The organism is Robertmurraya dakarensis (genome assembly GCF_900156875.1).
Taxonomy (GTDB): Bacteria; Bacillota; Bacilli; order Bacillales; family Cytobacillaceae; genus Robertmurraya; species Robertmurraya dakarensis.
Genome location: NZ_LT707409.1, coordinates 1875628 through 1933298 on the forward strand (window position 1 = coordinate 1875628; position 57671 = coordinate 1933298).

The 57671-nt window shown below is 37.8% G+C and carries 63 protein-coding genes and 2 riboswitches (1 of these 65 running past the window's edge); of the genes, 13 read left to right on the top strand and 50 right to left on the bottom strand.

Annotated elements, in window-relative coordinates:
* From CZ487_RS17750 to ku, 9 genes are all read right to left on the bottom strand, one after another.
* A protein-coding gene (locus CZ487_RS17750) for a bifunctional 5,10-methylenetetrahydrofolate dehydrogenase/5,10-methenyltetrahydrofolate cyclohydrolase (protein WP_077213619.1) crosses the window boundary here: on the bottom strand, positions 1 to 508 show its 5' portion. The gene continues 329 nt to the left of window position 1, outside the view; only the first 508 of its 837 coding nucleotides appear in the window; the start codon lies at positions 506 to 508; its stop codon lies beyond the left edge, outside the window.
* 46 nt (positions 509 to 554) lie between these two features.
* Positions 555 to 638: riboswitch (ZMP/ZTP riboswitch) on the bottom strand.
* A 521-nt stretch (positions 639 to 1159) separates the two neighbouring features.
* Positions 1160 to 2839 (bottom strand): glycerol-3-phosphate dehydrogenase/oxidase, encoded by a 1680-nt coding sequence (locus tag CZ487_RS17755; RefSeq protein WP_077213621.1) that lies wholly within the window; start codon positions 2837 to 2839, stop codon positions 1160 to 1162.
* Positions 2840 to 3010: 171 nt separating this feature from the next.
* Positions 3011 to 4501 (bottom strand): glycerol kinase GlpK, encoded by a 1491-nt coding sequence (gene glpK / locus CZ487_RS17760; protein ID WP_077213622.1) that lies wholly within the window; start codon positions 4499 to 4501, stop codon positions 3011 to 3013.
* A gap of 31 nt (positions 4502 to 4532) precedes the next feature.
* Positions 4533 to 5357 (bottom strand): MIP/aquaporin family protein, encoded by an 825-nt coding sequence (locus tag CZ487_RS17765; RefSeq protein ID WP_077213623.1) that lies wholly within the window; start codon positions 5355 to 5357, stop codon positions 4533 to 4535.
* Positions 5358 to 5531: 174 nt separating this feature from the next.
* Complete coding sequence (locus tag CZ487_RS17770; protein WP_077213624.1) at positions 5532 to 6074, bottom strand: glycerol-3-phosphate responsive antiterminator; 543 nt, start codon at positions 6072 to 6074, stop codon at positions 5532 to 5534.
* A gap of 10 nt (positions 6075 to 6084) precedes the next feature.
* Positions 6085 to 7017: a 2-dehydropantoate 2-reductase gene (panE, locus tag CZ487_RS17775; RefSeq protein WP_077213625.1), complete on the bottom strand. Its 933-nt coding sequence runs from the start codon at positions 7015 to 7017 to the stop codon at positions 6085 to 6087.
* Between the two features lie 92 nt (positions 7018 to 7109).
* Positions 7110 to 7838: a LytR/AlgR family response regulator transcription factor gene (locus CZ487_RS17780; protein WP_077213626.1), complete on the bottom strand. Its 729-nt coding sequence runs from the start codon at positions 7836 to 7838 to the stop codon at positions 7110 to 7112.
* Complete coding sequence (locus tag CZ487_RS17785) at positions 7839 to 9602, bottom strand: sensor histidine kinase (protein WP_077213627.1); 1764 nt, start codon at positions 9600 to 9602, stop codon at positions 7839 to 7841.
* Between the two features lie 115 nt (positions 9603 to 9717).
* Positions 9718 to 10572, bottom strand: coding sequence for a non-homologous end joining protein Ku (gene ku, locus CZ487_RS17790; protein ID WP_077215371.1), 855 nt, complete (start codon positions 10570 to 10572; stop codon positions 9718 to 9720).
* 141 nt (positions 10573 to 10713) lie between these two features.
* Here ku and CZ487_RS17795 point away from each other — a divergent pair, with 141 nt between their 5' ends.
* On the top strand, positions 10714 to 12546 hold the full coding sequence (locus CZ487_RS17795; RefSeq protein ID WP_077213628.1) for a DNA ligase D: 1833 nt from the start codon (positions 10714 to 10716) through the stop codon (positions 12544 to 12546).
* A 45-nt stretch (positions 12547 to 12591) separates the two neighbouring features.
* On the opposite strand, the gene dapF is transcribed toward CZ487_RS17795, so the two are convergent.
* From dapF to ribD, 5 genes are all read right to left on the bottom strand, one after another.
* Positions 12592 to 13575 (bottom strand): diaminopimelate epimerase, encoded by a 984-nt coding sequence (gene dapF, locus CZ487_RS17800; RefSeq protein ID WP_077215372.1) that lies wholly within the window; start codon positions 13573 to 13575, stop codon positions 12592 to 12594.
* A gap of 161 nt (positions 13576 to 13736) precedes the next feature.
* Positions 13737 to 14210 carry a 6,7-dimethyl-8-ribityllumazine synthase gene (gene ribH, locus CZ487_RS17805; RefSeq protein ID WP_077213629.1) on the bottom strand — a complete coding sequence of 158 codons (474 nt, stop codon included), beginning with the start codon at positions 14208 to 14210 and terminating at the stop codon, positions 13737 to 13739.
* 15 nt (positions 14211 to 14225) lie between these two features.
* Positions 14226 to 15419, bottom strand: coding sequence for a bifunctional 3,4-dihydroxy-2-butanone-4-phosphate synthase/GTP cyclohydrolase II (locus CZ487_RS17810; RefSeq protein WP_077213630.1), 1194 nt, complete (start codon positions 15417 to 15419; stop codon positions 14226 to 14228).
* Positions 15420 to 15434: 15 nt separating this feature from the next.
* Positions 15435 to 16088, bottom strand: coding sequence for a riboflavin synthase (ribE, locus tag CZ487_RS17815; RefSeq protein ID WP_077213631.1), 654 nt, complete (start codon positions 16086 to 16088; stop codon positions 15435 to 15437).
* A complete protein-coding gene (ribD, locus tag CZ487_RS17820) occupies positions 16073 to 17182 on the bottom strand; it encodes a bifunctional diaminohydroxyphosphoribosylaminopyrimidine deaminase/5-amino-6-(5-phosphoribosylamino)uracil reductase RibD (RefSeq protein ID WP_077213632.1) in 1110 nt (369 codons plus the stop codon). Before ribD ends, ribE begins: the two co-directional genes overlap by 16 nt.
* A 129-nt stretch (positions 17183 to 17311) precedes the next feature.
* Positions 17312 to 17459, bottom strand: a riboswitch (FMN riboswitch).
* Positions 17460 to 17582: 123 nt separating this feature from the next.
* Here ribD and CZ487_RS17825 point away from each other — a divergent pair.
* Positions 17583 to 18422, top strand: coding sequence for an EcsC family protein (locus tag CZ487_RS17825; RefSeq protein ID WP_077213634.1), 840 nt, complete (start codon positions 17583 to 17585; stop codon positions 18420 to 18422).
* A 35-nt stretch (positions 18423 to 18457) separates the two neighbouring features.
* On the opposite strand, the gene CZ487_RS17830 is transcribed toward CZ487_RS17825, so the two are convergent.
* From CZ487_RS17830 to CZ487_RS17845, 3 genes are all read right to left on the bottom strand, one after another.
* Positions 18458 to 19030, bottom strand: a complete 573-nt coding sequence (locus tag CZ487_RS17830) for a peroxiredoxin family protein (RefSeq protein WP_077213635.1) — start codon at positions 19028 to 19030, stop codon at positions 18458 to 18460.
* Between the two features lie 77 nt (positions 19031 to 19107).
* Entirely contained in the window at positions 19108 to 19893 is a 786-nt protein-coding gene (locus CZ487_RS17835; protein WP_077213636.1) for a hypothetical protein, read from the bottom strand.
* A gap of 382 nt (positions 19894 to 20275) precedes the next feature.
* Positions 20276 to 20602, bottom strand: coding sequence for a DUF4870 domain-containing protein (locus tag CZ487_RS17845; protein WP_077213638.1), 327 nt, complete (start codon positions 20600 to 20602; stop codon positions 20276 to 20278).
* Positions 20603 to 20831: 229 nt separating this feature from the next.
* Between CZ487_RS17845 and CZ487_RS17850 the strand changes: the two genes are divergently transcribed.
* The 4 genes from CZ487_RS17850 (at position 20832) to CZ487_RS17865 (ending at position 24598) form a co-directional block, all read left to right on the top strand.
* Complete coding sequence (locus CZ487_RS17850) at positions 20832 to 21611, top strand: undecaprenyl-diphosphate phosphatase (RefSeq protein WP_077215373.1); 780 nt, start codon at positions 20832 to 20834, stop codon at positions 21609 to 21611.
* 19 nt (positions 21612 to 21630) lie between these two features.
* On the top strand, positions 21631 to 22218 hold the full coding sequence (gene uptA, locus CZ487_RS17855) for an undecaprenyl phosphate transporter UptA (protein WP_077213640.1): 588 nt from the start codon (positions 21631 to 21633) through the stop codon (positions 22216 to 22218).
* 296 nt (positions 22219 to 22514) lie between these two features.
* Positions 22515 to 23075, top strand: a complete 561-nt coding sequence (locus CZ487_RS17860; protein WP_077213641.1) for a GNAT family N-acetyltransferase — start codon at positions 22515 to 22517, stop codon at positions 23073 to 23075.
* A 158-nt stretch (positions 23076 to 23233) separates the two neighbouring features.
* The gene (locus tag CZ487_RS17865) at positions 23234 to 24598 is read left to right on the top strand and encodes an MATE family efflux transporter (RefSeq protein ID WP_077213643.1); all 1365 of its coding nucleotides are present in this window, start codon (positions 23234 to 23236) and stop codon (positions 24596 to 24598) included.
* Between the two features lie 60 nt (positions 24599 to 24658).
* On the opposite strand, the gene CZ487_RS17870 is transcribed toward CZ487_RS17865, so the two are convergent.
* Positions 24659 to 25429 (bottom strand): SDR family oxidoreductase, encoded by a 771-nt coding sequence (locus CZ487_RS17870; protein WP_077215374.1) that lies wholly within the window; start codon positions 25427 to 25429, stop codon positions 24659 to 24661.
* Positions 25430 to 25635: 206 nt separating this feature from the next.
* Here CZ487_RS17870 and CZ487_RS17875 point away from each other — a divergent pair, with 206 nt between their 5' ends.
* Positions 25636 to 26118 carry an Hsp20/alpha crystallin family protein gene (locus CZ487_RS17875; RefSeq protein WP_077213645.1) on the top strand — a complete coding sequence of 161 codons (483 nt, stop codon included), beginning with the start codon at positions 25636 to 25638 and terminating at the stop codon, positions 26116 to 26118.
* 15 nt (positions 26119 to 26133) lie between these two features.
* Positions 26134 to 26574 carry an Hsp20/alpha crystallin family protein gene (locus tag CZ487_RS17880; RefSeq protein WP_077213646.1) on the top strand — a complete coding sequence of 147 codons (441 nt, stop codon included), beginning with the start codon at positions 26134 to 26136 and terminating at the stop codon, positions 26572 to 26574.
* Between the two features lie 53 nt (positions 26575 to 26627).
* Here CZ487_RS17880 and CZ487_RS17885 read toward each other — a convergent pair whose 3' ends face one another.
* The 6 genes from CZ487_RS17885 to CZ487_RS17910 all read right to left on the bottom strand — a co-directional run bounded on the left by CZ487_RS17885 (position 26628) and on the right by CZ487_RS17910 (position 31672).
* On the bottom strand, positions 26628 to 27335 hold the full coding sequence (locus CZ487_RS17885) for a CAP domain-containing protein (RefSeq protein WP_337189751.1): 708 nt from the start codon (positions 27333 to 27335) through the stop codon (positions 26628 to 26630).
* A gap of 382 nt (positions 27336 to 27717) precedes the next feature.
* Positions 27718 to 28173 (bottom strand): FixH family protein, encoded by a 456-nt coding sequence (locus CZ487_RS17890; protein WP_077213647.1) that lies wholly within the window; start codon positions 28171 to 28173, stop codon positions 27718 to 27720.
* A gap of 51 nt (positions 28174 to 28224) precedes the next feature.
* Entirely contained in the window at positions 28225 to 29631 is a 1407-nt protein-coding gene (locus CZ487_RS17895) for a sensor histidine kinase (RefSeq protein WP_077213648.1), read from the bottom strand.
* The gene (locus CZ487_RS17900; RefSeq protein ID WP_077215376.1) at positions 29628 to 30308 is read right to left on the bottom strand and encodes a response regulator transcription factor; all 681 of its coding nucleotides are present in this window, start codon (positions 30306 to 30308) and stop codon (positions 29628 to 29630) included. Before CZ487_RS17900 ends, CZ487_RS17895 begins: the two co-directional genes overlap by 4 nt.
* Positions 30309 to 30311: 3 nt before the next feature.
* A complete protein-coding gene (locus CZ487_RS17905) occupies positions 30312 to 31283 on the bottom strand; it encodes a YncE family protein (protein ID WP_077213649.1) in 972 nt (323 codons plus the stop codon).
* A 122-nt stretch (positions 31284 to 31405) separates the two neighbouring features.
* Complete coding sequence (locus CZ487_RS17910) at positions 31406 to 31672, bottom strand: hypothetical protein (protein ID WP_077213650.1); 267 nt, start codon at positions 31670 to 31672, stop codon at positions 31406 to 31408.
* Between the two features lie 120 nt (positions 31673 to 31792).
* Here CZ487_RS17910 and CZ487_RS17915 point away from each other — a divergent pair, with 120 nt between their 5' ends.
* On the top strand, positions 31793 to 32032 hold the full coding sequence (locus CZ487_RS17915) for a DNA alkylation repair protein (protein ID WP_077213651.1): 240 nt from the start codon (positions 31793 to 31795) through the stop codon (positions 32030 to 32032).
* 17 nt (positions 32033 to 32049) lie between these two features.
* On the opposite strand, the gene CZ487_RS17920 is transcribed toward CZ487_RS17915, so the two are convergent.
* From CZ487_RS17920 to deoD, 6 genes are all read right to left on the bottom strand, one after another.
* Complete coding sequence (locus tag CZ487_RS17920) at positions 32050 to 32931, bottom strand: hypothetical protein (protein ID WP_077213652.1); 882 nt, start codon at positions 32929 to 32931, stop codon at positions 32050 to 32052.
* A 101-nt stretch (positions 32932 to 33032) separates the two neighbouring features.
* The gene (locus CZ487_RS17925; RefSeq protein WP_077213653.1) at positions 33033 to 33953 is read right to left on the bottom strand and encodes a CobW family GTP-binding protein; all 921 of its coding nucleotides are present in this window, start codon (positions 33951 to 33953) and stop codon (positions 33033 to 33035) included.
* A complete protein-coding gene (locus tag CZ487_RS17930) occupies positions 33946 to 34359 on the bottom strand; it encodes a hypothetical protein (RefSeq protein WP_077213654.1) in 414 nt (137 codons plus the stop codon). Before CZ487_RS17930 ends, CZ487_RS17925 begins: the two co-directional genes overlap by 8 nt.
* Before the next feature lie 147 nt (positions 34360 to 34506).
* Positions 34507 to 35970 carry a lmo1851 family serine protease gene (locus CZ487_RS17935; protein ID WP_237562915.1) on the bottom strand — a complete coding sequence of 488 codons (1464 nt, stop codon included), beginning with the start codon at positions 35968 to 35970 and terminating at the stop codon, positions 34507 to 34509.
* A gap of 293 nt (positions 35971 to 36263) precedes the next feature.
* On the bottom strand, positions 36264 to 37103 hold the full coding sequence (locus tag CZ487_RS17940; RefSeq protein WP_077213656.1) for a M15 family metallopeptidase: 840 nt from the start codon (positions 37101 to 37103) through the stop codon (positions 36264 to 36266).
* A gap of 231 nt (positions 37104 to 37334) precedes the next feature.
* On the bottom strand, positions 37335 to 38036 hold the full coding sequence (gene deoD, locus CZ487_RS17945) for a purine-nucleoside phosphorylase (RefSeq protein WP_077213657.1): 702 nt from the start codon (positions 38034 to 38036) through the stop codon (positions 37335 to 37337).
* Positions 38037 to 38203: 167 nt separating this feature from the next.
* Here deoD and CZ487_RS27755 point away from each other — a divergent pair, with 167 nt between their 5' ends.
* Together CZ487_RS27755 and CZ487_RS27760 are read left to right on the top strand one after the other, a co-directional pair.
* Entirely contained in the window at positions 38204 to 38332 is a 129-nt protein-coding gene (locus tag CZ487_RS27755; protein WP_272914209.1) for a hypothetical protein, read from the top strand.
* A gap of 12 nt (positions 38333 to 38344) precedes the next feature.
* Entirely contained in the window at positions 38345 to 38476 is a 132-nt protein-coding gene (locus tag CZ487_RS27760; RefSeq protein WP_272914210.1) for a hypothetical protein, read from the top strand.
* 50 nt (positions 38477 to 38526) lie between these two features.
* On the opposite strand, the gene CZ487_RS17950 is transcribed toward CZ487_RS27760, so the two are convergent.
* Entirely contained in the window at positions 38527 to 38835 is a 309-nt protein-coding gene (locus CZ487_RS17950; protein WP_077215377.1) for a YodL domain-containing protein, read from the bottom strand.
* 249 nt (positions 38836 to 39084) lie between these two features.
* Between CZ487_RS17950 and CZ487_RS17955 the strand changes: the two genes are divergently transcribed.
* Entirely contained in the window at positions 39085 to 39333 is a 249-nt protein-coding gene (locus tag CZ487_RS17955; RefSeq protein ID WP_077213659.1) for a PI-PLC domain-containing protein, read from the top strand.
* A 67-nt stretch (positions 39334 to 39400) separates the two neighbouring features.
* On the opposite strand, the gene CZ487_RS17960 is transcribed toward CZ487_RS17955, so the two are convergent.
* The 3 genes from CZ487_RS17960 to CZ487_RS17970 all read right to left on the bottom strand — a co-directional run bounded on the left by CZ487_RS17960 (position 39401) and on the right by CZ487_RS17970 (position 41489).
* Positions 39401 to 40171: a sporulation protein gene (locus CZ487_RS17960; RefSeq protein ID WP_077213660.1), complete on the bottom strand. Its 771-nt coding sequence runs from the start codon at positions 40169 to 40171 to the stop codon at positions 39401 to 39403.
* Between the two features lies 1 nt (position 40172).
* Positions 40173 to 40976, bottom strand: coding sequence for a serine/threonine protein kinase (locus tag CZ487_RS17965; protein WP_077213661.1), 804 nt, complete (start codon positions 40974 to 40976; stop codon positions 40173 to 40175).
* A 336-nt stretch (positions 40977 to 41312) separates the two neighbouring features.
* Positions 41313 to 41489, bottom strand: coding sequence for a YozD family protein (locus CZ487_RS17970; protein ID WP_077213662.1), 177 nt, complete (start codon positions 41487 to 41489; stop codon positions 41313 to 41315).
* Positions 41490 to 41666: 177 nt separating this feature from the next.
* On the opposite strand from CZ487_RS17970, the gene CZ487_RS26770 reads away from it, so the two are divergent.
* Positions 41667 to 41831, top strand: coding sequence for a hypothetical protein (locus CZ487_RS26770; protein ID WP_154676052.1), 165 nt, complete (start codon positions 41667 to 41669; stop codon positions 41829 to 41831).
* Between the two features lie 5 nt (positions 41832 to 41836).
* Here CZ487_RS26770 and CZ487_RS17975 read toward each other — a convergent pair whose 3' ends face one another.
* The 16 genes from CZ487_RS17975 to CZ487_RS27765 all read right to left on the bottom strand — a co-directional run bounded on the left by CZ487_RS17975 (position 41837) and on the right by CZ487_RS27765 (position 57519).
* Positions 41837 to 42544: a hypothetical protein gene (locus CZ487_RS17975; RefSeq protein ID WP_077213663.1), complete on the bottom strand. Its 708-nt coding sequence runs from the start codon at positions 42542 to 42544 to the stop codon at positions 41837 to 41839.
* Between the two features lie 200 nt (positions 42545 to 42744).
* Positions 42745 to 42978, bottom strand: a complete 234-nt coding sequence (locus tag CZ487_RS17980) for a YozE family protein (RefSeq protein ID WP_077213664.1) — start codon at positions 42976 to 42978, stop codon at positions 42745 to 42747.
* Between the two features lie 122 nt (positions 42979 to 43100).
* Positions 43101 to 43289 carry a hypothetical protein gene (locus CZ487_RS27275; protein WP_077213666.1) on the bottom strand — a complete coding sequence of 63 codons (189 nt, stop codon included), beginning with the start codon at positions 43287 to 43289 and terminating at the stop codon, positions 43101 to 43103.
* A gap of 127 nt (positions 43290 to 43416) precedes the next feature.
* Positions 43417 to 45552, bottom strand: a complete 2136-nt coding sequence (locus CZ487_RS17990; protein WP_084783330.1) for a heavy metal translocating P-type ATPase — start codon at positions 45550 to 45552, stop codon at positions 43417 to 43419.
* Positions 45545 to 45913 carry an ArsR/SmtB family transcription factor gene (locus CZ487_RS17995; protein WP_077213667.1) on the bottom strand — a complete coding sequence of 123 codons (369 nt, stop codon included), beginning with the start codon at positions 45911 to 45913 and terminating at the stop codon, positions 45545 to 45547. Before CZ487_RS17995 ends, CZ487_RS17990 begins: the two co-directional genes overlap by 8 nt.
* Before the next feature lie 199 nt (positions 45914 to 46112).
* Positions 46113 to 46388 carry a YokU family protein gene (locus tag CZ487_RS18000; RefSeq protein WP_077213668.1) on the bottom strand — a complete coding sequence of 92 codons (276 nt, stop codon included), beginning with the start codon at positions 46386 to 46388 and terminating at the stop codon, positions 46113 to 46115.
* 2 nt (positions 46389 to 46390) lie between these two features.
* Entirely contained in the window at positions 46391 to 47803 is a 1413-nt protein-coding gene (gene kamA, locus CZ487_RS18005) for a lysine 2,3-aminomutase (RefSeq protein ID WP_077213670.1), read from the bottom strand.
* Between the two features lie 110 nt (positions 47804 to 47913).
* Positions 47914 to 49329 carry a sigma-54 interaction domain-containing protein gene (locus tag CZ487_RS18010; protein WP_077213671.1) on the bottom strand — a complete coding sequence of 472 codons (1416 nt, stop codon included), beginning with the start codon at positions 49327 to 49329 and terminating at the stop codon, positions 47914 to 47916.
* 82 nt (positions 49330 to 49411) lie between these two features.
* Complete coding sequence (ablB, locus tag CZ487_RS18015) at positions 49412 to 50266, bottom strand: putative beta-lysine N-acetyltransferase (RefSeq protein WP_077213673.1); 855 nt, start codon at positions 50264 to 50266, stop codon at positions 49412 to 49414.
* Between the two features lie 71 nt (positions 50267 to 50337).
* Positions 50338 to 51606 carry a peptidase gene (locus CZ487_RS18020; protein WP_202617855.1) on the bottom strand — a complete coding sequence of 423 codons (1269 nt, stop codon included), beginning with the start codon at positions 51604 to 51606 and terminating at the stop codon, positions 50338 to 50340.
* Positions 51607 to 51618: 12 nt separating this feature from the next.
* On the bottom strand, positions 51619 to 52281 hold the full coding sequence (locus tag CZ487_RS18025; RefSeq protein WP_077213674.1) for a 3-oxoacid CoA-transferase subunit B: 663 nt from the start codon (positions 52279 to 52281) through the stop codon (positions 51619 to 51621).
* On the bottom strand, positions 52266 to 52958 hold the full coding sequence (locus tag CZ487_RS18030; protein WP_077213675.1) for a CoA transferase subunit A: 693 nt from the start codon (positions 52956 to 52958) through the stop codon (positions 52266 to 52268). Before CZ487_RS18030 ends, CZ487_RS18025 begins: the two co-directional genes overlap by 16 nt.
* A 78-nt stretch (positions 52959 to 53036) precedes the next feature.
* A complete protein-coding gene (locus CZ487_RS18035) occupies positions 53037 to 54377 on the bottom strand; it encodes an aspartate aminotransferase family protein (protein ID WP_077213676.1) in 1341 nt (446 codons plus the stop codon).
* Positions 54378 to 54564: 187 nt separating this feature from the next.
* A complete protein-coding gene (locus tag CZ487_RS18040) occupies positions 54565 to 55542 on the bottom strand; it encodes a S66 family peptidase (protein ID WP_077213677.1) in 978 nt (325 codons plus the stop codon).
* Between the two features lie 114 nt (positions 55543 to 55656).
* On the bottom strand, positions 55657 to 57123 hold the full coding sequence (locus CZ487_RS18045) for an NAD(P)/FAD-dependent oxidoreductase (RefSeq protein WP_077213678.1): 1467 nt from the start codon (positions 57121 to 57123) through the stop codon (positions 55657 to 55659).
* A gap of 237 nt (positions 57124 to 57360) precedes the next feature.
* Positions 57361 to 57519, bottom strand: a complete 159-nt coding sequence (locus CZ487_RS27765; RefSeq protein WP_077213679.1) for a YjcZ family sporulation protein — start codon at positions 57517 to 57519, stop codon at positions 57361 to 57363.
* Between the last annotated feature and the right edge of the window lie 152 nt (positions 57520 to 57671).

A 57671-nucleotide genomic window follows, 5' to 3' on the forward strand; every position in this document is an offset into this window, starting at 1 on the left:
TTGGACTTCTGCCAACAACTACGGCATGTTTCCCTTCAGCATCTATATTATAATGCTTCATGATTTGAAGTATCGCAGCCGGTGTGCAGGATGGATATAATCCAAAGCCTAGTGCTGTTTGGCCATATCCCCAGCTTGTTACACCATCAACATCTTTTTCCACGGAAATCGCTTCAAATGCTTGTCTTTCATCAATATGATCCGGCACGGGATGTTGCAGAAGAATCCCATGAACACTTGAATCTTCATTTAGTTCATGAATTGTATTCAGTAACTCTTCCGTTGTTGTTTCTTTCGGTAAGTGTATTTTTCTTGATTCAATCCCTAAACGATTGCAAGCATTACCTTTCATTTTTACATATGTAGCTGACGAAGGATCATCACCCACTAAAATCGTTGCCAGACATGGTGTAATATTCTTTTCCTTTAGAGCTTGAATTCTGCTTTTAAGAGCATCTTTCACTTCGTTTGCAACTACGTTCCCATCTAAAATCAACTTTTCAGTCATGTATATTTCCTCCCTGAGTATTAAAAGTAGGCAAGGCATCCTCACACTACTCTGCCCAGACGACCGGCTATACACTCGCGCAGCTCCACTGTGGTCTATTCCACTATTGTCGTCAGTTACTACGGAATCTTAACAATAATTTTCAATTTCATTATACCAAAAAACACAGATATTACAATGCAATTTATATACTAATGTTCGTATATTAAAAGGACAACAAAAGTTGTCCTTTATTGATATTTTTCTAAAATGGTTTGTTTGGTTAAAACCCAAAACAACGAAAGCCCTGCCTCTCTTTCATCTTTACGGTTCCTAGACCGCGCCAGTAGGAATCAGGTTATTTTTCATCATATTTGGAATAAATGCTCCAGAGGTTTTTGCTTCAATATGGTTAAATTAGAAAACAAGTTCTTGAAGATATAGAAATAATAAGGGGATGTGGAGGTTATAGCTATTTAACTATAGGAATGCAGATTAAAAATTTCTTCCTCAAACGATTCTTTATTACTCTTTTTCTTTATAGAGCATACATGCCCAAATAACTTTCTCAAATACGAGAAAGTAACATACCTTTCAAATACCAAGACTTTTATTATATAACAAATAAATATTTTTGTCTAGGGTTTAAAAAAACTCTCCTAAAAAGGAGAGTTAAGAAATTTTTTCTTTATTATGCAGGTCAGCTGGAACTGCTGCATCAAGAAGTGCAGAAGCTAATTCATGCTTGCAGCGCATCTTTACATCATTTTTCCAATTAAAATAATCCGCCATGTATTGAATAACTGCATCTTGATAATTTCTCACTAGCGATATATTAAAGAGAATAGCACCTGTTCTACGGTTGAAGAAGTCGACAGGAGTAGCAACCATTTCATAATCCAAAGCATATTTTAATTTGGCAAACAATGTAACAGGAAGACGGTATTCTTTTGAGCTCTCCTGTCCTTCTTTTATAATGTCAAAGACAACAGGGACATTTGAACCATAAGTAGACGCTAAATGAGAAGCCTCCTCTTTGGAAAGACCAAGCTCCGTCCCAATTTTTGTTTGCTCAGACACGTACTTCTCAAAGTTAGAAGAACCGCCAACGTCACCACCTGAAATAGGCATGTTTTTCGTTTTACATTTCGGATAAACTCCATTTCCTTCTTCTTGAAGTTTTTTCGCTAATAAGTCCACAATGGTTTCAGCCATTTTACGGTATCCTGTTAATTTACCGCCGGCAATGGTTAACAATCCTGATTGTGATTCCCAAATTTCATCTTTACGAGATATTTCAGATGGATCTTTTCCTTCTTCATAGATTAATGGACGAACCCCTGCCCAGCTTGATTCAATATCATTTTCAGTTATTTTTGCATCAGGGAACATATAATTGATCGCCTTCACGATATAATCCCGGTCTTCTGATGTCATTTTAGGAATTGCAGCATCCTGGTCATAGAATGTATCTGTTGTTCCTACGTATGCCTTGCCATCACGAGGAATAGCAAATACCATGCGTCCGTCTGGAGTATCAAAGTAAACAGCTTGCTTTAATGGAAATCTAGATTGATCGATGACAACATGAACACCTTTTGTCAATCGAAGTACTTTTCCGGCTTTAGACTTATCCTTCTCACGAATCTTGTCTACCCATGGACCTGTGGCATTAATGATTTTTTTCGCACGAATTTCATACTCTTTTCCAGTAAGGAGATCCAAAACATGTACCCCTGCAACTTTTCCATTTTCATAGATTAGTTCCTCTACTTTAGAGTAGTTAAGAGCTATAGCGCCTTTATCAATCGCAGCCTTCATCACTTCGATAGTGAGCCTTGCATCGTCAGTACGATACTCAACATACTTACCGCCGCCTTTAAGATCCTGCTTTTTCACAAGAGGTTCACGCTCAAGAGTTTCCGCAGCAGTAAGCATTGTTCTTCGTTCACTTTTCTTAACTCCTGCCAAAAAGTCATATACTCTCAAGCCAATTGAAGTGGTAAATTTCCCAAAAGTACCGCCCTTATGGAATGGCAGAAGCATCCATTCAGGTGTAGTGACATGCGGACCATTTTCATAGACAACCGCTCTTTCTTTTCCAACTTCTGCAACCATTTTCACTTCGAATTGTTTTAAATAACGTAATCCACCGTGTACAAGCTTTGTTGATCTGCTTGATGTCCCTGCAGCAAAGTCTTGCATTTCGACTAAAGCCGTTTTGATTCCCCGGCTTGAAGCATCCAATGCAATCCCTGCACCAGTAATCCCGCCTCCAATTACAAGCACATCATATTTTTCTGTTTTCACTTTATTAATCAATTTATCTCGGTTCTTGTTTGAGAAGTTCATTGTTCATTTCTCCTTCGTATTTAAGGATTTCGCTCAGGGGAAAGAAAAAAGACCACAAAAAGCACTATCGACATACCGATAATGTTTTTGTGGTCTCTCCGTTTCTCCTACCGAGCTATTAACTTAATTTTATTATACCATACAATATTACATTTTTAAAAGCCTATTTTTTTATTTAAAAGCCATCGCGGCGCGTACCGCTTTTTTCCAGCCACCATAGAGCTCTTCACGAACGTTTCCATCCATTGTTGGCTGGAAAGATTTATCGATAGACCATTGCTTAGCAATTTCCTCTTGGCTGCTCCAATACCCAACTGCTAACCCAGCTAAATAAGCGGCACCTAGCGCAGTTGTCTCATTTATTTTTGGTCTTTCTACCGGTACATTTAATAAATCTCCTTGGAACTCCATTAAAAAATCATTTTTAACAGCCCCGCCATCAACACGTAATGTTTTTAACTCTATACCAGAATCTGCTTCCATTGCCGCTAAAACATCCTTCGTCTGATAAGCTAATGATTCTAACGTTGCTCGAATCAGATGTTCTTTCTCTGTTCCGCGAGTTAAACCAAAGACTGCTCCTCGCACCTCACTGTCCCAATACGGCGTTCCTAATCCTACAAACGCAGGAACAACATACACACCATCCGTTGACTCTACTTTTCTAGCATATGCCTCACTATCCTTTGCATCCTTGAACATCCTTAATCCATCGCGAAGCCATTGAATAGCTGACCCAGCTACGAAAATACTGCCTTCTAGTGCATATTCCACTTTACCGTTTATTCCCCATGCAATCGTGGTTAGCAATCCATGTTTAGATGTTACAGCCTGATCCCCTGTGTTCATTAGCATAAAACAACCCGTACCATAAGTGTTTTTTGCCATTCCTTCTTGATAGCACGCCTGTCCGAATAACGCAGCCTGCTGATCACCTGCTGCACCAGCGATTGGAATTTCTTCACCGAAGAAATGGTGTTGTACTGTTTTTCCATAGATTTCAGATGATGGACGAACCTCTGGAAGCATATTTTTAGGGACATTTAATATTTCCAACAGCTCTTCATCCCACTTTAGATCATGAATATTATACATAAGTGTTCGAGATGCATTTGAAAAATCCGTTACATGTGCACTTCCGCCAGAAAGCTTCCAGATTAACCATGTATCAATCGTACCGAATAACAACTTGCCTTCCTCTGCTCTTTGTCTAGCTCCATCAACATGATCTAGGATCCATTTTACTTTTGTACCAGAAAAATAAGCGTCAATTAACAAACCCGTTTTTTCACGAAAAATATCACTATATCCTTTTGTTTTTAGTTCTTCACAAATCTCACTTGTCTGTCTTGATTGCCAAACAATCGCATGATAGATTGGTAATCCTGTTTCTTTATCCCAAACAACTGTTGTTTCACGTTGGTTTGTAATCCCAATCCCAGCAATTTGTTTTGCTTCAATATTTGCTTCAGATAATACAGTAGCAATAACAGATAGAACCGAGCCCCAAATTTCATTGGCATTATGCTCGACCCAGCCCGGCTTTGGAAAAAGCTGTGTAAACTCTTTTTGTGCGGAATGAACAATTTCCCCTTTTTTATTAAATAAAATAGCTCTTGAACTTGTTGTTCCTTGATCTAATGATAGAATATATTGTTCCATTTCAAGATTCCCCCTAAACCCATATGTTTCATCATGCTGCATTTTTTGAAATGTCTATTTTAGCACTTTGTAGTTTTCCTAGTAAACTTATAAGCACAAGAATCACTGCATTAATGGCCAAAACAATCCAAAAAACGGAAGTGACTTCTTGTAAATAAAAAGCTTTATAACATATTGCTCCTAGTGACCCCCCCATAATAGGTCCAATCACCGGAATCCATGCATAACCCCAATTCGAACTCCCTTTCCCAGGGATTGGCAATAAGAAATGAGCAATTCTCGGTCCTAAATCACGCGCAGGATTAATGGCATAGCCCGTTGTTCCACCAAGAGACATACCGATCACAACAATTAATAGACCTACTGCGATCGGATTTAATCCTTCTGTAAATTTATTTGCTCCTATAAATAATAATCCCAAAACAAGAATAAAAGTACCAATTATTTCACTTAAAAGATTAGAAAATGTATGTGGTATTGCAGGACTTGTTGCAAACACTCCAAGCTTGACAGCTGGATCATTGGTAACTTTCCAATGTGGCAAATAGTGCAAAAAGACGATAGCAGCCCCTGCTATAGCTCCTAGCAGCTGAGCTAGAATATATCCAGCCACATCGTTCCATGCAAAACTTCCTTCAATTGCTAAAGCAATTGTTACGGCTGGATTTAAATGTGCACCGCTGATTGAACCTACTGCAAATACTCCCATTGTAACAGCTAGGCCCCAGGCAATCGTAATTACAATCCACCCAGCGTTGTTAGCATATGATCCTTTTAGCGATGATCCCGCACCAATTCCAGCACCGAAGATAATAAGTATCATCGTACCAAGAGCTTCTCCCATGTATGGTGACATTTGTTTCTCCCCTCTACCAAATAATACTGTTCAGGAAAATAAAAAAGGAGATTCACATACAGCTATACCATTGTGGTATTACCTGCGTGAATCTCCTTATCTCCGTCACAATTATTAACTTGTCTTTAGTATATATCCTTCTGTAAACGCTGTCAACAAGTTGCTTCTAAAAATTTAAACCAAATCCCAAAGATCGGTTTTCGAAGTGGTAATTGCGGTTGCTCCAGCATTTAGAGCATTATGTACTTCGTCAGCAGTACGGATTAGTCCGCCTGCAAATATCGGTGTTTGTAAACGTTCCTTTACTTCTTGAATCATCCATGGCATTGCTCCTGGTAGTACTTCAATATAATCTGGCTGTGTTTTCTCCATTAATCGATAACTTTTCTCCAGCGCATGTGTATCAATCAGGAAAATTCTCTGAACAGCCACTACCCCTTTTTGCTTCGCTTTTAAAATGACGCTTGATTTCGTTGATATGAGTCCATATGGTTTAAACTCTTGGCATATATATTCAGTTGCATAATCATCATTCTTTATCCCATGGATCATATCTACATGATAAATCATTTTTTTACCGTATTGCTTTGCCATTTGGCTGATATTTTTTAACTGTGCAATATGCATTTCAAGGAAAACACCAATTTCATAAGGGCTGTTGAGAAATTTTTCAAACTCTTTCATGCTTGATGATGCAGGTAGTATTTTTTGGTTCATTTTCTAACCCCTAACGATGATTTTGTTGGATTAAATACGTTTCATATACCTTTAGATTGCTATAAATAAGCTCCAAAGCCGGTGCTTCAATGCCGTACTTTTTCGTGTATTTTAACAAATACTGAAAGAAATGATCTGCCTCAACCGGCATCCCCTTTTCCATATCTCTTTGCATCGAGGATTTCATTTCATAACCAATAGCATTAATTTTCTCCAATTGTGTTTCTTTCATTTCTTCGGAGATCGGTGCACCGATTTTCTGCATAATGGTCACAACTTCATTGATAATACGCCTAAGCATCTTCTCTCCTTCTTCTGTCTCGCGAATTGGACCAATCGGTGTACGCATTAATGTGGTTGCCCCTGACATAACTGAAATAAATAAATATTTATTCCACATTTCTTGCATAATCTTATCACTGTATTTGAAATTAGCTTTTGTATTCGAAAAAGTACGCTTCAGCTCTTGGATCCTGCTCGTCTCTTCTCCAGATCTCTCCCCAAAAACAAGATCATGACTTGAGCTTGTCTGGATAACCTTGCCATTAGAATCTAGCGTCGTTTCTATAAAACAAAGCCCCCCTAGAACACGTTCTTCACCAAATTTTTGTATCAAAACCTCAATATGGGAAATTCCATTCAGTAATGGCAGAATTATTGTGTGTTCCCCTGCAAAAGGACTGATGTCTTCGATCGCACTCTCTAAATGGTAAGCTTTTGTTGAGAGAATGATAACATCAAATGGATTCACTTTTTCATTACTGGTGATCATTTTAGGACTAAAGGATATATTCCCATGAACACTATCGATAACTAGTCCATTTTCCTTTAGCTGCTTCTGTCTATTTTCCCTAACTAGAAAAGTAACATCCTCTCCCTTTTCTAATAAGCGGCCTCCAAAGTATCCGCCGACGGCTCCTGCTCCTACAACTAATATTCTCATCATTATGCCCTCCATATTTTTCAATTTGCAGCTGATTCATTAATCAAAATTATTATTTCATAGACAAACTCATATTCCAATCCACAAGCTTTTTAAATTTCAAGCCTTGCCCTCAGTGCTTTGGCATAGTTCCTGCTGACAGACAGAAGCTCATTCCTGCCGGTTATCTCTAGCTGATATGCGCCATTAAACCAAGGAGTAAGTCTTTTTACATAATCCAGATGAACAAGGTAGCTTTTATGAATACGGAAGAAATGGTAATGATGTAACTTTGCTTCAAAATCCTTTAAAGATGTTTTAACTTCGTATTCTTTATCTGTCGTCACAATTTTCGTTACCTTTTCTTCTCGGCTAAGATAAATAATTTCATTTGGGTCTAAATAATAAATTTCCCCATCTTCTTCTATAGCAAGCTTCCCTGAACTGGCTGTTTTCTCGAATGAAACTCCCAATAATAAGTTATTCAAACGGTGAACCGTTTCAGAAAGCTGGTCTTCATCAAAGGGCTTCAGTAAATAATCAACCGCTTGATATCGAAAAGCCTCTGCCCCGAACTGAGGATAAGCAGTAGCAAACACGATTTTTGGTACCTTCTTTAGCTCCATTAACGATTTAGCTGTTTCTAGGCCATTTAGTCTAGGCATCTCGATGTCTAGGAAAACCGCATCTGGCTGGAGTTTTACTGCCTTTATAATTGCTTGTTCCCCCGAATCCGCTTCTCCGACAACTTGTATGCTTGGGTAGCCATTTAATAGATGTATCAGTTCCTCACGACTATAGCGTTCATCATCGACTACTAAAATCCTCATAACCTTCCCCATTTAGATTTCCTCCAAACTTCTTTTCTCCTTGTCATCGCAGGGGATCAAGAATCCAACACTTGTTCCCTCTCCTTGTACACTTTTTATTTGCAAACCAGATTCCTTTCCAAATAACATCATCAATCTTCGATTAACATTATAAGTACCAATTCCCGCACCTGAGCTGTCTTCAGATGTTAATATCGTTTTCCCTAAGCGTTCAATCTTACTGCTTTCTATCCCTTCACCATTATCAATGATTTCAACTTTTATTGCTTGACCTATATTTTTTATCTTTATTTCTATTTTACAATTCTGGTCCTTTTCTTTAATGCCGTGTTTAATCGCATTCTCAACAAGAGGCTGAAGGGTCAGCGGAGGAACTCGCGTGAACAGTACGTCCTCATCAATATCATAATCCACTGTTAATTTATCAATGAACCTCGTCTCTTCAATGGCCAAGTAAGCTCTCACATGCCTCAGTTCCTCTGAAAGGCTTGTCCATTCCTGTGTTGTTGCTGTGAGATTCTGCCTGAAAAAATGGGACAAAGATATCAATAGTTTTCTAGCTTTTGCTGGCTCCAAACGAATGAGAGATACAATAGTATTTAATGAATTAAATAGAAAATGCGGACTAATCTGTGCTTGAAGAGCTTTTATCTCTGCTTCCTTCGCAAGCTGTGAAACTTTTTCCACCTGAGAAACTTCGATTTGATAACTAAGGAGCATACTTAGTCCCTTCATTAGTTCTACATTGACATTTGTAATTTCCTTTTCTGAAGGAAAATAAAACTTGAGAGTACCAATGGTTTTATCTCCTTGTTTCAACGGACCAATTAACACCGCTCCAAGCGGACAATTTAGATGATTGCATTGAATTTCATCTCTGCCAGCAATCACAAGTTTCCCTTCTTTGATTACTTTTTTCGTAACATCTGTTTGAATGGAGAAATTCGGAAAATGATGGTCATTTCCTACTCCGACATGAGCTAATATCCTTGTCTCATCTGTTATCGCAATAGCACTGGCCTTTACTTCTTCCTTTAAAATTTGACAGACAGCTGCAGCAGACTCACTAGACATTCCTTTACGAAGGTAACTTAATGTTTTCCGAGCAATTCGAAGCGATTTCTGAGCTTGCAAGGCTGCAGCTTTTTCTTCCTCATTTACAACATTTCTTATAATAAATAAAAACAGGGCACATCCGACTCCATTTGCAAATATCATCGGAACACCAATATTCTCAACAAGTGTCAGCGCTTTATCAAAAGGTTTTGATAGCAGCAGAATAATAATCATTTGGAGCGTTTCCGCCAATGCTCCTATTAGAAAAGCAGAAGATAGCTTTACATGTTTGTTTTTTCGATAAAAGAAACTTGCGATTACTCCAGCAACAATCGTAGCTAATCCGCATGATAACGCAGTAAATCCACCAAGAGTATAACGATGTATTCCCGCTATTAAGCCTGCCCCAAGCCCCAATCGAAATCCTCCGAACAAACCAGCAAGTACCACACCTATTACACGTGAATTAGCGATCGCTTCATCCTCGGAAAGCTGGACTCCCCATCGATCAAAATATAAGGAATCTGTGTGAAACGTTAATCCTGTATACGTCCCAATAATTCCAAAAAAACCAAAGAATAATGCCGCTTTCACTAATTGACGAGAATCAAGCGCATCTCGATAAATCATATCCCGAAAAAAACGAAATCTAGTCAATATGAAGGCAATCATCACAATAATACCCAGACGTTCAAACATCGTCATGAACAAATCGAACATACTTTAAAGTTCTCCTTTTCATTTCAATAAGAGAAGTATATTTTATCTATTAAAGTATAGCAGTTTTTTCTAAAAAAACGTTATTGCAACTTTGCAATAACGTCCCAAACATAAATTACGCTTCTTTTTTAATTTTTGTTTTTGTTTTTGTAGTTGATCGTTTTTTCTTCGCAGCAGGTTTTCCTTCAGTTTGAGCAGGCTTTGTTTTGTCAATAGAAGCTTGTAAGGCAGCCATCAAATCGGTCACATTTGATTTCTGTTCCTTTTCCACCGGTGTGACCACTTCTTGACCATTACGTTTCGCTTCAATTAATTGGAGCAGGGCAGTACGGTATTCATCTGTATACTTTTCAGGTTCAAAATCTGTCGTTAATTGATCAATGAGCATAATCGCCGTTTCAAGTTCCTTTTTCGTTATTTTATCTTCGGCTGGGACATTAGGAACATCTCCGGCCTTACGTACCTCATCCGGATAATGAATGGTCTCCATGACAAGCGTGTTTTCATGAACACGAATAATCGCCATCTGTTCTTTTGAACGAATGATTATTTTAGCAAGACCGACTTTTTCGGATTCTTCCAAGGCTTTCCGCAGGAGCGAATAAGCTTTTCCCCCTCCTTCACTCGGAGACATATAGTAACTTCGGTTGTAGTAAATGGGATCAATTTGTTCCATTTTAACAAAATCAATAATTTCTACCGCTTTTTCCTCATTTTCCTTCTTAAGATTTTCTAGTTCTTCATCATCAAGAACGACAAACTTTCCTTTTGCATATTCGTATGCTTTAACGATATCGTCATTATTTATTTCTACTTCACAAACCGGGCAGATTTTTTCATATTTGACAGGAGAATGACATTCCTTGTGCAGATTTCGAAGCTTTATATCCTTATCCTCTGTTGCTGAGTGAAGTTTGATTGGTATATTTACTAATCCAAAGCTAATGCTTCCCTTCCATATCGTGTGCATAACATTCTCCATTCTTTTTTTACTCTTAATTTGTGTAACAGAGAAGATGACATACTTTAAAAGTTTTGGCAAAAGAGTAAAGTGGAAAGAAAGTGGAAAACTAATCTTTAAAGTGCAGCGATGGCAAGGGAGGAATACTTTTTGAAACCAATGTTGCCAAGCTTGGCCTTTGAAGTTCCAAAAGGGAAAGCTTGGGTGTATGAAGTAAAATATGATGGGTTTCGGGCTATTCTTCAATGGGATAAAGAGATTACTTTAACGAGCCGTAACGGAAAACCTTTGTTAGAACTTTTTCCAGAAATTGAGGAATTCCTAAAAAAACATCAAGAGAAGTTTGCTCCTTACCTCCCATTAACACTAGACGGGGAACTTGTCTATTTGGAGAATTCCTATAAAGCAAATTTTGGTTATATTCAAGTGCGCGGGAGAATGCGCTCCCAAGCAAGGATCCTTGAAAAGGCAAAACAATCACCTTGTAGACTGTTGATCTTTGATGTGCTGGAACTAGCAGGAAAAAAAGTAAAAAACGAGGATTACCTTAGGCGCAAGGAGCAATTGCAAAAGGTATTTGAAGAAACTGGTTTAGACGAAAAACCTGATGAAAAAAGCGTGCAGCTTTTACAGTTGATTCCATATTACACTGATTTCCAAGAGATTTGGGAGAAAGTCGTTCTTTTCGACGGAGAGGGAATTGTCGCAAAGGAAGTCCGAAACAAATGGGAAGAAGGGCTCCGTTCATCCTTGTGGGTGAAATATAAAAATTGGAAGTATATATCATGTTTCATCACATCTTATGAAAAATCGAACGGCTACTTTTATGTAGGTGTTTATGATCAAGACGGTAAAGTTCAGCATATCGGACAATTCCTATTTGGAGTCAAACCCGATGAGAAACAAGCCTTGTTTCAGACAATAAAAGCAAACAAACTAGATGAAGATGAAAAATTCATTTATGTCGAGCCAGCCATTTGTGTAGAAATTAAATACTTGGAAATGTATGAAGATCAAATGCGCGAACCGCATTTTGATCGTTTTCGCTTTGACATCACTCCGGAAGATTGTACGACTGAAAAATTCATTGTTGGGCAGAAAAACCTGCCTGCTGATATTGAAATTACACATCCAGATAAACCATTATGGGAAGACCCTCCCGTACAGAAAATAGATTATATCCATTATTTAAGAGAAATCTCTCCATATTTTCTTCCTTTTCTGGAGAATAGGCTTTTAACAGTAATACGCTATCCTCATGGCATGTTTGGGGAAGCCTTTTATCAAAAAAATTGTCCTGATTACGCTCCAGATTTCGTGCAAACAGAATTGGCAGACGGCATTGAATATATTGTATGTAATAACTTAAAAACGCTGCTTTGGCTTGGAAATCAACTTTCTTTTGAATTTCATATTCCTTTTCAAACAATCACCAGCAGTGGTCCAAGCGAAATTGTTTTTGATTTAGATCCACCATCTAAGGAGTTTTTCCATTTAGCAATCAAGGCCGCGATACTAATCAAGGAAGTTCTTGACCATCTCGAATTGATTAGTTATGTTAAAACCTCCGGCAGTAAAGGTTTGCAAGTTTATATCCCTTTGCCGGAAGACAAATACACCTATGACGAGACAAGGAAGTTTACTTCCTTTATTGCAGACTATTTAGTTTCCAAGGAACCAGATCTATTTACCATCGAAAGAATGAAAAAGAAACGCGGCAACCGGCTTTACATTGATTATGTTCAACATGCAGAAGGAAAAACAATTATTGCGCCATATTCTGCCCGTGGGAGGAAGAATGCAACGATCGCAACTCCTCTATACTGGGAAGAAGTTAATGAAAACTTAAGAATTGAACATTTTCAAGTCCCCAACCTTCTGAAAAGAATGAAAGATCTAGGAGACCCATTTCGAAACTATTTCCAGTCAAAGCAGGAGCAAAACTTTGATCCAATCCTAAAATTTTTACAAAATAAACAATAAGTGCCGGAACTGTTAAATTCCGGCTCTCATTTATGTTTACTATTTTTACAAAGATAGGGTTAAGTATTGCTTTACCTCTTCCTGCAGCTTTCCATATTGCTGATTCTCCTGTGTAAATTCCTCTTTGTTTCCACACGTAAAGCCTGCAGGATTAACTAAGTCTACCTCAACGGAGGTTTTATACATATATGTTGCATTGCCAATCAAATCAATTTTATATGTTTCTTGATTTTTATGAGCGACACAGCGGACCTTACCACCGTTATTAAAGACCTCTACTGGCTGTTCCAAGTCATTAATGCCTTGAAGGCAGGTTACAAGAGTAGACGCTGACATTGCCGTACCGCAGGCGTTTGTGAATCCTACCCCGCGTTCAAAGGTACGAACATAGATTCGGCCCTTTTGAATGGTATTTACAAAGCTCACATTCACTCCATCAGGGAAAAGCTCATTGGGCCCGTTAACAAACTCACTTATATCCTTTTGAATTTCTGAGTGAATTTGCTCCTTCTCGACGATTGAAATCAAGTGTGGATTTGGTACGGCCACAGCTGTGAATTTCAATTCATCTGTGAGGGCAGGAATTTTTTTATCAACTAATGTTTCCGCATCGACATTCAATGGCAAATCGCTTGTTTGAAAGGATACCGGTGAAATTTCCACCTTATAAGTTGGGATCTCAGGAAAAATCTCTTCCTCCTTACTTACCAACAGATCCGCTTTCATTGTTTGTATTAAGGCAGTTGATTTATTTAGCAGTTCGCAGACGTAGCGCGCTACACAGCGAAGGCCATTTCCGCACATTGATGCTTCAGATCCATCTGCATTAAAAACACGCATTCTTCCATCCGCAATTTCACTTTTCATCACAAAAAGAATACCATCCGCCCCTAAATCAGTGGTCCGATTGCAGAGAGCTTTCGCTAAATTTGCACGTTCTTCCTCAGTAAAGGAATAGTCATTTGTCATTTCATCTATTAATAAAAAGTCATTTCCTGAGCCATGACATTTAATGATTTCGATCTCCAACATGTTTACCTCCAGCATATGTTTTTCAATTATTTCTAGATTGCCATAGTTTTTTAATGTATACAATCCTTTATTTGCTTTAAACTCCTTAAAGGAACATAAAAGAGTACCACTGTAGCAGTACTCTTTTAAAGATATTTATTATTTAACACAGGCAGCTATTAAATTTCAGAAAGCTGTCTATAAAGATTGCCCATTTCGATAGCCCCTACAGCAGACTCGTAGCCTTTGTTACCAGCTTTTGTACCAGCACGTTCAATAGCTTGTTCAATTGATTCAGTAGTCAGTACTCCAAAAATCACTGGAATACCTTTTTCTCTTCCAATATTCGCCACACCTTTTGCCACTTCACTGCTGACATATTCAAAGTGGGGGGTAGCTCCTCTAATAACTGTTCCTAATGTTATAATGGCATCGAATCCGCCTTTTTCAGCAAGTTTTTGAGCTGCAAGCGGAATTTCAAAAACACCTGGCACCCATAGAATCGTAATATCTTCATCTGCTACGCCATGTCGCTTTAATGCGTCTTCCGCACCGCCAAGCAGTTTACTTGTAATAAATTCATTAAAACGTCCAACCACAATCCCGATTTTAAGACCAGTACCAATTAAATTTCCTTCAATAATTCTTTTCATATTATCCACCCCTAATTAAAATGTTAATAAATGACCAAGCTTTGCTTTTTTCGTTTTCAAATAGTTTTCATTTTCTTCTTTTGACGGCATCTGTAATGGAACACGTTCCACTAGTTCAAGACCATAACCACCCAATCCGGCAATTTTTCTAGGATTATTGGTTAACAATCTCATCTTCTTTACACCAAGACTTCGCAGAATTTGCGCCCCAACGCCATAGTCTCTTAAATCATCCTTAAAGCCAAGCTTATGATTGGCTTCCACCGTATCTAAGCCTTCCTCTTGGAGCTTATAAGCCTTTAATTTATTAATGAGTCCAATGCCTCGGCCTTCCTGTCTCATATAAAGCAGAATACCCTTGCCTTCTTTTTCAATCTGCATTAATGCTGCATGAAGCTGCGGTCCGCAGTCACAACGGTTTGATCCAAATACATCACCGGTCAGACACTCTGAATGCACCCGTAATAAAGTTGGTTCATCTTCCGTTATCTCCCCTTTAACTAGGGCAACATGTTCTTTTCCGTCGACATTATTGGTAAAGGCGACAGCACGAAAATCTCCGTACTCTGTTGGCAGATGAATCTCAACCTCTTTTTTCACTAATGAATCATGCTCGAGCCTGTATTCAATCAGATCCTTAATTGTAATCATTTTTAGATCAAACTTCTCTGCAATTTCTTTTAAGTCATCAACACGAGCCATCGTACCGTCATCTTTCATGACTTCACAGATCACACCCGCAGGCTGAGTTCCAGATAGTCTAGCCAAATCAACAGCAGCCTCCGTATGTCCAGCCCGGCGTAAAACTCCGCCTTCTTTGGCAATCAGCGGAAAAATATGACCTGGGCGTCTAAAATCTGCCGCTGCGGCATCTTCTTCTAATAGCTTTGCGATAGTCAAAGCCCGTTCGTATGCACTAATTCCTGTTGTCGTTTCAATGTGATCAATACTAACCGTAAAGGCTGTGCCGTGGTTATCTGTATTTACTTCTACCATCGGGTTCAGATGTAATTTCTTTGCCAGATCTTCTGTAATTGGCGTACAAATTAACCCTCTGCCTTCCTTAGCCATGAAGTTAATCATCTCTGGAGAAACATGTTCACCAAGACCGACAAAATCACCTTCATTTTCTCGATCTTCATCATCACAAACAATAATTACTTTGCCTGCTTTTAAATCGTTAATTGCTTCCTCTATGGAATGAAACATGCAAAACTCTCCTTTCTATAAAAAGCCGTTCTCTCTTAAAAAGTCGCTTGTTATCCCTTTCTTTTGCTGGTTCCCCTCTTTATCCCTTGAAAGGAATGAATGCAGGTATTTTCCGATCATATCAAATTCAATATTGATCATATCCCCTGGTTTTTTTAACCCCAGGACTGACTCTTTTGCAGTATGTGGAATGATCGACACCGTTACCGTATTTTCAGTTAACCCGAATATGGTTAATGATGTTCCATCTAAGCAAATAGAACCTTTATATAAAGTCAAATGTGAAAATTCCTCTGGATAACTTATCTCGATATATATCGCATTTTCTTTTGGTTCTTTTTTTACAATCTTTCCAGTTGTATCGACATGACCTGTTACAAAATGGCCCCCAAACCTTCCACTCGAACTCATTGCTCTCTCTAAATTAACAAGACTTCCCTTTTTTAAAATGGATAGTGAAGTGCTGTTAAATGTTTCAGGCATCACATCAAGAAGAAAATCAGTATTACTAAAATCCGTTACAGTTAAACACACACCATTAACAGAAATACTGTCACCTAAATTCATATCCTCTAGGATTCTACTTGCTTGAATCGTTAAGACCAGCGTATTCCCTTTTTTACTAATATTTTTAATTGTTCCTAACTCTTCTATTATTCCGGTAAACATCCGTTATTTCCCCCCTTTGCAAGGGCCGTAATCTTTATGTCCGGGCCGAACTTTTCTACAGATATAAATTCTAAATTTTTTCCATTTTGAACAAGCTCTGCACCTTCTCCACCTATAAAAGGGAGCGCATTCCTGCCGCCAATTACTTTCGGCGCAATGTATGTAATCATCTGTTGAAAGAGACCTTCCTCTACAAACGATGCATGCACTTCAGAACCGCCCTCTACAAGCAGAGACATCACTTTACGTTCGCCTAATACTTTAAGGACATCTTTCACTGGAACCGTGGAAGTGTTAAGGGAAATTACCTCTACACCTAATTTACCCAGTTCCGTTGATTTACTAGCATCTATATCATTTCCTGTAAAAACAATCGTTTTAGACGATTGATCTTCTACAACATGAGAAGTCAGCGGAATTTTTAATTCCCGATCTAATATAACTCGAATTGGATTTTTTCCACCTTGGGGTCTTCTAGTGGTTAAGAGAGGGTTATCTTGTAGGATGGTATTAATACCAACTAAGATTCCGTCATGCTCGTGACGCAGCTTGTGAACATCCAGCCTTGACTCTTCGGATGTAATCCATTTACTATCGCCTGATTTTGCCGCAGTTTTCCCATCTAAGGAAACGCCTGCTTTTATTGTTACAAATGGAGTGTTTGTTTTTATAAAATGAAAAAACATTTCGTTGAGCAAAAGCGCTTCGTTTTCGCATAAGCCCACTTGTACTTCTATTCCAGCCTTCCTCAATTTCTCAATCCCTTTACCTGCAACAAGAGGATTGGGATCTAAAGAAGCTACATAGACTTTTTTAATTCCTGACTCAATGATTAAATCAGCACAAGGGGGAGTTTTGCCGTAATGGCTGCATGGCTCTAGGGTAACATAGATGACTGCACCCTTTGCAGCATCTCCTGCTGCTTGAATAGCATGAACTTCTGCATGTGGAGTGCCAGCCTTTAAATGAGCCCCAGACCCTACTAATTCCCCGTCTTTTACCACCACAGCACCCACACTCGGGTTAGGACTTGTTTGTCCAATTGTTGCACGTGCTAATGATAGAGCCAGCTTCATGTAATCTTCATTATTCATCGCTTCTTAAAACCTTCCTCCTTTACGATAGATTACTCCATAGGTAACAAAAAATCCCATACCTTTTAAAGGCACGGGAGACTCTTGCATGACAAATAAATGTTAAAAATCATTATTTTTAACATTAAGTCAATCCTTCTCCCATCCAGACTTTTACTGTCGGTTTTGGAGTTACACCAAATCCACCGGTAACATGATTATGAAACCGGGTCACGGACTAAGAGACGTTTGCCTCATCACCGCCGGTTGGGAATTGCACCCGACCCCGAAGGAAATCATATTCGATTAATAAAAGAATATCAGAAAATAACAAATCCCACAAATATTATTTTTCGAAAATGTTGAATCTTTCTTCCATCTCTTACGTAAAACTATTATGACAAAAAGGTGGGATCAATAAATGATGGAGAGTAACGAACAACTGCAAGCAGAATTAAAGAAAAGCGAGGACTGGGAAAAAGATCAAAGTGACCTATGGTTTTGGGAAAAACTTGGACGTCTTCCATTTAAAATTCTAGATAAGTGGACCCCTGCTTTTTTACAGAAAAAAATAGGAACAATACTTGATGAGCTCGGCAGCTATATTCAAACAGGAGGAAATTATTTAAGCTCGATTTCATCACTGAAGTCATACTATCCAAATAAAGGGATTGAGACATTAGATGATGCAGCATTATTGTCAATTTCAGATATGGATGCCGCTGTCAGCGCACTAACAGTTAATCGCAAGCGGCTTGCTGCATTCCAAGGTGCAAGTACTGGGATAGGCGGTATATTCACTTTAACGATCGACATTCCCCTGCTGCTAGGGATGCAGTTAAAAACGCTTCAGGATATTGCGATTTGTTACGGATACGATCCGAATGACCAAAAAGAACGTCTTTTTATCGTAAAGTGCCTCCAGTTCACTTCCTCTGACATTGTTGGAAAAAAAACAATTCTAGGACAGCTTTCCATGTTCGACTCCCCTAACGAGCATGTAAAACGAGAAGTCGTCTCTGAACTTCAAGGCTGGCGGGAAGTGGTTTTTTCTTATCGGGATCAAATCGGCTGGAAGAAGCTGTTTCAAATGGTTCCTGTCGCAGGGTTATTATTCGGGGCTTGGATCAACCGTTCAGCCGTTAACGATATCGCTGAAACTGGAATGATGCTATACCGAAAGAGACGTATTTTATCAAGGCTTCATGAAGATTCTGGAAATACCTCAGCAATGGAAAGCATAAAACCTAGCAAATCATAACTTTTGCTAGGTTTTATGCTTTTACCTATTTTATTTTATGGCAGCCTGATCATTTCTTCATACATATACTTCTTGTTAAGGGCTCCAATGACCTTACTTCTAATGATGCCATCTGTATCAATAAAGTACGATGTTGGGTAGGATAGCACCTCGTATTGATAGGCAACCTCCCCGTATTCATCCAAAAGAATTGGAAAGCTTAATTGAAACTCCTCGACAAAGTCTTCAACAACGACAGGATTTTTCTCTGTATTGACCATATTTACCGCTAAAACAACAAAACCATCGTTTTTATATTCTTCATACAGTTCCTGCATATGCGGCATTTCCTCCCGGCACGGGGGACACCAGGTTGCCCAAAAATTCAATAAGATTTTTTTTCCTTTATAGTCCTCTAAGGATACTACCTTTCCATTCATGTCCTTTAATGTAAAGTCTGGTGCTCTATAATCGACTTTTAACCCGACTGGAACAGTCTCAGGATTTGCAAGTCTTTCATACTTTTCAACCTTAGATTCAGGATCTACAAAATCCCTTTTTAGCAGCGTTTGGTCAATCACTGCTAGCAAACCAACGATCACAACGATTATTGCTAATATTTTCTTCATACTTAATAACTCCTTGCTGCCATACCTAATTTTATTTTACTATACTGGTATTTAAGAAGCTATTCATTCATATCACTCTAGTGATTTCTGTAGCGAAATAAGTGAACTACTATTGCCATGATTGCTAACCTTTCCTTTCTATTCAAATGGTTATCAAATGATAAAACAGGCGTATTGGTATCCTTAATATATTTTTCCCATTCTAACGGCATCCAGCCTTTTCTTACCCTTCCCAGTACTTGGTTTTTATCATTTTTTATTCTAATATCTGTAAAAAGAGCTTCTGAGTGAACTTCCCACTGTAGTTCTTGGTTTCCATTATTCCATTTATACATTTTTTTATTGACTTTCTTTACCGTTAATAGAGTCTCGTCATCTTGTCCGTATACCTCAATAGTCTTGTTTCCATGCCTTAAAAAAGTTGCTGTTAACGAATTTTCGGAATCATACAGTCCATAGACTTTTGAAAACCACTGATCTGCAAAATAGGGAAGAAACCACCTGAATGCATTCTGTTCATAGTCTCGTAACTCCCCTTTTAATTGTCCTTTAGGAGAAAACATGAGCATTCTCAAAGAGGGAGCTGGTAAAAATGTCAATAGCATATGCTCGTTTTTCAATAGATCATCAGCAGAAGGAATTCTCTTGATTTCTTCACTTGACAGCGATCTTTTAACATATACTAGATAAAATTGATAGGAGAGAAAACTATATATGAGAAAGGGAATGGCTAACAGAACAAGTTCTTTTTTTTGCAGAATGGTCAAAAGAGGAAGTATAACCACAATAACTGGTAGAAGCGCTGCCATACTGCCATTAAAAGCTGTATTCGCAGCATTTCGATAGTACATTTGTATATTCATATTCTTTCTCCCCAATGATCAATTAGATTAAGAATTACTATCCTTCTTTTTCGGCTTTCTCTTAAATACTCTCTTAATAGCATGTTTATATTTTCGAACCATATTCATGAAGGTAATCTCTCTATGTGATGGTCCATTCAAATAACGGTAAACGTAAAATTTAATATATTCTTCTAATAAAATTAAGAGAAAGAGAGCCAAACACAACCAGAAAACCCATATCATTGCTTGAATCTCCTTTCTATTAGGGATTCTAATACATATATATTCCGGTTTACTAAATACATGCTTTTTTTTACTATGAATCTACTAGCGAACCAATAAAATAAAACCTAGAGCTGTAGTCGCCCTAGGTTTCCTAATCACTAGTCTTTTTCGTTCATTAACGAATCAAACGGAAAACTAATGGTATTCGATATTCTTTTCCTTCATATGCCCTAATAGCAGCGATTATAGTGAAAACAAATGCTAGTATTCCCACTATCCAGATTGTCACAAAGCCGATAACAACAATCATGAGCAGCATGCTTACAATCGTGTACACCCCATAAGAAATAAGAAAATTGAAATATTCCTTCCCATGATAATCAATATATGATGACTCATCTTTCTTCAGCAGCCAAATTACCAATGGACCAACAAAAGCGGTAAAAAAGCTGACGACGTAAATTGCTGCAGCTAACATCCGTTCATCATTTGTTGCTGTCATGTTATTCCCTCCTAATAAATAAAATTATTTTAGTTTATTTCATTTATCTTTATATTATGAAATACGTCATTCTTTCAAAAAGGTTTCAATATTTATAAAAAAATACAAGCCTTTATTCAGAAAATCATCCCAATCCTTGAATTTTCCCTTTATCTTTATGTTCTTGTTCAAAACAACATGCATACATTTTAGATAGGACAACTTATGAGAAGGGTGATGATCTAAAGTGATGTCAAAGCTAGAGGCTTTCGTTCTTGGAATCATTCAGGGATTAACAGAGTTTCTCCCCATTTCAAGTACGGGCCATCTCTATTTAGGGAGACATTTATTTAATCTCGATGAGGCAGGGCTGTTTCTCGATACGATGCTTCACGTAGGAACATTATTAGCTGTATTAGTCATTTACAAAGAAGAACTCATTCAAATTATTAAAAAACCGTTTGGAAAGCTGTCACTTCTTTTAGTGGTTGGAACTGTGCCAGCGGTTGCAGTAGGGCTGTTGTTCAATGATGTATTCGAATCGATATCAAAAACTGGAGTTACGATAGGATGGGAATTTCTTTTCACAGGCCTCATTCTATGGATTGCTGATGGCGCTAGGAAAGGTGCAAAAAAACTGGACAACATCAGCTATGGTGATGCCTTATTTATCGGTTCTTTCCAAGCAGCTGCCATTTTCCCAGCTGTTTCAAGATCTGGATTAACCATTGCAGCTGGTTTATTCAGGAAGTTGGATCGTGAAACCGCAGCCTACTTTTCTTTCCTTCTTTCCATTCCGGTCATTGCCGGAGGAATCGTTCTTCAATTTGCTGAAATGGCTTCAGGTCATGTCGAAGCTATTTCACTTGGAAGCATGCTTGTGGCTACATTAACGTCTGCCTTATTTGGTTATGCTGCAGTTGTGTGGATGATAAAATTCCTGCAAAAAAGATCACTTAAAATATTTGCCGTTTATGTGTGGATACTTGGCTTTACCGTATTGGCCCTGCAGTTAACAGGTATTTTTTAAGTGAACGGAGAGTGTTATCATGCACGATTTAATATTGAACGTTTTTGAAATACTATCAGACTATGGCTATATCGGAATTGCACTTGGGTTAATGGTTGAAATCATCCCCAGTGAAATCGTACTAAGCTACGGAGGTTATTTGATTTCAAGAGGCGATATTCATTTTATTGGTGCTTTAATCAGCGGAGTAATTGGCGGGACATTGGCTCAAGTTTTTTTATATTGGATCGGTTCCTATGGGGGAAGACCTTTTTTGGAGCGCTATGGAAAATATCTTTTCATTCACGAAAAACATTTAGATGCGTCAGAACGTTGGTTTGAGAAATATGGAACGGGTGTAGTTTTTACAGCAAGGTTTGTTCCTGTAATTAGACATGCCATTTCGATTCCAGCGGGGATCGCAAAAATGCCCATTCACCATTTCACATTACTAACCATGGGAGCAATGGTTCCATGGACTGTTCTATTCCTCCTTCTAGGTATAGAACTCGGTGATCATTGGCAAATGATTGAATCGTATGCACGTCCATTTTTGTTCCCGATTATTGGGATTGCCATTGCTTCTTTTTGCTGCTATTTCCTTTATATAAAGATTAAAAAACAATAAAAAATTTGCTGAATTTGCCTGTAGAATTTTTCCATAAAACTTTATGAAATATTAATAAAAAAACTATTTCATTTTAGAATTTTTTTTAGTAATATACATAAAGTAAATACATTTAAAAACAAAAAAGATTGTTATTAAATACAACTAGGGAAGGCAAATGGTGCGCCACCAGTTAAGCTGGTTCTAGTGGGTTCGATTCCCACCCCGAAATTTTTTTGCAACATTATAAAAAATTTCGAGGGTGGGTCTAGTCTCTTTCATATGGGATTAGTCTGTCCTCATCTGGAGGCTATCTCATGTTAAAGAAACGTGATCTTCACGATGGTCATGCTTTGTACGAACTGATGACTCACCCAGAAGTCTTCCCTTTCGTGCGTCAAAAAGCATATTCATATGATGAATTCTTATTTTTGACAAAGAAAACGATTGAATCAGAAGAACGCGGCGAGCTTATTTCCCGCACCATTCTTGATGAGTGGGGAAATCCAATCGGGACCATTAATCTCTTTGATTTACAAGAAAAATCTGGCTTTCTAGGAACGTGGATTGGTAAACCATACCACGGGAAAGGCTATAACAAAATTGCCAAGGACGCCTTTTTTCAAGAATTATTTTATGAATTAGGTATAGAAACGGTTTTTATGCGTATTCGCAAAGAAAATATCCGGTCTCAAAAGGCTGCTGAAAAACTTCCATATGTGATTTCCGCCAATGAGACAAGAAAAGCGATTTATGATACTTTAAACCAGGACGGGGATATCTACAATTTGTATGAAATTCCAAAAGATTTGTATACACTTCATGTCATGCGTCAGGGTGTTCAAGAAGAAGAACAGTCTCAGTTGTTAGAGGCATAATAGTAAAAGGCGTTCCACTTTTGGATCGTCTTTTTTTATTGGTTTTAAACATAAATCGCCCTCCTCTATGATTTTAACTGTATAAAAGTAAATAATCTGCCCTTCAAATTATGTGATATAATTCATTGGATACCTGAAAAAAATGAGGTAAAAACATCATGAATAAAACGAATCATAAATCACAAAAGGTAAAACAGCTTTTGATCATCTTAATTCCGATTTTAATTACACAGTTCGGAATGTTTTCAATGAATTTTTTTGATACAGCAATGTCAGGGCAGTTCGGACCAAAAGACCTGGCAGGAGTAGCGATTGGTTCATCAATTTGGGTAGCCGTGTTTTCCGGACTAAGCGGAATTTTACTCGCTGTTACACCTATTGTGTCACAGCTCATTGGGGCCCGGAAGAATGATAAAGTAGCCTTTAATGTCATTCAGGCGATCTACTTAGGGTTAGCTCTTGCAGTATCGGTGATCCTTGTAGGAGCTGTTGCTCTGAATCCAATCCTTAACAGTATGAGCCTCGAAACAGAAGTGAAGCAAATCGCCCATGATTATCTGGTCGCATTAAGCTTTGGAATCATTCCCGTGTTTGTTTATAATGTATTGCGTTCCTTTATTGATGCTTTAGGCAAAACAAAGGTATCGATGATGATTACACTAATGGCACTTCCGCTTAATATTTTGTTTAATTACATACTGATTTTTGGGAAATGGGGATTTCCTACATTAGGAGGCGTAGGTGCTGGATACGCTTCTGCTATTACTTACTGGATCATCACAATTATTTCATCCTTCGTGATCATAAAACACCAGCCGTTCGTAAACTTTAATATTTTCTCAAACTTTTATTCTATTTCACTGAGAAAATGGAAGGAAATATTAATCATTGGTGTACCAATTGGGCTGGCGATTTTCTTTGAAACAAGTATTTTTTCTGCTGTAACCCTATTATTAAGTGTTTTTGATACATCTACCATTGCCGCTTATCAAGCAGCCATGAACTTTTCGTCGTTTCTTTATATGGTACCGTTAAGTATTTCGATGGCATTAACGATTGTAGTGGGATTTGAAGTGGGGGCAGATCGCTTACAAGATGCGAAGGAGTATAGCTGGATTGGCGTAGGAATGGCAATTGCACTTGCACTTATTTGCGGAATCATATTACTTTTATTTAGAGATGAAATTGCTCGCATATATTCAACAGATGACAAAGTACTACAGCTTACAGCTCACTTTTTACTGTATGCCCTGTTCTTTCAATTATCTGATGCAATACAGGCACCTATACAAGGCGCATTACGGGGGTATAAGGATGTTAATGCCACCTTCATAATGTCACTTATTTCTTATTGGATTATCGGACTGCCTCTAGGCTATTATTTAGCTAATTTTACTTCCTTAGGACCTGACGGGTATTGGATTGGGTTAATTTGTGGTCTGGCTGTTGGCGCCACTTCTTTATGCGGCAGACTCCTTTTTGTTCAAAAGAAAAAGTTTGTATTAAAGCCTTCGCTTGCATAAAAAAGACAAAAGACCATTTTTGCACTGAAAATGGTCTTTTTCACTTCATAAAATAAAAAATTACTTATATATTTTTCCAAGTACATCTTTTCCACCTGTGACAGGGATAATACTTCCTGTGATAAAACTTGAATTCTCATCAACTAAAAAAGCGATGACACGTGCTATATCTTCACCTGTCCCTGGTCTTCCGATCGGAGAATCGCGGTCAACAACCGAAAAAGCTTCCTTTATACCTTTCTCTTTCCACTCACCGATAATATCGCCCGGACAGACCATATTCGCGGTAATTCCAGTACTTGCTTCTTCAAGCGCAATCGTCTTGGTTAAGGAAGCCAAACCAGTCTTCGCTGCAGCAAAGGCGGAACGAAATACCCATCCAGGCGTTGATTCTACACGATCAAATCCAATTGTAATGATTCTGCCCCATCCCTGCTCTCTCATATGTGGAATTAAAAGCTTTGATAAATAGAATACAGTATTTAAATTCCCATTTATCATATAATTCCATTCATCAAATGTATACTCTGTCATTTTTTTTCTTTCATGTATGTATGGTCCCGCATTATGAATCAAAATATCAATCTTTGAAGAAAACTCTTGTGCTTCCTTAACTACCTTCTCACAGTCAGACAGTTTTGCAATATCCCCCTGAACAGCAATGTTTCTTGTTCCGTACGTATTTCCTAAGTATTTCACAAGCTCGATAGCTTCTTGCTCACTGCTTCGGTAATTTATCACGAGATCAATCCCGCTTTTGGCTAGCTGCACGGCTGTTCTTTTTCCAATACCCTTTGCTCCTCCGGTGATTAAGGCGGTTTTTATTTTCACCATTGATTACCTCACAATTAATTATTTTCTTCTCTCCTATCACTATACTAAAAAGAACAGTGTTGATATGCAAACAATTCGTATTTTCTTTGTAAAATGATCCTGCTTAAAACATAACGTGTAGACGATTACCTGCATATGATGGGTAATATCATTAATCTAAGCTGACATCAATGATAAGAAAAGTATCTGAAAGGATGGCCTATATGTTTCCATGGAATTCTTTCCCTTTTAATAAAGACACAAAGAAAATGTTAGAACAAATGAAACCGGCTGAGATTGAAAAGTATGTTCAAGAAATGATGGGAAAAATGTTCTCACAGCAAACTCAAGGATCATCGGTTCCCCCAGATTTTCTAAAAAGCTTCGACAACACCATAAATCCTTCACAGGAAAGAAATCATGATGTTGGACTACAAACATCAGTCTTCGAAACACATCATGATGTGTTTGTAATGATACCGATAAAAGATCCTAATTGGCTTAAAGAGATGAAGCTATTTTATACATCAAATCAATTGATTATAGAACATATTCCAGAATATGAAAATAAACAGGTCGTGACCCTCCCATCAATAGTTAAGAGAAAGGGGGCGACCGCCCATTTGAAGGATCAGGTATTGGAAGTTAAGATCCCGAAAAACATTGATATGCAATACTCTGAAATTGATATAAAAGAAATTTATTAAAGGAGGGAAACAAGTTTGGATCTAGAGAAATTAAAAGAATGGTTAGAAGTGGCAAATCTATATCAACAAGGGCAATTTTGGAACGTTTATCAGCAAAAAGACGGTCAGTCCGGTTCTTCTGCGCATGTCTTACAAGAGATTTTTCCCCGCTGTGATGTTTATGATTTTGAAAACAATTTGATCCTAGAAGCAGAATTACCTGGTGTATCAGCAAACGAGATAGAAGTAACAGTTGAAAATGGTCAATTAGTTTTGAAAGGTGAATGTAAAACGCTGAAATCAACACTTCAATACTATCTAAAAGAACGACCTAATCGTAAATTTGAAAAAACGATTACCCTTCCCTACCCCGTGGAAAGCAGCAAAAAGAAATGCAGCTATAAGGATGGTATTTTTACTATTCATCTTCCTAAGAAGAAGCAGGAAAAAAGTGTACTTATTCCTATAGTGGAATAAGTATTTTATTTTGTTCATGAAAAAAGAGCAGCCGTTACAGCTGCTCCTGTTTTTTATTTACCAATAAATTGTTGTGTCCAGTAGTTTCCAGATTCAACATAACCGACTCCGATATGGGTGAAACTTGAGCTTAGGATATTTTTTCTATGGCCCTCACTATTCATCCATGCTTGTACTACCTCTGCTGGTGAGCGCTGACCCATCGCAATATTTTCTCCTGCAGCTTTGTAAGATACTCCAAATTGCTTCATCATGTCAAATGGAGATCCATAGGTAGGACTGTTATGTGAGAAATATTGATTTCTTTGCATATCTAAAGATTTTTCACGGGCTACTTTACTTAGTGCTGTATCTACTTTAAGCGGAGCAAGTCCATGTTTTGCACGTTCTTGGTTTGTTAAGTTGATAACTTCTTGTTCATACGCATTTAATTGATACTCTGCAGATTGTTCTGCTGGTTTTTGTTCCGGTGTTTGCTGCTGATTTGTTGGTGTTGTTGGTTGTGCCGCTGGCTGCTGTTCTGGCTGCTTTACTGGCTGCTCAACATCTTGCTTATTTGACCATTGAAACTGGTAGTTTTTAAAGTAGTTTTGCAGGAACTTATTGATGCTTTCAGCATTTAGATTTCCTGCTTGATAATAGTAAACTTTTGTTTGTTCATACTGGTGGTTTGCTGCTTCTGCTTTATCCAAGGCTGGACTAGAAAAAACCAACGCGGCAGCCGTTGCTGCAGATAATAAAATTTTCTTTTTCATTTTCATTTTGTACCCTCCAATAAGGCTTTCGTTTTTACACGAGTATCATAACATGAGTTTTTTGTAATATTTGAGGGAGATATTTACAGTACACTATTTTAGATACTTAATATAAAGACAACAATAGTTCATGTTTCGAAGATTAATATTGTTATTACTAGAAAAGATGAGAGAGGCTGGGAAATATTATATTAAAATAAAAAATGGTGGAATTTTAAAAAATTACCATATATTAACCTAAAATATATATTGACAACTTTTTTCCTCGTCGTGGTATATTTCAACTATTACCTTCATGTAACAACTATTAGTGAAGTTCGTTTTTTATGAACGTTCTATAACAAAAAAGGAGAAGGCAATGATTGCGCCTTCTCTTTTTCTAATATTATCAATGGTCCATGGTTTCATCTTCCATATCCATATTGTTTTGTGAAGAAGAATCCCCTTCAGGTTCACTCGGCTCACCAACAACAAATTCCTTTTTTGGCATATTATGCATACTTCTTCCTGTTACATGTGAAATGATATAATAGGTTCCTTCACGCTCAAAAGTTTTTTCTAATCGATAAATCCCATTTTCAGCATGCTCAATTTCGAATTTTTCATGATCTTCGTCATGAGCACGCCAAATTTCAAATGCGACTTCATCAGCATCTGTTACTTCTTCACTTCCATAAGTAACTTTCGCCTCAAATGTCACCGTTTCATTGGGCTGCGCATTTTCCGGAGAAATCGTTAAATCGACCTCTAAGAATTGAGGCTCATCTATACTTTCCTCACCGGCACATGCGGTTAACAATAACATTCCAAAGCATACAAAAAACCCTGCAAGCATTTTCTTCATTACGTCTGCTCCTTTTTTATTACATTATCTTTGTCTACAATATCATAATTGCTACTCTTTCATTTGTACAATTGGCAAGATTACTTCTACCTTTGTCCCTTTTCCCCAATCACTTTCAATTTTTAATGAACCGCCATGAAGAGTAATAATTTTTTTAGAGATCGCCAGTCCTAAACCCGTTCCACCATTGGCTCGAGTTCTAGCCTTGTTTACACGATAAAAACGGTCTGTTATATGATCTAAATCTTCCTTAGGAATCCCAGTACCCGTGTCTTCTATTGAAAGACTGCAGCCTCCTCGAAATTTTTTTAAAGTAATCGAGATTCCTCCTTTCTCTGTATATCTTAAAGCATTATCCATTATATTTTGAATAACTTGTTCAATTCTTCCTTCATCCCCAAGAATAATAATGTCCGGATCTAAGTCATAAGATAACTTCACACCTTTTTCATTCATAGTAATATTGTACTTCTGGGTTGAATCCTCTACTAGCTGTGCGAAAGGCAGCGGTATTTTTTCCAACTTAAATTCATCTGCCTCCAGCCTTGATAAGTCCAGCAAATCACCTACAAGACGGTCCATTCTTTTGGATTCCCGCGCAATAATCGACATGTATTTTTCCTTGTCTTCTTTACTTTTTGCAATGCCTGATAATAGTGCCTCACTGTACCCCTTCACATAACTAAGCGGAGTTCGAAGTTCATGAGAAACATTGGCTAAGAACTGTTTCCGTCTTTCATCCTCCTTTTGGATAGAAGATGACATATGGTTAAAAGCAGATGCCAGCTGACCAACTTCATCAGCAGAATGAATAAAAACTCTGGCCGAATAGTCCCCTTGTGAAACTCGATTTGCGGCATCAGTCATTTGCTTTAATGGCTTGGTTAGTTTCCTAACCAAAATGGTTCCAATATAAAAAGAAATAACCATAAATAGCAACCCGGCGATGTACCATAAATACGTAAAATCCTTCGTCAATTCGGAAATTTTCGCTAACGGAACATATAAATAAATAATCCCCTCCAGCCGATTCTGGTCGAGCAGCGGTATAATAACCGCCATAATCTCGCGGTCAAATCGTTCCTCATAGCCCATTTTTTTTATCGCTTCACCATTAAGAAGCTGCTCTCTTTCCTGAGGCTGAATTAAAGTCTCATAATCAATTTCAAAAGGAAGACAGGCACTTAATTCCCTTGGGTTGCTCACGACAAAGACTTCGGATTCGTTCTTTGAATTATACCATTCAACATTTTTTCTTATTTCATCTGAAAGAGGTCCTCCTTCATAATCTAGTGCAAGTCTATTTCCTTCTGCTAACAAAGCATCTTCAACATTTTCTACATACAATTTTTGATAAAACAAATTGGATAACATAAATGAAAATACCACCGTAATCAGAATGGATGCTGTAATGGCCAGCCATATTTTCACTGTGAGTGTAGGCGAATATTTTTTCATTCATTTGGTACCTCAAACTTATAGCCTATTCCCCAGACTGTTTGGATATAATCTCCTGCTCCAAGCTTCATACGGAGCGTTTTAATATGCGTATCCACCGTCCGTAAACTCCCTGAATAATCTAGTCCCCAAATTTTTTCTAATAGCTGCTCTCTGCTTAAAGCTTGATTCTTATTTTTCACAAAAAAGAGGAGCATCTCATACTCTTTCAAAGTTAGCGGTACTTGATTGCCATCAACTGTTACCGTTCTACCCTTAGTATTAATAAAGATCCTGCCAATTTTATTTGGCTGTTCGATGGCTTCGACACTTCCAGTCCTTCGCAAAACTGCATGAATTCTTGCCGTCAACTCACCTGGACTAAATGGTTTAACAATATAATCATCGCCGCCCAATTGGAGTCCTTTCACTTTGTCCCACTCTTCTCCTTTTGCGGAAAGAAATATAATAGGTATGTTTGATTTAGCCCTAATCCTCTCACATACTTGAAAGCCATCTTCCTCAGGCATCATAATATCTAAAAGAATGAGATCAATATGTTTATCTTCTATCATTTGATACGTTTCGCTTGCATTACCAGCCTGTGAACAAGTAAAACCCGCGTTTTCTAAATACATTTGCACCATATCGCGCATATCCTCTTCATCGTCTACGATTAACACATGGAGGTTCTTCATCACTTATTCTCCCCTCAAAATTAATTGAAACGGGCCTCTTCCTACTGATACTGTTTTTGTTATCTCTAAAGTATCAGCGTTAATAAAATGAATATCATCGCTATCATAGCCAGCGATTATTAAAGATTCACCTAGGACGGTCATTTCAAAAGGATTCGCACCAACTTTGGTCGAATCAGCAACTTTGCCTTCACTATCAAGCTTGTATAATGTATTTGAACCATGACTCAGTACATAGATAAATCCATCTTTTTCCTGAAAGTTTATTGGCATGAGTGGAGCTGGGATTTGCTTAAGCAGTTCACCTGTCACTGTATCATATACATGAATATTAGATTCCAGCTCAGTTCCTTCCCCATGACCGCCAATCCATATTTCTCGCTGATTTTCTCTTAGGACAGCACCTGCTGCTGAAGGATGGATAGGAAAACTTGTGATTTTTTTGGTTGAGTTCTCATCTATTACAGTAAGATTCTCAGCGTTAAAACTTATCACATATAGTTTTTCCGTTTCTTGATTTTCAAATAATGTTAACGGATTTGCTTCTGTTTTAACGACTTCGAGCTCCTGGCCAATCGTATTGTAAAACCTTACTGCGTGTAAGGATTGATCAGCAAAAGCAATTTGATTGCCTCCTTTAAGTAACTTACCGTTAACGATCCCTTTTCCTAATTCCCAGCTGGAGACTTTTTCACCATTCCTTAATGAGAATAAATCAACGTTATCTAACTGTTTTCCATATAAGAGAAGGGTATCACGATCAGGAAGTATGAGCCCGCCTGTATAGGGCTTTTCCATTTGCCATTCTGCTATCTTCTCTTTTGTATCAACATTAATGAAAGAAACTGACATATCTTTAATATTTACGGTGATTAAGACATTTTGATCTTCAGAAATGGAAGGATATTGATCATCTGAACAGGATGTTAAAACCAAAATCAACACTACCATCATCAACTTAATAAACCATTTCATCCTTCAATTATCTCCCTTATGAAAATCCATTTCCTTAATTTTATCTTATTGTTGTGAGAAATCTGTGAAGTTGTTATGAAAGTTTCTATACGCAAAAAAAAATTTGGCGAACTGTATACAAACTACTTCTTCAGTTGTTCTAGCAGTTCAATATGTAGATTGATCAGATTAACTTTATCTTCTTCAATTAATTCAGACTGTGTGATTCTCTTTACAGCAAAAAAGAATTTTTCATGTTTATTTTTCCTAATTCGAGGATGTGAATTTTCATCTAATAATTCTCTTTTAATAGCATCAATTAAAGTTTGCTCACTATTGTCCTCAACTGCTAGTACACGGTTATTCCAAAGTTGACGGTACTGATTCAATAAATAATTATAATCGGCCATTCTAGTAATCTCCCTATTGTTTATTGTGATTAACGCGCGGTCATCACCCTTGTATTTTTACATAAAAAAGGTTGTAGTAGCAAAAAATATTAAAAAATCTCATCACAAAGGAGGATAAAAATGAACTCTCCCTATTGCTGTCCTAATTGCAAAACAAACAGAAGCAGGTTTAATATTATTCGCCAAGAAGCACAAGCGGTGAAGCTTGATCCCCAGACCGGGAATGTTATCGAGGAGTATAATGATCAACCTTTAAGTCCTTTTCATTTATCGTATAACGGTCCAAGCTATCGCGTTCAATGTGCTTCTTGTGGACTAATTGAAGATGAAAGAACATTTATCAAATTTGGTGAAAGATAGAAAAAGGCTGCCATTTGTCAGGCAGCCCTCTCCTTGTTCTTAACCTTATCTGTTCTTTTCAAAAACCTTTCAAATCCATTTTCATCCATGAATTTTTTTGTATCAACTTTCCACCCATCTAAGCTAGAAAATCTGGCTAATTGGATACTTCCCCTGAAGGTCTTTCTTCCATACTTCTTTACATACCAATCAACCTCTATTGGGATGATTAACAGCCATTCATTAGTTAGGTCTTCTTCTGGCAGCATAGGCATATTTATGATTGAAACATTTTCTATTGATGATAATAATTTGTTCCAGTCTTTCCCATGTTCCAGCGAAACCAAGTTGATGATGGTTTCATCACGTTCTTTTATACCGGCAATAAAGGCACTTGTAACTTCGTACGGATCTGCCGTTTGCAGATGTTTCTCTAGCATGCCTGCTGCTTTTAAAATCATCAGCTTATGTGATAAATCCATGAAATTGGATCGATGTGTCTTACTACCATAAAAATGGATACAAAAATGACCAGGGAAATTATTTTTCAATGCTCCGACACCATGTGGCATTCCATGCATGGATGCAGCAATTTTTTTTTGATCATGTAAGACGACAATAGCCCTTCGTTTCCAGCTCCATTTTCCATGATAAATTTCCTTCATTATTTTCGTGTCTTTAGAGGTTAAAGGCTGTACATCTGCATGCTGACTCCCAGCTCTGCGCTGAACTTTAAACTCTTTTCCAGTCTCAAGATCTCTAACTGTAAATTTCGTATATTTGGGGAGAATATCATTGACCTGCTCCCAAGGAATCATTTCTCCTTTAATACGTTCATTTTTTTCTTGATCTCTTGAGGCTGAAACTGAACTTGTTCCAAACATTAGGATACTGAGCACAATCGCTAAAAAAATTTTCATGTCCTTCATCTCATCTTTTTATTGGGATTAAATTCATATAAAAAGTTTCCCCTAAGAGAAAGTGAACATTCTCATTTTTCTAGATTTCCAACAATTTCGAGTTACTGATCTTCTTCAAGCTTTATTAACTCTTCTTCTATCCTTGCCCAATTTATATTTTCACCAATAAATACTAAATTTAAAGGATAATTCATTTCTTCTTTAAAATACAGCGGCATCCCATAGGAATATTGGAATAAGTACGGTAACTGCGAATGATCAAATTTGATGTATCCTTTCATTCGATATATACCTTCTGGCAAATTTAATAGAAATTCTTCAAAATTACTGTGTTTGATTGGTTTCTTAAATTTATGAACAAATGTGCTTAAGTTCAAGTCAATTCGAACATGCGACTTTGCAGCATCACTTTTTGTTCCTAATGACAGACCTCTGATTTGCTTCATAGATACCCTTGAATAGGATGTAAGCAGAGCAAGACCCTGTTGATTGATATTTTGAATTTCTAGAGATACTTGTCCTTTCTCAGCTTCAGTCAATTCATCACTTCTATTAATAACAATTAGGTCTCCGTGACGTATTTGCTCTAATAGAAGTTGTTGAATTTGAGGACTTAGTTCCCTTCTCGATAACCACCTTTTCCCGTCCAAGATAGAGATGATCCCTTTTATTGATAACTGATCAGCAAACAGGGGTGAAAGAACAGCATCAAGGACTTCAACTGGATGCGCAGCACCTGTCGATTCAATATAAATTACATCCGGCCTTTCCTTTGCCAGTAATCCTTGCAGCTGAGCTTCAAGTTTATCCTGAATGGTACAACAAATACAGCCATCAAGTAATTCCTTTAACGGAACATCCTCTGAGACAGCATTCGAATCGATCGATACCTCTCCAAGTTCATTCATCATAACAGCTACCTTACGGCCTTGTTCAAGTTCATCCGCAATTAATTGTTTAAGAAGAGTTGTTTTTCCGCTCCCTAAGAAGCCTGATAGTATATAAATTTCTGTTTTAATCAATGGTTTTACCTTCCTTTACTACTTCAATTCTTTCTTCGTACATTTCTTCTAAAATACAAGTTAACTTCTGCTCAAGTTCATGGGCATTATACTCGGTTAAGTAGCCAATTTTATCAAACATATCCTGTTTAAGTTTCCAAATTGGAATATAGGCATTAGGATAGTATTCTTGATTTTCCACAAACCCAACTTCAATAGACGATTCATAATGATCATCAAATATATGATTTGGACCAGCTTGTTTCCCTTTCTTATTTCTAATTAAGCTGACCGTCAACTCGACATGCAGTTTTAAAAATTTAAGGCTAAATGCAGCTTGCAGCCCTTCACATATTGAAATGCAACTTTTTTCTAATCCAAGAATCTGTTCCTTGAGCTGCTCATCAAATTTCACTACTTGAAGCAAGCGTATCACCTCTTTATCTTACAGCTCTTAATAAAAGAAAAATAACTCCAATCTCTAAGGAGTCATTTTAGCTTATTTCCAATTAGCTTACAAATAAAATAGACTTTGTACAAAAATAACCCTCCAAAAACTTGGAGGGTTTATTGTTTAGTTTGTGATTTTTTCTTTCAGTAACTCTACTGCTTCTTTAATTTGTGTATCATTATTTACGATTGTTTGTCTTAGATTTTCCATTAATGCTATGGTTGTTTCCCCAGTTAGTATCCCGTTTTCTTCAAGGTTTTTAGCCTTTTGGAAAGCAATTACAGCTTCTTCAGTTTTCTCATCAAAAAATCCATCGTTCCTGCCGGGATCAAATCCAAGTGCAATAAGCATTTCTTGTGCAGTCTTTACTTGTGATGAAGAAACAGATAATTTTAGCACTTCATCAGGATTGATAATAGGTAAGGACGCATATTCAGGGAGTGCTACCTCCAAGTCAGGCTTAATTCCTTTTTCATGTATCCAGTTCTCATTAGGAGTTAGCCACTTTTCAGTTGTGAACTTAATGTTGGAGCCATCTTTAAAGCTCTGAGCTCTTTGGACAGTTCCTTTTCCAAACGATTTTTCACCAACTAGTGGAACATTTGCTGACTCACTTACAGCTCCAGCAAGAATCTCAGATGCACTTGCACTACCTTTGTCAATGACCACTACAAGCGGAACATCGTATTGGTTGGTGCCGCTTGATCTCATTTCCTCAATATTTCCATTGCGATCTTCAATCTTAAAGATAACTTCTCCCTCTGGAACAAACATACTCGAAATCTTAATTGCCTGGTCTAGAAGACCGCCTGGATTTTGTCTTAAATCGAGAACGAGTCCTTTCATTCCTTGTTCCTGTAGGTCAGTTAAGATTTCAATGAGCTCTTTTGACGTATTTTCGGAAAAAGTAGTGATTTGTACTTTTGCTATTCCGTCTTCTAGCATTTCTCCATACACCGTTTCGAGCGGGATCGTGTCTCGGACAATCGGTATCGTCAGAGGGTCTTCTATTCCCGGCCTTTGGATAACTAGTTCAACTTTTGTACCTTTTTCTCCCCTGATCAGCATAACCGCTTCTGTCGAGCTCATACCCTGTATGCTTTCTCCATCAACGGATAAAACCTTATCATTCGGCTTTAAACCAGCTTTTTCTGCAGGAGAACCTTTGAGAGGTGATACAATGACAATAAAGCCATCTTGTTCTTGTATTTCAGCACCAATTCCCTCGAATGAAGACGAAATGCTATCATGAAAGCTTGCTGCTTCTTCTTCATTCATATAATCGGAGTATGGATCATCTAGCGATTCTACCATTCCATTTATTGCACCATTAACGAGCGTACTCTCGTCTACTTCTTTGTAGTAACTATCTTTAATCGTGTCAAAAGCTGTATACAGCTTTTCAAATTCACTTCTTTCTGCGGCCACCGGTACTGCCTGCTCGTCACCAAATGCTAATGCGAATGTTGTAATACCGGCAGAAACAAAAACAATAAAAAATAGAAGCATAACAAAGTGAAACTTTTTCATTTGAATGAAACCGGATTGGTTATCAGTCGATTCTTCGTTTAATTTTTCATTATCCAAACCCTTCACCACTTTCATTTCTGTAAAGCCTGATCACTTTAACTAATTTTTCCTTAAGAAGCTGTTCAATACCTTATTTCTTAAGCCCTATAATATTTAGAATAACATTTTTATATTTAAATTAACAAAGAAAAGTGTACAGTCCTTTAATAAAATATGAACAAACTATTACAGTTAAAATGAATACCATTTCATAGCAGGATTTAAAAAGACAGGCCTGTTTTTCAGCCTGCCTCTATTGTTAGCAATAATAACTCAATCCATTAACACAGCCTTACTCCGACTTTACAAGCTTAGATTTTTTCAACTAAATTAAAGTACTCTTCAAGAGTCAAATTCTTTTCATGAATAACCGTTGCCGCCTCGATACCAACGTAACGGTAGTGCCATGGTTCATACTGATAACCTGTAATAGATTCTTTTCCTTTAGGATACCTTAAAATAAAACCGAATTTATGTGCATTTTCTGCCAGCCACTGTCCTTCAATTGTTTCACCGTATTCTTCAATTAATTGATAACCGACACTTGGGCTTGATATATCCATTGCCAGGCCGCTTTGATGCTCACTAAATCCTGGAATTGCAACGACTTGTGCAGCTTCCTCCCGCCCTACTTGGTTTTCTTTCGCAGCAAATAGACCTTCTTGTCGTTCATATGAACGATATCCTGACACAGCAAACAAATCGATCCCCTCATTCTTTGCTTGTTCAAATAATATTTCAAGGTGTTCTGCCGCTTCCTTGCGAAGATAGCTCTTTTCAATGTCTAAGTCTCCGAATGAAAAAGGGACGTTAGGCCGTTCTAAATCCTCAGGTATATAGTCATTTGGCAAGGCAAATTCCTTATTAACCAAAGCCAAAACATTTAATGGATTTTGAATGACATTTAATCCATTCACCTCTTTGATCTCATTAAAATAATGAGATTGTAGAGTGGGTACATTGGGTTGTTCTTCTATGATGTCTGTTTTTTCTTCATTTTCCTTAGCTTCATCTTTACTTGGACTGCTTTCTTCTGAGCTATGATTACCCTGATTTGACGAAAAAGGCATTTTATCAATCAATGGGGATAGCCCGCTGCACCCTGATAGTAATAGAATAGCGCTTGCTGCAACTAGAGTACGTTTTTTCATCATCCTTCACCTGTATCTAATAAATTTCGTTGTCAACTCGTCAACATCTACTTATTCTACATGAAGGTCGAGGAGATGAACAGGGTTAATCGTCATACAACCTCACCCCTAAGAATATCTTAAATGCAGACTTTTCTTATAAAAAACAGCCTCCCTCCATAGGGAAACTGCTGTAATGAAAGTTATTTTACCGCTGGGAAAAGGGCAGTAAGACCCCTGCTGATGGTAGTTTTACTTTATAGCCGCATCTAAAGCAACAACAATCATGTCATTAAAAGTAGTCTGCCGTTCTTCAGATGTTGTTTCTTCACCTGTTAAAATATGGTCACTTACTGTTAAAACGGAGAGAGCATTTCTCCCATATTTGGCAGCCAGCGTATAAAGGGCCGCAGTCTCCATTTCAATAGCTAGAATTTGGTACTGAGCCCATTTTTCATGCTCAGCGTTATCATTATAAAACATATCTGCAGTAAAAACATTTCCAACTTTTAAATTTAATCCTCGTTCCACGCCAGCGTCGTATGCTTTTTTTAGTAAGTCAAAATTCGCTGTTGGCGCATAGTCAACACCGCCAAATGTTAATCGATTCATTTGCGAATCTGTCGAAGCACTCATGGCTAGAATGACGTCACGTACTTTAACATCCTTTTGAATAGCTCCACAAGTTCCTACTCGGATTAAGTTTTGAACATTATAACTTTGCATAAGCTCATTTATGTAGATCGAAATAGACGGAACACCCATTCCTGTGCCTTGAACGGATACCTTTTTCCCTTTATATGTACCAGTATACCCGAACATATTACGTACTTCATTATAGCAGACAACGTCCTCTAAGAATGTCTCTGCAATATATTTTGCCCGCAGCGGATCTCCTGGCAATAGAACCGTTTCTGCAATTTCATTTTCTTTTGCACCAATATGTATACTCACAAAAATTCCTCCTTTTTATTAGTTCGATTTTAATCGCTTTCTTCCACAGACATTATACGCTAAAGTAAATTGTTTGTCTTTTTACAGACTTTACTTGTATCTGGCGAGGCATTTTTTCATTTGGATTGGGAAAGCTATCACTAGCTTTTCCAAAGGAGGTTCAGAACATGCCGAAAGAAAAAATGAGCAAAAAACTACAGCAGGCTGTGCAGCATGCAAATGAAACAACACCTTCTTCTCGTTCAAATACAGAACCACATACATCGTTAACCATTAAAAGAAAACATAAAAAATAGCAGGAGGATCACATGGGTAAAAAAAACCGTAATCGCATTAACCAACCGAAAAAGAATAATCATATTCCGCCAGAAGACATTGTAGCGGAACATGAAGCACATGGAAAAGAATTTACTTCAAAGAAACGTAAGAACACAACATGATGTAATAAAATAAGGAGAGTCTCCACTCTCCTTGTTTTCTTAATCTCGTACTAGCGTATATGAATCCGATTAACAGGCTCCCAGCCTCCAGGTAATAATTTATAATAAAATTGTCCTTGTCTGCCTTCATCAATATAAACAATATCCCCTGTGGAAATAAACCTTCCTTCGTAATCTTTTGGTATACAATCTGGTACATTAAATTTCTTAAATACATTTTCTAAACATTCTTGATGTGTACTGCCATTAACAAATATTCTGTATACTTCCTTATAACCCTTCTTTTGTCTAAAAATGGGTGTCTGAAATATAGTCACATCATAAGGCTTCTTTTTGATCCGTACTAATTCCTTTAACATATCGTTTTCCCCCAAATCCATATATTGGCTTTACCCCTCTTATCCACGACAACGATTGTCAAATCCTAATACTATCTAATACCATTTCGTCTTTGTCGAATCCTTCATCAAATTTCATCTAATATTGTCGGGTTTACACTTTATTAAAAATTTACGTTCAATTAATTGAAAATTCAGCATGATCTATATTAAATTAATGCCCTATTTCACAATAAAAAATATTAAAGGGGGAATGTTCATTGAGGGTGTATGATAGAAATGTCCCATTGTTCTTGTAATTTTGGATACCTTTCCAAATCATTTATTCATGCTGCCAGCCAGCTTGATTACGAAGTTTACTCATGGACAATCAAACGCCAAGCACAATTTATTCACATGCAAAGGCTTCAAGTTCACGGTGTTATTTCTGATGAAATACAAAAATCTAGTCCTCCAAATCTATTTGCAGCCTATAACCTTTTTGAAAAAGGACAGCAGTTTCTAAAATTGTTCATATAAGGCTAGCAGAAAATAAAAAAACGATGAGCTTTTCGTAAAGCTTCATCGTTTTTTTGCAATTATACTTTTAGGAAAAACGGCTGACAACCGATTGAATTTTTTGAGTCATTGCTGGGATATCTGCGCTAGATACAGTTAAGCGAACATTCGTCTCATCCATTTCAAAAGCTTCTGCCAAGAATCCGCCTAATCCTCTCGCCTTTCTGTCAACTTGCATCAGGATTTCAAATTCATTATTAGATATTGGAAAGAACACCAATTCTAATTCATCCAACCGACCTCGGAACTGACCTGTAATCGGTACAAATTCAAATTCTTGGATGAATGGAAGCCTGCGGCGCATACGATGCGGAGCCTGTTCACACTCTACTTCTCTTAGGCGAAAACCTAAATCAGACACAGCATTCAGCACCGATTCCATCAATCTTCCTGGCACAATTTTCAAGTAATCTTTATCCGTCGGATCTACAGCGTTTTTAATATCTAGACCTGTTGCTACCCAAACTTTTGTTTTTCCAAGAGTAATCGGAGTATCCGCAGGTAATATGAAAGAAAATGGCAGCTGTTTAGTTTCACCAGATCTAATGGTAAATGACTGTGTCAAACGGAATTTATCAACTTGGCCTGTTAGGTTGTGTTTCTTATCGTCTACCTCTTTAACATAAGTGGTATAGAGTACTAAATAAATTTCATCAATACTCTGATCTACATTTCCTCCCCTTACTTCTACAACACCCCTAACTTCTTCACCCGGAGCAACTGTATCTCTTTCTAGCTTTGTATCAACAGTTGCAGCTCCAATTCCTACACTAGCAAAGACTTTGTTAAAAAATGACATTTCATTTCCTCCTAGATTCTAAAATAACTTCCTCTATATCATTAAAAATCTCATTTGTTGACTGGTATGGAGATTCAATTAACAGCAGCCTTTTTATTACATGCTTCCCTTTTTTTGTGATCTCTAATTCCTCCTCCCACGGCTTTTCTTTTTGATTACCAATAGGAGCGTATCCAGAGTAAAGTAAAAACAATAAAAAATGCCCCAAACCATAAAAGTCACTTATCGGTGCTATCTTTTTAGGAACTGGATATGAGATTAATTCGTTATGATGATCGTCCATCCTCCTAGCAAGGCCAAAATCAATCAATTTTATTTTCCCATCATCCATCATAATATTAGGAATTCTAATATCCCGATGGATAATCCCTTTTTCATGGAGAACAGTAATTAATGAGAGCAATTCCAAACCTAATGAAAATGCTTCTGCCTCTGAATATATATTTCCTTCATCGAAGATCAATTGTTCAAATGTTTTCCCGCTAATATACTCCATGGTATAAAAAGGAATGTGATCAAATTCACCCTCTTCATAAAATACCGGAAATCTAGAATGGGAAAGCGATTTAAGAATTGCCATTTCCTTTTGAAAAGACAATCTTCCCTTTAGAATGATTCTTTTATGAAAACGGAGCATCTTCAAAACAGACAGTCTTTTTGTCTGCTGGTTTAGTACTAAATAGCTATAGCCGTAACTCCCCATACCCAGTATGTCCCTTATTTCATAATGATGAATCATTTTTCCCCTAGAAAGCTTTTTTTCAAAGAGACTGGAAATGGTTAGTATAAGTGGTTTTAGTGACATACATTATTCTTCCTTTTTGGAACCATGCTTTGAGCCCTGATAGTACCTTGTTAACTGCTGTAAAAACTAGAGAAAAAACTACTTTTCCCTTTTCGCTTATAATGATGATGGCCGTAATGGCGATGCCTTTTATAGTTTCGTTTCCACGATGAGCTTGAACTATATTTATGGTACTTGGATTTCTTAATTAAAAGCTTTAAGATCTTCTTTAACACCAAAACCTCCTCCTTTCCCTTCCTATAAATTTATACGCAAAGAAAAGTAAAAGGTTTCAGCTGTTCATTATGTATGTAGATATTTTTTTAAAAACATTAAAAAATGACGAGCAAATACCCGTCATCCTTTATCATCTATTTCTTCATCGATAATACATTTTTCTATTAAATATTCAAAAGTAATATCAGCAAGTTCCTCTACTTCACCTTCAGATGGCACGTACCCTCTTCTTAGCAGCTCCTGAAAGAAAAACTCTGCTATTTCATCCGTATCAATAAATACTTCAATTTCCCTCACAGCATCGCCCCCTTTATTCAGAAATGTATGATGGAAGTTTCCTTTTCATGCTATATCATCGAAAAATGATTGACATTTTCACTTTAAAAATTAGAAAGTAGTCATCTATCTCTTGTACATGCATAGAAATTAAGTATAGTTTAACGGATTTCAAAAGATGATGCATTGGAGGCAAAGATGATGATAACCATTACAAAAAAAGTAGAAGCAATGATTGAAGATATAAATACAGAGGACAGCTATATTCTGCATCTTTTTGAAAAACTTACTTCTAATTTATTTAAGTTAGTATTGTTATTAGGGATTCCTCTAATTCTTTATATGCTGATAACCTTTATTTGAGGCAGTTAAACATGTCGTTTTCCATCTCTTTTTTCATCATTGTTAACAAGGGCTCTCAGTTTTAATATAATCACTTTCATGATGTGACCATACTCTTCATCTTTAAACATTTCATACAGTAAGGCGTAATCATTATATAAATCTAGAAGTCCATCAATTAATTCTTTTCGTTCCTTTTTCTCATTTAGTACTTCCTTCTCTGCCATCCGAAAAGGGGCAGCTGGTTCCTGAAGTTCAAGCGGCTTCTTTTTCTGGTTCATTAAATATAGAAGCCCCAGCTTCTGAATAAATGTATCGGCACTTTCTGCATCAGCTATGAGGAGCAGTTCTTCTTCTCCGGCTTCAAGCCACTCTCCATCACTAACTCGCGATAATTCATAAATTACATCTTCCCAAGCGTCTTCCTTGTACCTCCAAATCTCTGTTCTAAAACCGACAACTTTGAATAAATCAGCTCCATAACCTTTGACCTGAACAAGATCGCCAATTAAGTAGCGGTATTCAATATCTATATGTTCCTTTTCCATCACATGGCCATCAAATTCAGATAATAACTGAATACTCGATTCCATATAAAGGCCCTCGCTTTTATTTATTTCATAGACGTACATCCCGTCTAACCACTTTACATTTGTTACCTTCCCAACCGTCCCATACATTGTGATCACGACCGTATCACCTATCTTAAACTTTGGTTTTTTCCTTTTCTCCATGCCCTTCCTCCTCTCGGGTGATGAGTCGTGAGTTTTGATTACGATATTATATGCAGTAAAACTTCATTTCGTAACTTTTTTAAACCTTCCGCTTATGAACTCTAAAACTGGCAAAGGCTTTAGGGTTTGGATGAAAAGTAAATTTGACAAAAAAAATACCTCTAAAATTTGAGGTACCTGCGTTTATAATTTATATTATGTTATCTGTATATCTTCTTTTCATTAGACTTATATATTTCCCAAGCTTCATCGAATACAGTCATACTACTAAGATAAAAGCCATTTAGCTCCAAATAAGAACTTAATTCTTCATAATCCTTGCTGTTTTTTGGAAAGCTATGGTCAAGATATGCATCGTTGGCAAACTGATTGATCGTATTTACGGGCTTGGGATGTCGAAATGACATCAAAAAATGAAAAAATGATTTTGCCATATTTTTCGCCCCCTATTTATAACTAATACTATAACGAAAAATATGACATCATGTCCACCTAAACTATTTTTCCAGTTAGTTTTGCAAAAAAACAATCTGATCTGACGATCAGATTGTTTTTTCTAGCCCCATCTTGCTTTTGTAAGCTCATACACAGCTAAGACGACATTAAACATTAAAATGGATACGGTGATAGGGACAGCTAATAGCCAGTTTTTACCTAATTTTTCTTTGATAATCCCTACATAATACCCACAGAAAAATAATACAAATAAAGCTGCTGATAGCATGATTAATAATGCAATTTCCACAACTTTCCCCCCATTGTTGGAAAATAGTACCCTATGCCCTATTATAGCGATTCCCAGAGGGAATTTTGTGAATATTGAGTGAACAAACTGTGACATTTTGCATATTACCTTCTGATTAACCTTTATCCTATTTGTCCTTAATTCTGAGAAGCCGTAACCCATTTAATGTGACAATAAGAGTTGCACCCATATCTGCGAAAATGGCAATCCACAATGTAAGCCAGCCAGGAATGACTAGTAATAGTGCCACAAGTTTAATTCCTAACGAGAATGTAATGTTTTGCTTAATAATGGTTAAGGCTTTCCTGCTTAGCTTTACTGTAAATGGCAGTTTGCCAACATCATCAGCCATTAATGCGATATCCGCTGTTTCAAGAGCTGTATCCGTTCCAGCTCCTCCCATGGCAATTCCGACAGAAGATGCAGCTAATGCAGGAGCATCATTTACCCCATCACCGACCATTGCCACACGATCATATTTATTTCTTAGTTCCTTAATAAAAGATAACTTATCCTGTGGAAGCAGTTCAGCTTTAATGTCTGAAACTCCTATCTGTCCTCCAATTGCATTCGCTGTCCCTGTGTTATCTCCCGTTAACATAATTGTTTTTTGAATCCCGAGGGAGTGGAGTTTTTCGATGACTGCTTTACTGTTTTCCCTTAAGACGTCAGCGACCGCAATTAGACCCATGATTTCATTGGAAGTACCGGCCACCATCACAGTCTTTCCTTGATCTTGAAGCTTAGAAATTTCCGCTTTCACATTAGAAGGAATCCCTTCTGTTAATAATTCTTCAAACAAGTTCGGACTTCCGACATAATACATCTTTTCTTTAACAATACCTCTAATTCCTTTACCTGTAATTGATGAAAAGTCTTCTATTGTAAGATCTTGAAAAGGTAAGTTTCCTTCTTCCGCTTTTTTCATAATAGCAGAAGCCAATGGATGCTGCGATCCATTTTCCAATGCAGCAATAGTCGTTAAGAGTTCATTTGTATCCGTATTGGGTTGAGTAAGATAATCTGTTACCGCGGGTATCCCCTTCGTCAATGTCCCAGTTTTATCAAAAGCAATGGCTTTTATAGCCCCCATTTCTTCTAAATGAATGCCTCCCTTGATCAGCACACCATTTTTTGCAGCATTACCAATTGCTGTTACAATCGCCACAGGAGTCGAAATAACTAGTGCACAAGGGCACCCAACTACAAGAGCTGCTAACCCCTGATAAATCCATGTATCCCAATCAGCTCCAAAGAACAGGGGAGGAACAACCGCTACACCAAGAGCTATAAGCATAATAAGCGGGGTATAGTATTTTGCAAATTTATCGACAAATGCTTGTGACGGTGCACGTTCTGCTTGTGCTTCTTCTACTAAGTGAATAATTTTAGCAATAGTTGTATCATCTACATGTTTCGTAACCTTAACCTCAAGGAGCCCCTCTTCATTTAGGGTTCCTGCAAAGACTTCATCATCGATTGTTTTTGAAACAGGGACAGATTCACCTGTAATGGCTGCTTGATTGACGGATGATAAGCCTTTTACTACGATTCCATCCATTGCTATTTTTTGCCCAGGTTTTACAATCATAATGTCGCCAACCTGGATATCATCCACATCGACCGACAGCTCTTTCTCTCCTCTTCGTACTAAGGCTTCTTTTGGAGCTATATCCATTAATGATCGAATGGACTGGCGTGCTTTATCCATGGAGTACGTTTCGAGAGCTTCACTAATCGCAAATAGTATCACAACTGTGGCTCCTTCACCCCATTCCCCAATAAACGCTGCACCAATGACCGCAATGGTCATTAAGGTTCTCATATCAAACTGGAGACGGACCAGATTCTTTAGCCCCGTGATAAACAGGCGATATCCACCAATTATCATAGATGCACCATAGCCTAAAATCGAAGAGAAATCTTCTTCACCATTCATTTGTCCTGAAATCCATCCAATAAGCAAGAAAACAAGTGAGACAATTACCGTTGAGTGCTTTTTCAAGAATGGCTCTTTTTTCTCTTCAAATTTCTGCTTTTCAGGTATGATTTTTAAATTTTCAAAAGCACCTGCTTTCTCAAGCTCTTCAATTGTTGTATCTCCATAGACTGTTAGTTTTGAAGCACCGAAATTTACATTGGCATCAGAAACACCATCCAGGTGTTTTACGTTCTTTTCGAACTTTGTCGCACAGCCAGCTCAGGAGAATCCTTGTACTCGGTAAACGTTTTTTTCACTCATTTTTTCTAGAGTCTCACTCATGGATTTTCGCCTCCTTTTGGTGTGTAAGTGCAATTTGGATTAATTGTTTGACATGATCATCGTCTAGTGAATAAAAGACTAATTTGCCTTCTTTACGGTACTTCGCTAAACCCAAATTTCGCAGTAAGCGTAAATGGTGTGAAGCAGTGGCTGTTGTAGAACCTACAATATTAGCTACATCACATACACACAGCTCACCTTCTTCAACCAGCGAATAAGCAATCTTAATTCTAGTGTCATCAGATAACGCTTTAAATATTTTTGCAACAGCAACGGTATCCTGTTGAGTAATCGATTCTTTTACCCTTTTTACTTTTTCTTCATCCACACAGGTAACTTCACATACATCATCATGTTTCAAGTAACTCACCTCTTCATTCAAATACCTATTTGATTATTAGTATATGTAGTTACTGACAAATGGTCAAATATTCATTTGAATGTTTTAATATTTATGGCTTAAGTGTTCCGAGAGTTACTATCTCCGACAGGGATACTATGGTAAAAAGAAATGTGGCTCATCGTTTTAGATGAACCACACATTAAAGATATATACGATTTTAATCAAACTTAAAATAATTTCTTTTTAACAACCGCGGTTTCTCCAAAAGCTCCTTAAAAGTTAACGAATTTTCCAGAACTTTTGAATCAATTAAAAAGAGTTGGTCTTCAATTTGCTCGATGATTTCTTCTTCTTGGTAATTCATTCCGCATTCCTTACAGGATATGCATGGAGTTTCTTTAATTTCGATTGCTTTTGTGCCATCAGGAAGCTCCCAGAAGACTGAAATTGCTTCCTTTGTGATATTCTCAGATGAACACCATTCACAACACATGCTCATTTCCCCTCTCCAGTATCTTCTTGGACATGGTTCTTCTGTTGTGCCTCAAATTTTTTATTCTTTAACTGATCACGTTTTTCACGTTTATCTTTTAAAGATGAGTGTTTCGGGTCTTGGGCATATTGATGCCTTCTGTCCAAGCGTTGCAATTTTTCCGGGACAAGATTGAATTGGTTCTCATTCATTATTCCGGCAATTCCGATATTTGATTTATTTTTTTCATAATCAGGATAGACAGCTTTAAAGTAATCCTCCGCTCTGCCAGGTACATAGTTCTCAGGCTCTGGATAAGAAGTGATCACCCCTTCAAAATTCCTTAACACCACTTTATCTGCGCTTTGTGAAATTAAATAATTCGGCTGAAGCGCAATTTTCCCTCCGCCTCCAGGAGCATCGACTACAAAGGTAGGGACTGCATATCCAGACGTATGTCCTCTTAAGCCTTCAATAATTTCCAGTCCTTTTGAAACAGGTGCTCGAAAGTGGCCAATCCCTTCTGATAAATCACATTGATAAATATAGTAAGGACGTACTCTTATTTTCACTAAATCATGCATAAGCTTTTTCATGATCGGGACGCTGTCATTTATTCCGGCAAGGATGACCGCCTGATTTCCAACCGGTACACCGGCATTTGCGAGCATCTCACAAGCCCTTTTTGAATCCTCTGTAATTTCGATGGAAGTATTAAAATGTGTGTTCAGCCAAATTGGATGATATTTCTTTAAAATATTACAAAGGTTCTCTGTGATTCTTTGCGGAAAAACGACCGGTGCCCGAGTGCCAATTCGGATAATTTCTACATGATCGATTTCACGTAAATTCTTTAAAATATACTCGAGAATTTTATCATTAATTAACAGCCCATCTCCTCCAGAAAGAAGGACATCTCTTACTTCTGGTGTGTTCCGAATATAATTAATCGCATCATCTAACTGCTTTTTAGGTACTCCCATGCCGATTTGACCTGAGAACCTCCTTCTCGTACAGTAGCGGCAATACATGGAACATTGATTCGTTACGAGGAAGAGAACACGGTCAGGGTAGCGATGGGTGAGCCCTGGGACCGGTGAATCCTCATCCTCATGTAACGGATCCTCTAAGTCATACTTTGTTTTATAAATCTCTTTTGATATCGGTACCGATTGCATTCTAATTGGACAGCGAGGATCATCTGGATTCATTAGTGATGCATAATAAGGAGTTATATTTAAAGGAATTGTTTTCGTTGAAATTCGTACGCCTTCTTCCTCTTCAGGAGTAAGGTTGATCACTTTTTTCAGATCATCCAGCGTACGAATCGTATTTGTTAATTGCCATAGCCAATCATTCCATTGTTCTTCTGTGACATCTTTCCAAAGTTCAATTTCTGTCCAGTGTCTTTTAGGTTTATATAAAGATTGCTTCATAATTGATTCCCCCCACATAAATGCTTTACTAATTACTTGCAAGTTTCATGCCAACTTACAAAAAACGAATAAATGGGGAAAGTGCTTGTTTACGCACAAAAAAAAGCCGATTATTCGGCATTGGTGAGATGATATTTCTGCATCTTGTATTGAAGTGTTTGCCGGGGAATTCCTAATAGTCTAGCTGCTTTTTTAATATTACCGCTTGTTTCTAAAAGTGCTTCCGCTATGAGTGTTTCTTCATATTTTTCTACTTTTTCTCTTAAGGAAGTCTGGCAGATTGAAGATTTTCCCATTTCCTTCTCTTGCACAGGTGCCACTTCTTTTAATAATAATGGGAGATCATCATAGGTTAGCCTATCGCCTTCACACACATTCATCATATATTCCACTGCATGCTTTAGCTCCCTGACATTACCAGGCCAAGAGTAGGAGAGAAACAACGACTTAACCTTCTCTTCTGCACCCTTCACTTGCTTATTTAACTTTTCATTAAATGATTTAATAAACACATCAGTCAAATATAGAATATCTTCTTTTCGTCGTCTAAGAGGTATCAGTTCAAACGTTAATACATTTAGCCGATAAAATAAATCCTCTCTAAGCGTTTTGTTTTGCAAAGCCAGCTTTGGATGCACATTCATCGCAGTAATAACCCTTACATCCACTAATAAATCCTTGGTTCCCCCAACCCTTCTAATGATTCCATCTTCTAACACTCGCAGAAGCTTTGCCTGCAGGTCGACAGGCATTGCATGAAGTTCATCTAAGAAAAGAGTCCCGCCGTGAGCAAGCTCAAACAAACCAGGCCGATCTACTGCCCCGGTATAACTGCCTTTCGTTGTACCAAATAGAATGCTTTCCAGAAGTGTTTCTGGTATGGCTGCACAGTTCTGAGCAATAAAGGGGGATTGTGAACGATTGGAAGCATAGTGGATCCCTTGAACAAAAAGCTCCTTTCCGGTTCCGCTTTCTCCAAAAACAAGAATCGGAGAGTGAGAGGTTGCAAGCTTTACAGCTTCTTTTTTTAAATTCATAAGCTCCGCATTTTTGGTCAGTACATCATCCAAGCTATAGCTTACCGCACTAGTATGCTTTGAGGATTTTTTTTTCGAAAGGAGTTTACCTTGAAGATCAACAAGCTGTTCTGACAAGCGCTTCATACTAGAATAATCTTTGGCGATTTCCATAGCGCCTACCAGCTGCCCCGACACAAATATCGGCAGAGTCGTATTCATCGTCTCTATTTTCTTCCCGTGGACATTTGTATAACTTTGAGCTACATTGTAAATTGCTTTTTTAGTTTGAAGTACTTTCAATAATGTACTGCTATCTTCATTTAAAGATGGAAAAACACGAAGAACAGGCTTGCCTACCACTTCATCTACGGTTAATCCATCATGCCTTGCCGCGACTTCATTGTAATAAATGGTTGTTCCGTCTAGGTCGACAACATGAATCGCCTCATCAATTCTAGAAAGTATAGCCTTTAATACTTCCTTCGAAATAACTCGCTCATGGATCATCTTTTCCACCTGCACTTATATTTGGAAATGATGCCGAAAAATGAGCCATAATGGCGAGAATTCGGCATATTATTTCGCATTATTAAGACCGGGAAAGGTCCTTTACCCAGACATTCATATTTTCGAGCTTATCATAGATAAACACATTGTTCGTCAGCCTGCCCCTGTATTGATAGCCAAGACCATGCAAGGCAGAATTCATACCAAAAGACAGCGCCCTTGCTATAGAGTAAGAACAATAAACCCCATCTTCCACTAGTCTATCTTCTAGTTTCTCTAAAAGAATCTTCATAAGCCCGTGTTTTCGATGTTGTGGCAATGTAGCACAATCCGTCATCTCTGCATTTTTATAGAATGTATTAACCTCGGCTGAAGCAGCACTTACGATTTCATTTCCTACCTGGAAAGCATAATAAATGGTTCCTTCTTCAATTGTTTTTTTTATATACTCTGGGTCATGTAAGGGTGTCGGGTAGATTTTGAAAACCTGCTGGTACAGCACCGCTAACTTTTCCGCATCGTCTTTTTCAATAAGCTTCAGCTCATATTGCTTGGGATGATCATTAGTTAACCCTATTCTTTCCAATTGTTGAACATTCTTTAGAATTTCATTTTCTTTTAATAACTGCTCGTTGTTGGATCTTTCTATAGAAAAATATTTGCAAAAAAAGTAACAATCTGAACCTAGAAAATACTTGTCAATAGCAGCTTCTGCTTGAAAGCCTCTTTCAAGCAGAAGCATAAACTGTTCTTTCCTTCCTTTCACGATTAGCTTTTCAAGCTTTAACTCCTTCGCTATCTCCTCTGCCTTTTCCAGCCCCTTCATTAGGTCGCCCCTAATGTCATCAATACGAACTCTTTTATTAAAAGGATCAATACAAACATTCATTGTACAATGCCGATCTAAAAATTCTTTTGTATAAGCTAATACAGTCATCTTTCTCACCTCTATAGAGTATTAAAGATGTTTAGCCTGACCATCAAGCAGTCAGGCTTTACCCTCATCTTTCACTTTTCAATTTCACACCATTTCAGTATAACACCTGCAATAATTTCAGCTGAAATGAAAACATCTTCTAATACAATGTATTCATTAACATCATGCGCCACTGCTGTTGTTCCCGGACCAAATACTACGACAGGAGTATTACCTATTTTTGATAATATTCCTCCGTCTGTTCCCCATGGGGAGGCTTCAATGACAGGAGGCTCCCCTTTTACACTTACAAAGCTTTCTGCAAGAGTTTGCATTAAAGGATGATCAACGTCTAAGTTTCCCGGAAGCCATCTACCTCCAAACCACTCTATTTCAAGGGGATGATGTTGGAACCACGGGTCGCTTTCAGTCAGTTTTTCCAAACATTTTTCTAATTGAATCTCAGCCTCTCTTAATGATTCGCTTGGAGCTACCCCAATACGTCCTTCGATGACACAAAGATCTGGAACCGATGACGGCCATTGTCCGCTTTGGATTTTTCCGATATTGATTGGGATCGGAATCGGAATTTTTTCATATAGCGGATCATTGATTGAAAGATTTCTAACCTTCTCTAATTCTTGCAAGCTTTTAATAACTGCCATTCCCTTTTCAATGGCATTTACTCCTTCATACCTGGTACCGCCATGTGCAGACCTGCCCTTGACTGTAATTCGGAACCACATTGACCCTTGCTGCTTTGGAAACACCTTCAGATTAGTTGGTTCAGGGATAATAGCCCCGTCAGCTTTATAGCCTCTTAGAACCGAGGCGAGCGTTCCAGATCCACCACTCTCTTCTTCTATTACACTTTGAAAAATAACATCTCCTTTAAGTGAGATTCCAGAAGATATAATAGCTTCCATCGCTAATAGTAAGGCGACAGAGCCACCTTTCATATCAGTAGATCCTCTTCCGAATAATTTTCCATCTTTTACAATTCCGCTAAAAGGATCATGTTCCCAATCATCCACATTACCTTCCGGTACAACATCTATATGGCCATTTAATATTAATGACTTGCCTCCTCCCTTTCCAGGCAAAACAGCAACTAAATTGGGGTTTCCAGTATAATCCTTTCGATCCGAACAATAACTATCGTGATTTAGTAATGCATCTTCTCCAATTTCCCATATATCAACATCTAGCCCGAGTTCTCGACACTTCTCAATCACAATGGCCTGTGCTCCACTTTCTTTCCCCCTTGTACTCCCCTCTTGAACAAGCTTTTGCAGAAAACGGGTCCCTTTTCCTTGATTATCTTGAATCCACTTTTTTACTCTCAATAATTCTTCCTGCAATTTAGTCCCTCCTTAATAAATGATCGTCATATCAGGACTTATTAAAAATCCACAATCTGTCTTGCTCTTAACTTCCTCAACGGAATATGGAGAAAATATTTCCACTAACTCTAATCCACGTTGATTTATTGAGAATACAGCCATGTCGGTAATGATTAAATCAACACAGGATTTAGAAGTTAATGGAAGTGTACATGATTTTACTATTTTAGAATGTCCATTTTTATCTACATGTGTCATTAAGACAATCACCTTTGCTGCTTTTTGGGCTAACTCCATCGCCCCTCCCATCCCTGGGACTTTTTTTCCTGGTACGATCCAGTTAGCCAGATCGCCTTTTTCACTAACCTGTAATGACCCGAGAATGGTTAAATCGACCCTGCCTCGACGGATCATCCCAAATGCAATAGCGCTATCACAATAGGATGCTCCCTCAATAACCGTTACAGGCAGCCCTCCTGCATTGCATAAATTTTCATCTTCCCTCCCATTCTCAGGAGCAGGACCCATACCGACAATGCCATTCTCTGCATGAAACATTACCTTAAGATGCTGTGGTAAATACTCGGGTACAAAAGACGGAATACCTATGCCTAAATTAACCACCATTCCTTCTTTGATCTCCGCTGCAGCACGTTTTGCCATACGATGACGGTGATCTATTCCCATGCCCATTTCCAGTTCACTCCTTGTGAAGGGATGATATAATCTACAAACACACCGGGCGTCATGATAGAGTCAGGATCCATCCCTCCTATTGGTACTATTTCCTCCACTTCAGCAATTGTAATATTACCGGCCATTGCCACGAGAGGATTCGTATTCCTTGCGCTCTTGTCATATATTAAATTCCCGTAAGCATCTGCTTTTTTGGCAAACACAATCGAAATCTCGGCCGTCAAGGCTTTCTCAACAAGATATTCCTTCCCATCCAGCATGACGGTTTGTTTATTTGCCCTTACTATTTCATTATCCATCCCGACATCGGTTAAGATGGCACCAAGTCCCACCCCGCCTGCACGTATCCTCTCAACTAATGTACCTTGCGGTGAAAACTCTACCTCAAGTTTACCTTCATTCATTAACTGACCCGCGATAGGGTTTGAACCAATATGGGAAGCAATGACTTTCTTTGCCCTTCCTTGATTGACAATCTTTCCGATTCCTATTTGTGGAAACCCAGTATCATTCCCAATAAGTGTGAGTTCGCGTATCCCTTTTTGTAAAATGCCTTCAATGATGGTTGGTGGAGATCCTACACCTCCGAAGCCTCCAAACATAATAATCGATCCATTATGAAAAAAATCTAGAACCCTGTTCAAACTGGTGACTTTCTTGAATGGATTTTCCATTCTCCTCTTCCTTTCCACACATCAAATCTCTTTTTGGAAGTTCATGATGACTATCTCTCTCCTGGAAGAAGTATTACTTTATTTGGACAATACTTCGGCCTCCAATTGTTTTAATGATTTGGCAAGCAGGCTTACGAGTTCGTCTATTTCACTAGTTGTGATGGTTAAAGGAGGGGCAATAAGAATAGCATCACCATTTATCCCATCAATTCCTGCACCAGCCGGATAAAGCAGAAGACCATTTTTTTGAGCAATTTCAACTGCTTTTTGGCTGACTTGAAAACTTCGCGGGAAAGGAAGTTTGTTAACAGAACTTTTCACAAACTCTATTCCCAGCAGCAGTCCTTTTCCACGAATATCGCCTATAAACGGCAAAGACTTCTGTAATTCAAATAATTGTTTAATTAGGTATTTATATTTAGATTCAACTTCTTGAATAAGATGATTTTTTTCCAAGTATTCAAAAACAGCCAGCGATACTGCACATACCTGTGGATTTGCACTAAGTGTATGCCCGCTCATTACCAGCTTGGAGCCTTTTAAAATCGGTTCCATTACCCTTTCACTGACCACGGCAGCAGCAATCGGTGCATAACCAGCTCCCAATCCTTTCCCTAATGCAACTAGGTCAGGCTCTACCCCCCACTGTTCAATCGCAAGCATCGATCCCGTTCGGCCGATGCCTGTCATAACTTCATCTGCGATAAAGAGAATTTGGTGTTTCTCACATATTTCTTTAATGACCTTATAATAATCTTTGGGAGGAGTAATAGCTCCACCCGCAGCGCCTACAACAGGTTCTGCAATAAATGCTGCGACTTGATCAGCTCCTATTCTCCTAATCGCGGTATCTAATTCTTGTGCGCAAAGATATTCACAGTCGGGAGCACTTTTTTTATATGGACATCGGTAGCAATATGGCGGATGTATAACGGGAAAATCCTCAAGAAGCGGTACAAAACGGGCTCTTCTTCCTGAATGTCCAGACATCGATAGAGCTCCTAGTGTAATACCATGGTAACTAACCCAGCGCGATAGTACTTTTGTTTTTGAGTAGACTCCTTTTTCTTGCCAATACTGAATCGCTATTTTCATAGTCGTTTCCGTTGCTTCTGAACCACTATTGACAAAAAAACACCAATTCAGATCTCCAGGGGTGCTTTCTGCAATTTTTTTTGCAAGATTTTCAGCGGGCTCGCTTGTAAAATGAGATCGATATACAAATGAAACTTTTTTCGCCTGCTCATTCATTGCATGTATCATTTCATCTACTCCGTGGCCAATATTGGCTGTCACTGCGCCTGAGGCGGCATCTAAATATTTTTTACCTTTTTTATCAAATAGATAAATACCCTTTCCGTACTCAATCATTGGATACTGTGCATCAAGAACCGGTTTAATTAAGAACGATTGATCCACGTCCTCACTCCATTCTGAATGAAAGCGTTCCCATTTTAGATTTATCAAACTATTAGATTGTATGAAATACATATCAAAATCTTTCTTAAAGAATAAGCGGACAAAACTTAAAGACTATGAAAAGCAGAACGCAAAAAGAACTAGCAGGTACCGAAATCCACCGCTAGTTCCTTTCTCCATATGTAAATTAAATTTGCTCAATAAAAATTTCTGTATCGTTCTCGCTAGCTGAGACTGCCGCCTTAGCACCAATCGGAATGGTCGCAAGAGGGGTAGTGTGGCCAAAATTAACATTCCCGATGATTGGAATGTCTTTCAATTCCCTTTTTGATTGTATGATTTTCTTTAAAGCAGCATCTGTTACGTTCGATCCCTTTTGAAAACGACCGATTAAGATTGCTTTAAGTTTATTTGCATCCGGTAAATGTAAAAGGGACTGTAAATCACGTTCAAACATCAAAGGATGTGATTCTTCATCATCTTCAATAAATAAAATAGCGTTTTTTAAGGAAGGCATGAAAGCTGTACCTTGAAGCAAATTCAATGTACTTAAATTCCCCCCGACTAGCTTCCCTTCTGCCTCTCCCTCTTGAATGACAAAATAGCCATCTTGTTCTATAAAAGTTCGGTCTTCTTCCTCTAAATGCCATGGGTCATCACTCCAATGAGAGGAAGGAGAAATTTCAAACGGAGCATCGTTCGTCACTGCGTTCAAAAAAGAATTCAGTGTATATTGAAATTCATGTTTTATTCCTAACGTAGAAAAATGCGGTCCTGAATAATTTATTAACCCAGTCTTATGATAAATTGCCAAGTTTAAAGCTGTTATGTCGCCAAATCCGCAAAAGACCTTAGGATTATTTTGGATACATTCGTAATCTATATATTTCAATAATTGGTTGGCATTATAGCCGCCTGACGCAGTTAATATCCCTTTTACACTTGGGGAACGAAACGCATCATGAAGATCTTCTATTCTTTCTTCGATCGATGTACTAAAAAATTCATCATGATTCTCAACATTTTTACCATAGGTTATGTGGAAACCTAAATCCCTCAACCGGCTTTCAGCCAGTTCAATTTGCTTGCCCTTTACAAGGGCCAGACTGGTAGATGGAGCAATCACCCGTATTTCACCACCTGGGCTTAATCTCTCAGCTAACATTATATCGCCTCTTTCGGTAGAGCAGAATTTGAAAACATGCCTTTAAAACACCATTATCTTAGCAGATAAGCGAAAATAAGAAAAGCCTGCCCAGATTGAAAGGCAGGCTGGTTATTAAACTGTTGCGGTTTGTTTTGGATTTGAAACCTTAGATTTTTCAATGATATCTCTTGCAATCCATACCCCACAGGCACTAGCTTGGGCAAGTCCTCTTGTAATTCCGGCTCCATCTCCGCCCACATATAAACCACTAATTTCTGTTTCAAATCGGTCATTTAATTTTGGGCGTGCGGAGTAAAATTTCGCTTCTACACCGTAAAATAATGTATGCTCAGATGCGATGCCAGGCGAAACATGATTCAATGCCTCGGTCATTTCCACCAAGCTCTTTAATGTATTGTAAGGAAGTACAAGCCCAAGATCCCCTGGAACCGCTTCTTTTAGAGTTGGCTCAAGAAAACCTTCTTTAATACGTTTTTCAGTTGAACGTCTTCCTTTTAAAATATCCCCATATTTTTGCACGATCAGACCGCCATTTGACAAACTATTTGCTAACCTGGAAATTTCATGTGCATATTCATTCGGCTTATCAAATGGCTCCGAGAATGTATGCGAAACTAATAAAGCAAAGTTTGTGTTATTGCTTCCAAGTTTAGGGTCTTTATATGCATGACCGTTAGCAAGCATAATGCCGGAATGATTTTCGACAACAACATGACCTGAAGGATTGCTGCAGAAAGTACGTACTTTTGTTCCAACAGAAGTATTAAATGTAAACTTGCCTTCGTACAGATTTTCATTAATTTCTTCCATGACAATATCTGAGGTTTCAACGCGGACACCAATATCCACTTGATTATTGAGCATATGTAAACGGCGCGCTTTAAGAAGCTTAGCAAGCCAAACAGAACCATCACGGCCTGGCGCTATTACGACCTTGTCTGCGGCCAAGGTTTCACCTGTCTTTAATTGTAAACCTGTAACTTTATGACCTTCATTCGCTTTTTCAGTGACTAAATCACTTACTTCTGTTTTAAAAGCCATGTCAATCTTACTCTGTAGGTATTCATAAATACTCTTCATAATTTCCAAATTTTGTTCTGTTCCTAGATGTCTTACTTGAGCGCGTAACAGCTTAAGGCCTGCGGCATATCCACGGCGTTCAATATCCTTCACTTTATCTGTTAGTGGGTCAGTGATACTTTTTGTTGCACCATGACTTAAGTTAATTTCGTCGACATACTTAATTAAATCGACAACTTGTGAATCTGGAAGATAATCTGTCATCCAGCCGCCAAACTCACTTGTAATATTAAATTTCCCGTCTGAATATGCACCGGCGCCGCCGAATCCGTTTGTTATTGAACATGCAGGCAAACAACCTGCGAACTCTTTTCTACCGATTGCAGGCGGACACTTATCTATCTTTTTTTCTAATATTGGACAATTTCTTTTATAAATATCATGGCCTTTATCAATCAATAAGACCTTGGCATCTGGCATTTTCAATGTAAGTTCATAGCAAGTAAATATACCGGCTGGTCCGGCACCAACAACAATTACATCATAATTGTTTTTCATCGTTTCTCCCCCAGACGTTCTTTATATTTTTCGTCTTTTCTCAACCCTTTAATAATATAACAAACTTACTATGAACGGTCAACATCAAAAACCGAACTATCACTAACGTTAACTAATAATTGTTCGTTTAATAATAAAATTATAGAAAATTAGAAACTCTCACACTTAAATATTCAAACAAGACAAATAGAGGAATTACCCTGTTTAGGTAATCCCTCTAGCTCCTATCAGCTTATTTTATTTACAGTAGCTTGCACCAATGATAATCAATAAAATAAACAATACAACAATTAACACAAATCCACCGCGATATCCTCCTACATAACCTTGAGTCGGGTATCCATATCCGTAACAAGGGTCAAATCCGCAATGATTATATCCATGTCCGTAATGCATAGTGTTGTCACTCCTTTTGTTCATTCGGTGTTTACACTGTTAGACTATGTACTAGGTACTTGACCTGTATATGTATTTGCCTAGTTTTCTTGAAAACAATAGGCCTTTAACTAAAATTTGGGCTAATACCTAGGAAAAAGAGCTAGTTAAAC

Bases quoted from the DNA above. Each gene is read 5' to 3' on its own strand.
- CZ487_RS17755 (WP_077213621.1), bottom strand. From the start codon at position 2,839: ATGAACTTCTCAAACAAGAACCGAGATAAATTGATTAATAAAGTGAAA.
- glpK (WP_077213622.1), bottom strand. From the start codon at position 4,501: ATGGAACAATATATTCTATCATTAGATCAAGGAACAACAAGTTCAAGA.
- CZ487_RS17765 (WP_077213623.1), bottom strand. From the start codon at position 5,357: ATGTCACCATACATGGGAGAAGCTCTTGGTACGATGATACTTATTATC.
- CZ487_RS17770 (WP_077213624.1), bottom strand. From the start codon at position 6,074: ATGAACCAAAAAATACTACCTGCATCATCAAGCATGAAAGAGTTTGAA.
- panE (WP_077213625.1), bottom strand. From the start codon at position 7,017: ATGAGAATATTAGTTGTAGGAGCAGGAGCCGTCGGCGGATACTTTGGA.
- CZ487_RS17780 (WP_077213626.1), bottom strand. From the start codon at position 7,838: ATGGGGAAGGTTATGAGGATTTTAGTAGTCGATGATGAACGCTATAGT.
- CZ487_RS17785 (WP_077213627.1), bottom strand. From the start codon at position 9,602: ATGTTCGATTTGTTCATGACGATGTTTGAACGTCTGGGTATTATTGTG.
- ku (WP_077215371.1), bottom strand. From the start codon at position 10,572: ATGCACACGATATGGAAGGGAAGCATTAGCTTTGGATTAGTAAATATA.
- ribH (WP_077213629.1), bottom strand. From the start codon at position 14,210: ATGAAAAGAATTATTGAAGGAAATTTAATTGGTACTGGTCTTAAAATC.
- CZ487_RS17810 (WP_077213630.1), bottom strand. From the start codon at position 15,419: ATGTTTCATTCCATAGAGGAAGCAATTAACGATTTAAAAGCAGGCAAA.
- ribE (WP_077213631.1), bottom strand. From the start codon at position 16,088: ATGTTTACCGGAATAATAGAAGAGTTAGGAACAATTAAAAATATTAGT.
- ribD (WP_077213632.1), bottom strand. From the start codon at position 17,182: ATGAATAATGAAGATTACATGAAGCTGGCTCTATCATTAGCACGTGCA.
- CZ487_RS17825 (WP_077213634.1), top strand. From the start codon at position 17,583: ATGATGGAGAGTAACGAACAACTGCAAGCAGAATTAAAGAAAAGCGAG.
- CZ487_RS17830 (WP_077213635.1), bottom strand. From the start codon at position 19,030: ATGAAGAAAATATTAGCAATAATCGTTGTGATCGTTGGTTTGCTAGCA.
- CZ487_RS17835 (WP_077213636.1), bottom strand. From the start codon at position 19,893: ATGAATATACAAATGTACTATCGAAATGCTGCGAATACAGCTTTTAAT.
- CZ487_RS17845 (WP_077213638.1), bottom strand. From the start codon at position 20,602: ATGACAGCAACAAATGATGAACGGATGTTAGCTGCAGCAATTTACGTC.
- CZ487_RS17850 (WP_077215373.1), top strand. From the start codon at position 20,832: ATGTCAAAGCTAGAGGCTTTCGTTCTTGGAATCATTCAGGGATTAACA.
- uptA (WP_077213640.1), top strand. From the start codon at position 21,631: ATGCACGATTTAATATTGAACGTTTTTGAAATACTATCAGACTATGGC.
- CZ487_RS17860 (WP_077213641.1), top strand. From the start codon at position 22,515: ATGTTAAAGAAACGTGATCTTCACGATGGTCATGCTTTGTACGAACTG.
- CZ487_RS17865 (WP_077213643.1), top strand. From the start codon at position 23,234: ATGAATAAAACGAATCATAAATCACAAAAGGTAAAACAGCTTTTGATC.
- CZ487_RS17875 (WP_077213645.1), top strand. From the start codon at position 25,636: ATGTTTCCATGGAATTCTTTCCCTTTTAATAAAGACACAAAGAAAATG.
- CZ487_RS17885 (WP_337189751.1), bottom strand. From the start codon at position 27,335: ATGAAAATGAAAAAGAAAATTTTATTATCTGCAGCAACGGCTGCCGCG.
- CZ487_RS17890 (WP_077213647.1), bottom strand. From the start codon at position 28,173: ATGAAGAAAATGCTTGCAGGGTTTTTTGTATGCTTTGGAATGTTATTG.
- CZ487_RS17895 (WP_077213648.1), bottom strand. From the start codon at position 29,631: ATGAAAAAATATTCGCCTACACTCACAGTGAAAATATGGCTGGCCATT.
- CZ487_RS17900 (WP_077215376.1), bottom strand. From the start codon at position 30,308: ATGAAGAACCTCCATGTGTTAATCGTAGACGATGAAGAGGATATGCGC.
- CZ487_RS17905 (WP_077213649.1), bottom strand. From the start codon at position 31,283: ATGAAATGGTTTATTAAGTTGATGATGGTAGTGTTGATTTTGGTTTTA.
- CZ487_RS17910 (WP_077213650.1), bottom strand. From the start codon at position 31,672: ATGGCCGATTATAATTATTTATTGAATCAGTACCGTCAACTTTGGAAT.
- CZ487_RS17915 (WP_077213651.1), top strand. From the start codon at position 31,793: ATGAACTCTCCCTATTGCTGTCCTAATTGCAAAACAAACAGAAGCAGG.
- CZ487_RS17920 (WP_077213652.1), bottom strand. From the start codon at position 32,931: ATGAAAATTTTTTTAGCGATTGTGCTCAGTATCCTAATGTTTGGAACA.
- CZ487_RS17940 (WP_077213656.1), bottom strand. From the start codon at position 37,103: ATGAAAAAACGTACTCTAGTTGCAGCAAGCGCTATTCTATTACTATCA.
- CZ487_RS27755 (WP_272914209.1), top strand. From the start codon at position 38,204: ATGCCGAAAGAAAAAATGAGCAAAAAACTACAGCAGGCTGTGCAGCAT.
- CZ487_RS27760 (WP_272914210.1), top strand. From the start codon at position 38,345: ATGGGTAAAAAAAACCGTAATCGCATTAACCAACCGAAAAAGAATAAT.
- CZ487_RS17950 (WP_077215377.1), bottom strand. From the start codon at position 38,835: ATGTTAAAGGAATTAGTACGGATCAAAAAGAAGCCTTATGATGTGACT.
- CZ487_RS17955 (WP_077213659.1), top strand. From the start codon at position 39,085: ATGATAGAAATGTCCCATTGTTCTTGTAATTTTGGATACCTTTCCAAA.
- CZ487_RS17960 (WP_077213660.1), bottom strand. From the start codon at position 40,171: ATGTCATTTTTTAACAAAGTCTTTGCTAGTGTAGGAATTGGAGCTGCA.
- CZ487_RS17965 (WP_077213661.1), bottom strand. From the start codon at position 40,976: ATGTCACTAAAACCACTTATACTAACCATTTCCAGTCTCTTTGAAAAA.
- CZ487_RS26770 (WP_154676052.1), top strand. From the start codon at position 41,667: ATGATGATAACCATTACAAAAAAAGTAGAAGCAATGATTGAAGATATA.
- CZ487_RS17975 (WP_077213663.1), bottom strand. From the start codon at position 42,544: ATGGAGAAAAGGAAAAAACCAAAGTTTAAGATAGGTGATACGGTCGTG.
- CZ487_RS17980 (WP_077213664.1), bottom strand. From the start codon at position 42,978: ATGGCAAAATCATTTTTTCATTTTTTGATGTCATTTCGACATCCCAAG.
- CZ487_RS18000 (WP_077213668.1), bottom strand. From the start codon at position 46,388: ATGTGTTGTGAATGGTGTTCATCTGAGAATATCACAAAGGAAGCAATT.
- kamA (WP_077213670.1), bottom strand. From the start codon at position 47,803: ATGAAGCAATCTTTATATAAACCTAAAAGACACTGGACAGAAATTGAA.
- CZ487_RS18010 (WP_077213671.1), bottom strand. From the start codon at position 49,329: ATGATCCATGAGCGAGTTATTTCGAAGGAAGTATTAAAGGCTATACTT.
- ablB (WP_077213673.1), bottom strand. From the start codon at position 50,266: ATGACTGTATTAGCTTATACAAAAGAATTTTTAGATCGGCATTGTACA.
- CZ487_RS18025 (WP_077213674.1), bottom strand. From the start codon at position 52,281: ATGGGCATGGGAATAGATCACCGTCATCGTATGGCAAAACGTGCTGCA.
- CZ487_RS18030 (WP_077213675.1), bottom strand. From the start codon at position 52,958: ATGGAAAATCCATTCAAGAAAGTCACCAGTTTGAACAGGGTTCTAGAT.
- CZ487_RS18040 (WP_077213677.1), bottom strand. From the start codon at position 55,542: ATGTTAGCTGAGAGATTAAGCCCAGGTGGTGAAATACGGGTGATTGCT.
- CZ487_RS18045 (WP_077213678.1), bottom strand. From the start codon at position 57,123: ATGAAAAACAATTATGATGTAATTGTTGTTGGTGCCGGACCAGCCGGT.
- CZ487_RS27765 (WP_077213679.1), bottom strand. From the start codon at position 57,519: ATGCATTACGGACATGGATATAATCATTGCGGATTTGACCCTTGTTAC.